Source organism: Streptomyces sp. NPDC034103 (assembly GCF_055575395.1).
The window spans coordinates 1-56499 of sequence record NZ_JBVISS010000019.1 but is presented as its reverse complement, the minus strand read 5'-3'; the positions used below and the strand labels follow the sequence as shown (position 1 = coordinate 56499).

Sequence of the window (56499 nt, the reverse complement as noted above, 5' to 3'; positions counted from 1 at the left end):
TCCCAGTGGTGGACCAGCAGGCGCTCGCCGTACCTGCCCGAGGGGAAGGACGCGCAGTCGCCGACCGCGTACACGTCCGGCACGGAGGTGCGCAGCCCGTCGTCGGCCACCACCTCGCCGTGCGCGCCGAGCTCGACGCCCGAGCCGGCCAGCCAGGCCGTGGCGGGGCGGGCGCCGATGCCGACCACCACGGCGCCCGCGGGCAGCCGGGTGCCGTCGTCGAGGACGACCGTGCCGGGCTCGACACGCGCCACGCGCGCGTGGGTGCGCAGCTCGGCGCCCGCGTCGGCGTACCAGGCGCCCATCGGCGCCGCCACCTCCGCGGGCAGCGCCCCCGCGAGCGGCCGTTCGGCGGCCTCCACGACGGTGACCGAGCAGCCCGCCTCACGCGCGGCGGTCGCGAACTCGGCGCCGATCCAGCCCGCGCCGACCACCACGATGTCGTGCTGCCGGGCGAGCACCGGCCGCAGCCGGTCGGCGTCGTCGAGGGTGCGCAGCAGATGGACGCCGGGGACGCCCTCCGCGCCGGGCAGCGGGATCGGTTCGGCACCGGTGGCGAGGACCAGGACGTCGTACGGCACGGGCCCGGACTCGGTGTCCAGGGTGTGCTCGGCGGGGCGGACGCCCAGGACCTCACGGCCGAGTTCGAGTCCGATGCCGAGCGCCTCGAAGTCGACGTCGAAGGCGGAGCCCTCGGCCTTGCCGAGCAGTACCGCCTTGGACAGCGGCGGCCGGTCGTACGGCTGGTGCGGTTCCGCGCCGATCAGGGTCACGGTGCCGGTGAAGCCCTGTTCGCGCAGCGCCACCGCGGTCTGCACGCCGGCCATGCCCGCGCCGACCACCACGACCCGCCGTTGCGCCTGTGCCTGCGTCTGCGTGTCCTCGCTCACCTGATCACCATAGACAACTGACAATTTGTCAGTCAGGAGTCGTGCGCAGTGACCTGCTCCACACCTGCCGCGATCTGCTCCACGACGCTCGTCCCGCTGCCGGGCCGTGACTCCCACTCCCAGGTCTCCTCCAGGCGCACGCGCCCGTCCGGGAGTTCGACCACCGTGGACGCGCAGTGCCCGGACGCGGTCGTCCCGTCCTGCCTCAGCTGGACGTACCGGAAGTCGAGCCGGTCCCCCTCCCGGGTGCCCACCAGATGCCCCCGCACGACGTCCCCGCCCGCGTACTCGGCCCAGATCTCGCCGTCCTTCTCGTGGTACGTGAAGCGGGTGCGCGTGCCCACCTGACCTGGGTCCTGGTCGGCGACGGGGGCGAGGACGAGGCCGTCCAGCGAGCGGGGCATGACCGTGGGCTCCCTTACAAAGGCGATGCTCGGCGGGCTAGGGTGGCCAACGTAGAGCACTCGCGGGAGCCCGGACGCACCGGGCTGAGAGGGAGGCTGGGCGGCCTCCGACCGTACGAACCTGATCCGGGTCATGCCGGCGAAGGGAGGGGCTGGACGCCCATGTCCTCACGTACGTCAGACGTCCTCGTCGTCGGGGGCGGCATCATCGGCCTGGTCACGGCCTGGCGGGCCGCGCAGCGCGGTCTCGCCACGGCCGTCGTGGACCCCGAACCCGGCGGCGGGGCCGCCCAGGTGGCCGCCGGGATGCTGGCCGCCGTCACGGAACTGCACTACGGCGAGCAGACCCTGCTGGGCCTGAACCTCGCCTCGGCCCGCCGCTATCCGGGGTTCGCGGCCGAGCTGACCGAGCTGACCGGCCAGGACCTCGGCTACCGCCGCTGCGGCACGCTCGCCGTCGCCCTGGACGCCGACGACCGCGCCCACCTGCGCGAACTGCACGCCCTCCAGCGGGAGTCGGGCCTGGAGTCGGAGTGGCTGTCCGGGCGCGAGTGCCGGCGTCTGGAGCCGATGCTCGCGCCGGGGGTGCGCGGCGGTCTGCGGGTCGACGGCGACCACCAGATCGACCCGCGGCGGCTGGTCAAGGCGCTGCTGGCCGCCTGTGAGCGCGCGGGCGTGGTCTTCCACCGCGCCTGGGCCGAGCGCCTGGAGGTCGTACGGGACCGGGCCGCCGGCCTCACGACGACGGACGGCACACGGCTGGACGCGGGACAGGTCGTACTGGCGGCCGGCAGCCTCAGCGGGCGGCTGGCCGGGGTCCCGGACGCCGTACTGCCGCCGGTGCGGCCGGTGAAGGGACAGGTGCTGCGGCTGACCGTGCCGCCGAGGTACGCGCCCTTCCTGAACCGGACCGTGCGGGCCGTGGTCCGCGGCAGCCAGGTCTACCTGGTGCCGCGCGAGAACGGCGAGCTGGTGGTCGGAGCGACCAGCGAGGAGCTGGGCTGGGACACGACGGTGACCGCGGGCGGGGTGTACGAGCTGCTGCGCGACGCCCATGAGCTGGTCCCCGGCATCACCGAGCTGCCGCTGACGGAGACCCGCGCGGGGCTGCGTCCCGGCTCGCCGGACAACGCGCCGCTGCTCGGGCCGACCGAGCTGCCCGGGCTGCTCCTGGCGACCGGCCACTACCGCAACGGCGTGCTGCTCACACCCGTCACCGGTGACGCGCTGGCCGACGTCCTGACCACGGGCGAACTCCCCGACGAGGTGCGCCCGTTCACCCCCAGGCGATTCAGGGAACTCGTGGAGCAGCCCGCATGAACATCTCCCTCAACGGCGAGCCGCGCGAGTTCGCTCCCGGCACGGCTCTCGACACCGTCGTACGGGCCCTCACCCCGGCGCCCTCCGGCGTGGCGGCCGCCCTCAACGAAACCGTCGTCCCGCGCGGACAGTGGTCCTCGACGCCCCTCGCCGAGGGAGACCGCGTCGAGGTCCTCACCGCCGTCCAGGGAGGCTGACCCATGGCCGACGATCCCTTCCTCCTGGGCGGTACGACGTACTCGTCCCGTCTGATCATGGGCACCGGTGGGGCGCCGAGCCTGGACGTGCTGGAGCGGGCGCTGGTCGCCTCCGGGACCGAGCTGACCACGGTCGCGATGCGCCGCGTGGACCCGAACGTGCACGGCTCGGTGCTGTCGGTGCTGAACCGGCTCGGCATCGGGGTGCTGCCCAACACCGCGGGCTGCTTCACCGCGGGCGAGGCCGTGCTGACGGCCCGTCTCGCGCGCGAGGCGCTCGGCACCGACCTGGTCAAGCTGGAGGTCATCGCCGACGAGCGCACCCTGCTGCCGGACCCGATCGAGCTGCTGGACGCGGCGGAGACGCTGGTCGACGACGGTTTCACGGTGCTGCCGTACACCAACGACGACCCGGTGCTGGCCCGGAAGCTTCAGGACGTGGGCTGTGCGGCGATCATGCCGCTCGGCTCCCCGATCGGCTCCGGGCTCGGCATCCGCAACCCGCACAACTTCCAGCTGATCGTCGAGCACGCGCGCGTGCCGGTGATCCTGGACGCGGGCGCCGGGACGGCGTCGGACGTCGCGCTCGCGATGGAGCTGGGGTGCGCGGGTGTGATGCTCGCCTCGGCGGTGACGCGGGCGCGGGAGCCGGAGCTGATGGCCCACGCGATGCGGCACGGGGTGGAGGCGGGTCGGCTGGCGCACCGCGCGGGGCGCATCCCGCGGCGGCACTTCGCCGAAGCCTCGTCGCCCGCCGAGGGGTTGGCGCGCCTCGATCCGGAACGCCCCGCGTTCTGAACGTACGTTCGAGAAGGGCCGGAAGTCGTTGCGGCGTCCGTCACAGGACGGCTTCAGTCCCGCCCCGATCTCGCCCGAACCGGCGGCCCTGTCAGTCGCGGCTCGTACACTCACCTGCGTGGATACGACCCTTCAGGACCCTTTGGTCGGGCAGGTGCTCGACGGGCGTTATCGCGTGGACGCGCGGATCGCGGTCGGCGGGATGGCCACGGTCTACCGGGCCGTGGACACCCGCCTCGACCGCGTGCTCGCGCTGAAGGTGATGCACCCGGGCCTCGCGGCCGACGGCACCTTCGTGGACCGGTTCATCCGCGAGGCCAAGTCCGTCGCCCGGCTCGCCCACCCCAACGTGGTGCAGGTCTTCGACCAGGGCACCGACGGGTCGTACGTCTACCTGGCCATGGAGTACGTGGCCGGCTGCACCCTGCGTGACGTGCTGCGCGATCGCGGGGCGCTGCAGCCGCGGGCCGCGCTCGACATCCTGGAGCCGGTGCTGGCCGCGCTCGGCGCCGCGCACCGCGCGGGCTTCGTGCACCGGGACATGAAGCCGGAGAACGTCCTGATAGGGGACGACGGCCGGGTCAAGGTCGCCGACTTCGGGCTGGTGCGGTCCGTCGACACCGTCACCAGCACCAGCGGTGCCGTGCTCGGCACCGTCTCCTATCTCGCGCCCGAGCAGATCGAGCAGCCGGGTGCCACCGACGCCCGCGTGGACGTCTACGCGTGCGGTGTCGTGCTGTACGAGATGCTGACCGGCGAGAAGCCGCACGACGGGGAGTCCCCCGCCATCGTGCTCTACAAGCACCTCCACGAGGACGTCCCGCCGCCCTCGGCCGTCGTGCCGGGCCTGCCGTTCGCGCTGGACGAGCTGGTCGCCTCCGCGACCGCCCGCACCCCGGACCTTCGCCCGTACGACGCGGTGGCCCTGCTCGCGCACGCCATCGAGGCCCGCTCCGCGCTCAGCGAGGGCCAGCTGGACCTGATGCCGCCGCAGGCGCTGACCGCCCAGCACAGCAACGCCGAGAACCGCACCAGCGTGATCCCGCGGTCGCTGACCGTGCCGCGCCCCCTGCCGGTCGACGAGGACGCGGAGCCCGCGCTCAACCGCACGAGCCGCCTCCAGTCGCCCCCGCCCCCGCCGCCCCGGCGCCGTTCGGGCCGCCCGCGCGGTCCGCTCGCGATCGTGGCCGCCCTGTTGCTGATCCTCGGGGTCGGCGCCGGCGTCTGGTACATCAACTCCGGCCAGTTCACCAAGGTCCCGCCGCTGGTGGAGAAGACCGAGGCGCAGGCCCGGGACCGGCTGGAGGAGGCCGGGCTCGAGGCCGGGAAGGTGAAGCGGGAGTACAGCGACACCGTCAAGCGCGGCCGGGTCATCAGCTCGGACCCGACGGTCGGCACCCGCATACGGAGCAACGACTCGGTGACGCTGACCATCTCCAAGGGGCCCGACACCGTCGACCTGGCCGACCTGAAGGGCTACCGGCTCGACAAGGCGAAGACCCGGCTGGAGAACGACGGCCTCGAACCGGGCATGGTGACCCGGGAGTTCAGCGAGGACGTCATCAAGGGCTTCGTCATCGGCACTGACCCGGCGGCGGGGACCACGCTCCGCGCGGGCACGGCGGTCGCGCTGGTCGTCAGCAAGGGCAGCCCGGTGGACGTCCCCGACGTCACCGGCGAGAGCCTGGAGGACGCCAAGGCGGACCTGGCGGAGGCGGGCCTGAAGGTGAAGGTCGCCTCCCGGCAGGTCACCTCGGAGTACGACAAGGGCCTGGTCGCCGCGCAGACCCCGAAGGACGGCAGCGAGGCCACCGAGGGTGACACAGTGACGCTGACGATCTCCAAGGGCCCCGAGATGGTCGAGGTCCCGGACGTGGTCGGCGACAGCGTCGACGACGCCAAGGCCGAGCTGGAGGGCGCCGGATTCGAGGTCGACGAGGACCGCGGCCTCCTCGGCCTGTTCGGCGACACGGTCAAGAACCAGTCGGTGGAGGGCGGCCAGACGGCCCCCAAGGGCTCGACGATCACGATCGAGATCCGCTGACACGGCCGCCGCGGGGACCGGGGGCCGGAGGGACCCGGGGGGACCGCGCGGACCGGGGGCCGCTCACATCGGCACCCTCGCCCCTCTGCCACCAGCACCCCCGACAGCGCCCCCGAGCTCGCATGACACCCTGAGCGGGTGATGACTCAGCGCAACCCCGTCGGCGGGCACGTCCCCGTGGCCGGCGGTCTGAACTCCGTCGGTCTGTCCTATGCCCGTGATCTCCAGGCGGAGACCGTGCAGGTCTTCGTCGCCAACCCGCGCGGCTGGGCCACACCCGCCGGCAACCCGCGGCAGGACGAGGAGTTCCGCGCGGCCTGCGCGGCGGAGTCGATCCCGGCGTACGTGCACGCCCCGTACCTGATCAACTTCGGCTCGCACACCGAGGCGACGGTGGAGAGGTCCGTGGAGAGCCTGCGGCACTCACTGCGCCGCGGCCGGGAGATCGGGGCGCTCGGCGTGGTCGTGCACACGGGCAGCGCGACCGGCGGTCGGGACCGGTCCGTCGCGCTCAAGCAGGTCCGCGAGTACATGCTGCCGCTGCTCGACGAGCTCACCCACGACGACGACCCGTTCCTGCTGCTGGAGTCGACCGCCGGACAGGGGTCCTCGCTCTGTTCGCGGACCTGGGACTTCGGGCCGTACTTCGAGGCCCTGGACGCCCACCCCAGGCTCGGGATCTGCCTCGACACCTGCCACGTCTTCGCGGCGGGCCACGACCTGACCGGCCCCTCCGGCATGCACCGGACCCTCGACCTGCTGGTGGACACCGTCGGCGAGGGCCGCCTGAAGCTGATCCACGCCAATGACTCCAAGGACGTGGTGGGCGCCCACAAGGACCGGCACGCCAACATCGGCGCCGGCCACATCGGCGAGGACCCGTTCCGGGCGCTGATGACCCACCCCGCCACCGAGGGCGTACCGCTGATCATCGAGACCCCCGGCGGCAAGGAGGGGCACGCCGCGGACGTGGAGCGGCTGAAGAAACTCCGCGACGGGTAAGTCCTTGGGGAATACCCCTGGGGGGTATACGGTTCCGCTCAATGCAGGAACCGTTACCTGACGCTGGGGGCAGTCATGCAGCAAAACGCGCACACAGAGCACGCTCACCACGGGAACCACGGGAACCACGGCAACCACGGACACGAGGGCCATCAGGCCGGCAGCAGCTGGTCCATGGCGGTGCGGGCCACCCTGCACTGCCTCACCGGGTGCGCCATCGGCGAGGTGCTCGGCATGGTCATCGGCACCGCGCTCGGCTGGGGCAACACCCCGACCCTGATCCTGGCGATCATCCTGGCCTTCTTCTTCGGCTACGCGCTCACCCTGCGCGGCGTCATGAAAGCGGGTGTCGACCTGCGCGCCGCACTGAAGGTGGCGCTGGCCGCGGACACCCTGTCGATCGCGGTGATGGAGCTGGTCGACAACGGCGTGATCGTGCTGTGGCCGGGCGCCATGGACGCCGAGCTCGCCGACCCGCTGTTCTGGGGCGCCCTGGCGATCGCGCTGGCCATCGCCTTCGTCCTGACCACGCCGGTCAACAAGTGGATGATCGGCCGCGGCAAGGGGCACGCGGTGGTGCACCAGTACCACCACTGAGCCCCGGCACGTGGAGTCAGAGCTCGGGGCCGTCCCCGGGCTCCTCCTGGTAGGAGTAGCGCTGTTCCTTCCAGGGGTCGCCGATGTTGTGGTAGCCGCGCTCCTCCCAGAAGCCGCGGCGATCGGCGGTCATGTACTCGACGCCGCGGACCCATTTGGGCCCCTTCCAGGCGTACAGATGAGGGACGACCAGCCGCAGCGGGAAGCCGTGCTCGGCGGTGAGCAGCTCGCCGTCCTTGTGGGTGGCGAAGATCGTGGACTCGGCGGCGAAGTCCGCGAGGCGCAGGTTGGAGCTGAAGCCGTACTCCGCCCACACCATCACATGGGTGACGGCCGGGGCGGGCGGGGCGATCTCGAGGATGGACCGGGCGGGGACGCCGCCCCACTCGGCGCCGAGCATGCTGAACTTCGTCACGCAGTGCAGGTCGGCCACGACGGTGGTGTGCGGCAGCGCCGTGAACTCCTCGTGGGTCCAGCACTCCTTGCCGCCGTCCGCCGTGGCACCGAAGACGCGGAACTCCCAGCGCTCGGGCCGGAACTTGGGGACGGGTCCGTAGTGCGTGACCGGCCAGCCGCGCTGCTTGCGCTGCCCCGGCGGAAGCTCGGAGTGTGCCGCTTCTCCTGACTCGCGTTCCACCGACTGACCCATGACTCCATCCTGACAGACCCCGGGCGGTGCGCGGGACCAGCCCCGGGCCGATTCGCCGCAAACCGGACTAAGCATGCCCTTACTTACTAAGTGAAGACTTACTGGACGATCTTCGATACCGGTGCAAGGATGCGGCGCAACCTGCCAGTTCCCCCCGGTTGGAAGGAGCCTCTGCGATGCAGGGCGACCCCGAGGTCATCGAATTCCTCAACGAGCAGCTCACCGGCGAGCTCACCGCGATCAACCAGTACTTCCTGCACGCGAAGATGCAGGAGAACTTCGGCTGGACGAAGCTCGCGAAGTACACGCGCCACGAGTCGTTCGACGAGATGAAGCACGCCGAGGTGCTCACCGACCGGATCCTGTTCCTGGACGGGTTGCCGAACTACCAGCGGCTGTTCCATGTCCGGGTCGGACAGACGGTCAAGGAGATGTTCGAGGCCGACCGGCAGATCGAGGTCGAGGCGATCGACCGCCTCAAGCGCGGTATCGAGGTGATGCGCGCCAAGGGCGACATCACGTCCGCGAACATCTTCGAGTCGATCCTCGAGGACGAGGAGCACCACATCGACTACCTCGACACCCAGCTGGAGCTTCTGGAGAAGCTCGGCGAGGCGCTCTACATCGCCCAGCTGATCGAGCAGCCGGAGAGCTGAGCCGGAAGGCGATCGGGCAGCCGAACGGGAGGGCGAGCGGGGCGGATCAAGCGGCTTCGTCGAGCTCGGCGAGGACCGGCTGGCCCTGATCGACCAGCTCACGGCGGGGGCACGCGCCCCTGCCCAGGATCGCCTGGATCCGGCGTACGCAGGAACCGCAGTCGGTGCCCGCCTTGCAGGCCGAGGCGATCTGGCGGGGGGTGCAGGCACCGTCCTCCGCGTGCTTCCTCACCTGCTGCTCGGTGACCCCGAAGCAACTACAGACGTACACGCGGGCCACCTCCCGACGGGATTGATCGGTCTCGCCATCCCCGTTGATCGGTGAGGCTAACCTAACCTTACCCGTCGTGCGGGAGCCAGAAAAGTGGAGTGGGGCGCGGATCGTGTGTGATCCGCGCCCCACCTCGTGCTCCGGTAACAGGCGCACGCCCTGCTGATCTGCTACTAGTCGCGGTACAGCTCCGCGACGAGGAACGCCAGGTCCAGGGACTGGCTGCGGTTCAGGCGCGGGTCGCAGGCGGTCTCGTAGCGCTGGTGCAGATCGTCGACGAAGATCTCGTCGCCGCCGCCCACGCACTCGGTGACGTCGTCACCGGTGAGCTCCACGTGGATGCCGCCCGGGTGGGTGCCCAGCGACTTGTGGACCTCGAAGAAGCCCTTGACCTCGTCGAGCACGTCGTCGAAGCGGCGGGTCTTGTGGCCCGAGGCCGCCTCGAAGGTGTTGCCGTGCATCGGGTCGGTCACCCAGGCCACGGTCGCGCCGGAGGCGGTGACCTTCTCGACCAGCTCGGGCAGCTTGTCGCGGACCTTGTCCGCGCCCATGCGCACGATGAAGGTGAGCCGGCCAGGCTCGCGGTCCGGGTCGAGGCGCTCGATGTACTGGAGCGCGTCCTCGGCCGTCGTGGTCGGGCCGAGCTTGATCCCGATCGGGTTGCGGATCTGGGAGGCGAACTCGATGTGCGCGCCGTCCAGCTGGCGGGTGCGCTCACCGATCCAGACCATGTGGCCCGAGACGTCGTACAGGTGGCCCGTACGCGAGTCGACCCGGGTCAGCGCCGACTCGTAGTCGAGCAGCAGCGCCTCGTGGGAGGCGTAGAACTCGACCGTCTTGAACTCCTCCGGGTCGGTGCCGCAGGCCCGCATGAAGTTCAGCGCGTTGTCGATCTCCCGGGCGAGCTGCTCGTAGCGCTGGCCGGACGGGGAGGACTTCACGAAGTCCTGGTTCCAGGCGTGCACCTGGCGCAGGTCGGCGTAGCCGCCGGTGGTGAAGGCGCGCACCAGGTTGAGCGTGGAGGCGGAGGCGTTGTACATCCGCTTCAGGCGCTCGGGGTCCGGGATGCGGGCCTCTTCGGTGAAGTCGAAGCCGTTGACGGAGTCGCCGCGGTAGGTCGGCAGGGTCACGCCGTCGCGGGTCTCGGTCGGCTTGGAGCGCGGCTTGGAGTACTGGCCGGCGATACGGCCGACCTTCACGACCGGGACCGAGGCGGCGTACGTCAGCACGGCGCCCATCTGGAGCAGGGTCTTGAGCTTGTTGCGGATGTGGTCGGCGCTCACCGCGTCGAAGGCCTCGGCGCAGTCGCCACCCTGGAGGAGGAACGCCTCTCCCTTGGCGACAGCCGCCAACCGGGCGCGCAGCTGGTCGCACTCGCCCGCGAAGACGAGCGGCGGATACGACTCGAGGTCCGCAACGACTGCGCGCAGAGCCTCGGTGTCGGGGTACTCGGGCTGCTGCGCCGCGGGCAGGTCTCGCCAGGTGTTGCCAGCGCTCGCGCTGGTCTTAGCGTTCACGGTCACGGCCTCAACATTACGGGGTGATGTCGCGCGTCCCGCCCCATGCCCAGCAAATGAGACACGGGGTACACGGTGTGGACATGGGATAGGGTGCGTCGCATGTACGCGCCGACGAACCAGAAGACGAACCAGAACTGGTGGTGGACCGCTCATCCGGCGGCCCACTGACTGCGCGTAGGCAAGACTTCGCGAAGGCCGCCCGAGGGGCGGCCTTCGGCGTTTGTCGGGGTCCGTTCCTCTCCACAAGATTCCTGTGAGTGAGAAGGACACGGACCATGCGTCTGCCCGACCTGATCGACGATTCCCGCCCGTTCGCCCTGCTGCGCCGCCGCACACCCGGCCATGACGGGCAGAGCGTGGAGCTGCTCCTCGGCCCGGTCGCCACGTACGACCGGCTCGCCGACCTGCCCGACGAGGGCCTCGCCCTGGTGCCGTTCCGGCAGATCCGCGAGCGCGGCTTCGACGTCCGCGACGACGGGACGCCGCTGACGGTGCTGACCCCCGAGGAGACGCACACCCTGCCGCTGGCCGAAGCCCTCGCCCAGCTCCCGGGGCACGACGTGCGGGTGGGGCGCGGCGGCTTCGACGTCGCCGACGAGGAGTACGCCCGGATCGTCGGACGGGTGCTGCGGGAGGAGATCGGGCAGGGCGAGGGCGCGAACTTCGTGATCCGGCGCACGTACGAGGGACAGATCCCGGGATTCGGCCGCGCCGACGCCCTCGCCCTGTTCCGGCGGCTCCTCGAGGGCGAGCGGGGCGCGTACTGGACGTTCGTGGTGCACACCGGCGAGCGGACCCTGGTCGGGGCCAGCCCCGAGGTGCACGTGCGGATGTCCGGCGGGACGGTCGTGATGAACCCGATCAGTGGGACGTACCGCTATCCGGCCGACGGGCCCACCGCCGAGCACCTGCTCGGCTTCCTCGCCGACGGCAAGGAGATCGAGGAGCTGTCGATGGTCGTCGACGAGGAGCTCAAGATGATGTGCACCGTCGGCGACATGGGCGGGGTCGTCGTCGGGCCGCGCCTGAAGGAGATGGCCCACCTCGCGCACACCGAGTACGAGCTGCGCGGGAAGTCCTCGCTGGATGTGCGGGAGGTCCTGAAGCAGACCATGTTCGCGGCGACGGTCACCGGCTCGCCGGTGCAGAACGCCTGCCGGGTCATCGAGCGGCACGAGGTCGGCGGGCGTGGGTACTACGCCGGGGCGCTGGCGCTGCTCGGGAAGGACTCCGGCGGAGCCCAGACGCTGGACTCCCCCATCCTCATCCGTACCGCGGACATCGACGCGGACGGGCGGCTGCGGGTGCCGGTCGGCGCCACGCTCGTGCGCGGGTCCGACCCGGCGGGCGAGGTCGCCGAGACGCACGCCAAGGCCGCGGGCGTGCTGGCCGCGCTGGGGGTCGTTCAGCGGGCGCCGCGCACCGAGCACGCGCGCGTGCATCTCGCCGACGACCCACGCGTGCGTGCCGCGCTGGACGGGCGCCGGTCCTCCCTCGCCCCCTTCTGGCTGCGGATGCAGGAGCGGTCGGCGGAGCTGACCGGGCACGCCCTGGTCGTCGACGGGGAGGACACCTTCACGGCGATGCTCGCGCACGTCCTGCGCTCCAGCGGTCTGGAGGTCACCGTCCGGCGCTACGACGAGCCCGGGCTGCGCGAGGCGGTCCTCGCCCACCCGGGTCCGGTGGTGCTCGGGCCCGGCCCGGGCGACCCCGGCGACCTGACCGACCCGAAGATGAGCTTCCTGCGCGACCTGGCCGCGCGCGTCGTCCGTGCGCACCCGCACGGCGTGCTCGGCGTCTGCCTCGGCCACGAACTGCTCGCGACGGAGCTGGGGCTGGAGATCGTCCGCAAGGACGTGCCGTACCAGGGGGCGCAGACGACGGTCGACCTGTTCGGGCGGGAGGAGACCGTCGGCTTCTACAACAGCTTCGTGGCCCGCTGCGACGACGAGACGGCGGCGGAGCTCGCCGCGCACGGGGTGGAGGTGAGCCGGAGCGCGTCGGGTGAGGTGCACGCTGTGCGCGGACCCGGGTTCGCGGGGGTGCAGTTCCACCCGGAGTCGGTGCTCACGCTGAACGGGGCCGCGGTCGTGCGGGAGCTGCTGGGTCAGCTGCGCGGGACGAGCACGTCCCCCGAGCGGCGGCCGGCCCTGTAGTCCACGACGTTCCCGACGTGGGGCGCGTGATTCACAGCCCCCTGCGGAGGCGCTCCGTCAGCGCCCGCCCCTGCTGCGGGGACGGCCGGGGTTCGGCGAGGCGGGTGTGGAGGCGGTCCAGGTGCAGGTCGACGGTGGCCTCGACGAGTTCGGCGTAGGCCGCGGCGGCGAGCTCGGCACGGCGCCGGGAGACGAGGGCGGTGAGGAGGGCGATCAGCACGGCCGGCCACCAGTACAGGGCGAGCGGCAGATACAGCAGCGCCCAGCCGCCCAGCGCGAACGCGGCATCCAGCCGGGACCGGGTCGCGGTGAGGGTCTCGCGGGTGGGGGTGGGCAGCAGGAGCCAGAGGCGGGGCCAGATGGTGGCGAGGTCGATGCCGTACTCCTGGCCCAGACGCACGGCGGGGGCGCGGAGGCGGTCGCCGAGCCGGGTGGGGTGCTCGGGACGGATCAGGGCGACGGCGTTGCGGCGGGCGGCGTGGCCGGCGGCGCCCTGCTCGTGGTGGGCCGCGATGGCGGCGTACCGGGCGGCGCGGGTGGCGTGGTGGCGGGCGGCCTGGACGCCGGAGGGGTCGGGGGACGACGGGGTCACGCCGGGGGTTCCCGACCCGGCGGCCGGACCGGGGGTTCCCGACCCGCCGACTGGATCCGGCGTTCCCAACCCGCCGGCTGGATCCGGCGTTCCCAACCCGGCGGCCGGACCCGGCGTTCCCGACCCGACAGCCGGACCCGGGGTTCCCGACCCGACAGCCGGACCCGGGGTTCCCGATCCGGCAACCGGACCCGGCGTTCCCGCCCCGGCCGGGTCGGTCGTCCGTGCCGTCCGCGTGCCTGCGCGGCGGGCCGCTCGGGCCAGGACGGCCTGTCTGCGGTGGGCGGCCTCGGCCAGGGCGCGCTGTCTGCGGTGGGCGGCGTCGGCTGTGGCCCAGAGGGTCTGTCGGCGTGTGGTCAGGCGGGCCGAGACGCTGCCAAGAGGGCGGGGCCAGGGACCGCACAGGGCGCGCTCGACCGGACCGGCGAGGGCCTGGGCCAGGGCGCCGACGGCGGCGGAGACCGGGACCGCGGTGAGGACCAGCAGGACGGCCCGGGCGACGAGGCTGTCCTGCCCGCCCGCCTCGCCCTCGGTGAGCGCGGTGAACCCGTCCCACAGAGCGTGCCAGTCGTGCCAGCCGCGCTGTCCGAGCCGTACGGCGACCGCCGCGACCAGCAGATAGGCGAGGCCCGGCAGCACGAGCAGGGTGAACCAGCGCTCGGCCAGCTTGCGGCCCAGCTCGGCGAGGAATCCCGTCACCGGCCGGACCTCACGCGTCCGGCACGAAGGTCAACACCCGCTCGTGGAGCAGGCACTCCGGTGGCCCCTCCCCCGCGCTCCGCTGCTCCACGCGGTCGCAGGCGCCGGCCGGGCAGAGGTACTGGCCGGGGACGGGTGCCCCCGGACCGCCGACCGGGGGCGGGGCCGCGCCCGGACTGCCGACCGGCGTGACGTGACGGGAGGTGGACAACGAGGCGGTGACGGTGACGTCGAGCGAGCGGAACACCTCGGCGAAGTCCGCGCCCTCGCGCAACCGTCGTACGGCCTGTTCCAGCGCGGCCCGTCGGGCGCCGCGCTGGAACGCCCGCAAGAACGCCAACTCCCGGCAGAATTCGGCATGCAGCTCGCCGTAGGGGGTGTCGCCGTCCGCAGAGGTCATGCCCCGATCGTAGGACCCCACGCTCCTCCCCCGCCCCCTCACGCCCCCGAATGCACATGGGCCGCCCAGCTCAACGGCCGGTCCGGGTGCCGTTCTCGCAGTCGTCGTACGGCGTGCCACAGGGCCACCGCGGCGGGCGGCGCCCCGGGTCCGGCCGCCGCCAACTCGCCGTAGACGCCCTCCGCAATCTCCGCCGAGGCCTCGTCGTCCGCCCTCCACAGCGTCCCAATCACCTGGGAGAACCCGGCGAGTTGGAGAGAGCCCGCCAGGTGCAGCGCCTCGTCCGGCAGCCGTGCCCCGCCCACCGCCGTCTCGCACGCCGAGAGATACGCGAACTCGGCGTCGGGCAGGTGGAGTCGGGCCATGTCCAGCACCGAGAGCGTGCCCTCGGACAGCAGCAGCCGTCCCTGTGAGGGGTGTTGAGGGTCCTGGACGCCGTGACACGCGAAGTGCACCCACGCGTGACCGGCGAGTGCGGAACGTACGGCGTCGGCGTGGGCCGGGCCGCCCGACAGCAGCGTGCCGCCCACCGCGCGGTGGGCCAGCTCGGCCTCGCGCAGGGCGCCCGGCAGCGGAGCCTGCCCCGGGGTCTCCGGTACGGCGACGATCAGCGGCTCCCGACCGGCGGGGGCCGTGCGGCTCCTGGCCCGCAGCAGGGCCGTGAGACTCGGTGTGTAGGAGGAGACGACCCGGTCGGGCACCGCGCCGGCGGCGTGCAGCGGGAGGAAGGTCAGCGGGCCCGAGGGGCACCACCACAGCCGGGGCGGCCGCTCACCGGGGAGGGGCGGGCCGGTGATGTCGAGGGCGGTCAGGACCGGTTCGGCGATCGTGGTCCACAGCCAGTCCAGGAGGTCCCCGACGAACTGTTCGGCGAAGGCGCGGGCCAGGCCCGAGCGGCCCGCCGCGGCGACCGCCTGGACGAGCAGTTCGCCGCGTTCCCGGGCCTCGGCGTGGGTGAGGCCGGGCAGCGGGCGGACCCGTACGCCGGTGCCGTCGAGCAGCAGGGCGTGGCCGGGGCCTTCCCGGTCGACGGTGACCACCACGACCGGCCCCTGGTCACCCGCGGACAGCAACCGCCCCGCCCGGGGCGGCCGCAGGAAGTCCCGGAAGTCGTCGCGGGCGCGGATCGTGTCGAGGGTCTCCTGCCACTCGCGGGCCAGCCGGTGGCGGCGGTCGGCCCCGGACGCGGACAGGTCGTCGGCGGCCCGTTCCAGCTCCCCACGCACCCGCGTGAAGCGAGCGGCGAGTTCGGGGTCGGCCGCCGCCAGGTCCTCGGCGTCGGTGCGCAGTTCGAGGGCCTGGGCGGCGAGGACGCCACGGCTCGCCTCCAGCAGCTCCAGCGCGTCCCCGGCCCTCCCGGCGGCGAGCGCGACCTTCGCCGCGAACGACCCCAACTCCTCGTCGCTGAGCACCTGTTCCTGGTCGGAGCGGTCGACACCGCGCCACACCACCAGCGGCAGCTCGTCGACCGCGTCCCGTACCGCGGCCAGCGCCCGTTCCCCGTCGCCGACGGCGTGCGCCACACCGGCCACCCGCACCGAGGCGGCGAGGCGGTGCGCGGGAGGCTGCGCCGGGTCGGCGGCCAGTTCGGTGTTGACGTCGAGCGCCTGGTCCCGGATGCCGTCGAAGCCGCCGTCCGCGCGGGCGATGTCCTCAAGGGCCCAGGAGACGGCGCCCAGTGCGCTGCCGCGCAGCGGATGCCCGGACGGCGCCAGGCGCACGCACTTGCGGGCGGCCGCCAGCGCGATGTCGAGATCCTCCCGGTCGCCGCCGTGCCGGTACCGCTCACGCAGGGCGTGGGACAGGTTGCGGTAGAGGCTCAGGCGGCGCAGCGGGTCGGCGGGCGGGTCCAGCAGGGCCGTCTCGAAGTGGCGTACGGCGGCCTCGGCGTCCTCGGTTCCCGCTCCGGGCAGCCGGAAGCGGGCGAGCAGGACGCCGCCGAGCGCGGTGACCAGGCTGTGCCGCATGTGGTGGCCGGGCCGGGTGGTGGCCAGGGCGCGTTCGACGAGCTGGCGCGCGCGGTCGAGTTGGGCGCCGTCCCGGGTCCGGCGGGCGTGGTCGGCCAGCAGGGTGGTGACGTTGCCGAGGAGCACCGGCGTCTCGGCCTCGAACGCCGGTATGTGGGAGGCCAGTTCCTCGCCCACGGTGACCGCCTCCCGCAGCGAGGCGAGGTGGCCGGTCCGGGTGTGGCGTTCGGCGAGGGCCATGATCAGGGCGCCCCGCAACGAGTTGACCACCTCGATGTCCTCGTCCTCGGCCGCCCCGGCGAGGCCCTCGCGACAGCGGGCCGTCGCCTCGTCGAGCAGGGAGAGGTCGTGGTCGAACCGGTAGTGGTGCACGAGCACGGTGGCGAGGACGGACAGCGCGAGGGCCCGTTCGACGTCGGAGCGGGCGTGGGCGAGGCTGCGGCGGGCGGCCTCCTCGGCGGGGCCGTGGTCGGGCGCGGACTCGCTCTCCGTGCGGGCGAGGTGCAGAAGGCAGAGCGCGCGCAGGGCCGGGGCGTCGCCCGCGTGCGCCCCGCCCGGCGCGGTCAGCGGGGTCACGACGGCCAGGGCGCGGGTGATCACCTCGGGGTCGCCGGTCTCGCGATACGCGTGCACGGCGGCGATGCCGTACGAGGACACCGCCGCGCGCGAGGTGTCCGGTCCCGTGAGGCCCTCGCCCATGAGGTCCAGCGCGCGCCGCCGGTCCACCCGGTCGCCGCGCAGCTGGTAGCGGTACTGGAGGTGCCGGCCCAGATCGGCCGCGTACCTCGACGGCCGGGCGGCGTACAGCTCCTCGAAGGCCTCGATCGCCTCCGCGAGGGTCTCCGGGTCCCGGCGCCGGGCGAAGCGCTGGGCCAGCAGGCCCGCGGCGACCGGTTCCATGCGGTCCCTGACCCGGCCGTAGTGCGGATGCCGGCGGAGCGCGCGCTGCAACCGCAGTGCCTCGTCGAGCAGGTGGACGTCCTTCGGCTCATGGGCGGTCGCGGTGACGAAGGCGCCGCAGGCCGTCACCGCGTAGGCCAGCCACTCGACGCCGCGGGGGTCCATGGCGGCGAGGGCGGTCCGGACGAGGGCGGGCACGTCGCGCATGGGCGAGGCGTCCCGCAGCCTGGCGCAGCGGTTCGCCAGCAGCTCGGCGAGCCGGACGGCCGTGTCGGCGCCCGGTGTCCCGGCCGGTCGGTGCTCGTACGCCGCGCGGGTGTGCGCGATCGCCGTCTCCTCGTCGGCCGGGTCGCCGGTGTCGCGGTGGCGCGACTTGGCGATGTGCGAGAGGAGTTGGTGCAGCGTGGCTCGGCGGGGGTCGGCGGACGTGGAACCGCGCAGACAGCGGGTGCCGCAGAGCAGGGCGGCGTCAAGGCACCAGCGGCGGAGGTGCTCCGGCGTGCCCTCGTCCCTGGCGTGGTCGAAGAAGGCGACGGTCATGTTCGCGGCCGTGTTCAGCGTCTCCGCGTCGAGGTGTGCCGCCGGGTCGACCAGGGGGCGCAGTGCGGCGGGCGTGGCCGCGGGGTGCACGCGGTGCCGCAGGGCGAGCGCCAGCAGGACCGGCGCGGTCTCGGGCGGTTGGTTGCCCCGCGCACCTCGGTCCTCGGCCGATCGCCCGGCCACCCGGAACAGTTCGACGAGCCCGGCCGACCGCTGCGGCGAGGGCGTGGGGGGCACCCCGCCGTCCCGTACGGCGGGCCAGACCGCGGCGAGTTCCTCCTGGTGCCGCTCCAGCAGCGCCCGCAGCTCGCGCCCGCTGAACCACCCGACCACGCCGCCTCCCCCGTGCCACGCCCTCCGGTGCCCCATACACCGAACGCCGCCACGGTAACCGCGGCGGCGCCCGGCTGTCGCACAACTCACCTCACGCAGAGGGAAGTTGTCTCGCTCCCGTGCTCGGCTTCAGCCTCAGCCGAAGAACACCCCGACCTCCTCGTACAGCTTGGGGTCGACCGTCTTCAGCTTCGCCGTGGCCTCCGCGATCGGCACCCGCACGATGTCCGTGCCGCGCAGCGCGACCATCTTGCCGAAGTCGCCGTCCCGTACCGCCTCGATGGCGTGCAGGCCGAACCGGGTGGCGAGCCACCGGTCGAAGGCGCTGGGGGTGCCCCCGCGCTGGATGTGCCCGAGGACGGTCGTGCGGGCCTCCTTGCCCGTGCGCCTCTCGATCTCCCTGCCCAGCCACTCGCCGACGCCGGAGAGCCGGACGTGCCCGAAGGAGTCGAGCGACGCGTCCTTGAGGACCACGTCGCCGTCCTTGGGCATGGCCCCCTCGGCGACGACCACGATCGGGGCGTAGGAGGCCTTGAAGCGGGAGGTGATCCAGGCGCACACCTGGTCGACGTCGAAGCGCTGCTCGGGGATGAGGATGACGTTGGCGCCGCCCGCGAGTCCCGAGTGCAGGGCGATCCAGCCGGCGTGGCGGCCCATCACCTCGCAGACCAGGACGCGCATATGGGACTCGGCGGTGGTGTGCAGCCGGTCGATGGCCTCCGTCGCGATGCCGACGGCGGTGTCGAAGCCGAAGGTGTAGTCGGTGGCGGACAGGTCGTTGTCGATGGTCTTCGGTACGCCGACGACGGGGACGCCGTACTCGTCGGTGAGCTGTGCCGCCACACCCAGGGTGTCCTCGCCGCCGATGGCGATGAGCGCCTCGACCTCCTGCTTGGCGAGGTTCTCCTTGATCCGGCGGATGCCACCCTCGATCTTCAGGGGGTTGGTGCGCGAGGAGCCGAGGATGGTGCCGCCGCGGGGCAGGATGCCGCGCACGGCGGGGATGTCGAGGCGGACGGTGTCGTTCTCCAGTGGTCCTCGCCAGCCGTCCCGGAAGCCGACGAAGTCGTAGCCGTACTCCTGCACGCCCTTGCGGACGACGCCCCGGATGACGGCGTTGAGCCCGGGGCAGTCGCCGCCTCCGGTCAGTACTCCGACGCGCATGGAAAAGTCCCTTCGCCGCGGTTGCCTGTGAGGGTCACGCTAATGGTGATCCAGGTCACACAGGGATGGGCGGGAAGGGCAATTCCGGTGAATCAGCGGATGGTTCGTTTACGCGTCGTCAAACGCACGCGCGCCTGTCGTCGTCACGCGCGCCTGTCCTCGTCACGCGCCTGTCGTCGTCACGCGCACTGCACGTCGTCCCGCGCCCTACTCGTCATCGCGCGCCCGACTCGTCGTCCCGCCCGCCTACTCGTCGTCCAGCCCGCGCTCTATGGCGTACCGGACGAGTTCCACCCGGTTGTGCAGCTGGAGCTTGCCGAGGGTGTTCTGGACGTGGTTCTGGACCGTGCGGTGCGAGATGACCAGGCGCTCGGCGATCTGCTTGTAGCTCAGGCCCTTGGCGACCAGCCGCAACACCTCGGTCTCCCGGTCGGTGAGCTGCGGTGCCCTGGGCTGGTCGGGGTCCGCGGCGGGCGCGGGCTCGGAGGCGAGCCGGCGGTACTCGCCGAGCACGAGACCGGCGAGGCCGGGCGTGAAGACGGGGTCGCCGACGGCCGTGCGGCGCACCGCGTCCAGCAGTTCCTCGGTGGACGCCGACTTCAGCAGATAGCCGGTCGCGCCCGACTTCACGGCCTCCAGCACGTCCGCGTGCTCCCCGCTCGCCGACAGCACCAGGACCCGCAGCGCAGGGTTGTGGCCGACGAGCTCCTTGCAGACCTGGACGCCGGGCTTGAGCGGCAGGTTCAGGTCGAGCACGAGCACATCGGGCCCGGCGGCCCTGGCCCGGCGTACGGCCTGGTCGCCGTCGCCCGCGGTGGCCACCACGTCGAAGCCGGCCTCGGCCAGGTCGCGGGCGACCGCGTCGCGCCACATGGGGTGGTCGTCGACCACCATCACCTTGATCGGGCCCTTGTCGCTCATCGCTGTCCTGCCTTCCCCCGGGAGACCTTCGGTACCTTCAGCTCGACCTCCGTGCCCTGTCCGGGCACCGAGATCAGATCGGCGCTGCCGCCGAGTTCACGCAACCGCCCCCGGATCGACAGGGCGACCCCCATCCGCCCCTCCCCCTCGGCCTGCGCGAGCCGCCCCTCGGGGATGCCGGGCCCGTCGTCCCGCACGGTCACCACGACCTCGTCGGGCTCGTCCTCGACCAGGATCCAGGCACGCGCGTCCTGCCCGGCGTGCCTGCGTACGTTGTCCAGGGCCGCGCCCACCGCGGCGGCCAGCTCCCTCGCGGCGGCCGCGTCCAGCTCCACCGGGGCGCCGGGGTCGGCCAGGCTGACCCTGGCGGCGGCGAACGGGGCGAGCAGGGCGCGCAGATCGACGGGGCCGTCGGTGTCCGGCTCGTCGACGGCGCGTACGACCGCCCCCTTCGCCCCGTCCTCCGACGCCCAGGACACACGGGTGAGGCCGCCGGAGACCAGCGTGCGCAGCGCGACCTCCTGCTCGCCGGCCATCCGGCCCAGCTCGGCCGCCTCGCCGCCGAGGACGGCACCGCGCCGCTGCACCATGGCGAGCACCTGGAGCACGCTGTCGTGGATGTCCCGCGCGAGCCGCTCCCGCTCCCGGGTCGCGGCCTCGATCTCCAGGGCCCGGGCGAGGGTGCGCTCGGAGGCGCGGGCGACCTCGACGACGTAGCCGATGGCGATGGAGGCGACCCAGACCAGGATCACGTTGTGGACGGTGTCCCGGGCCGGCTGACCGCGCTCGATCAGGTTGGCGACGGCGACCGGCGTGGAGGCGAGCGCGGCCCAGCGCCAGCCGCCCTTGATGGCGAACGCGAGGACCGAGCCGGCGGTCCATATCGACGGCAGGGTGGGACCGCTGGTGTCGATGTGGTGCTCGCTGACGGCCAGCGGGGTGAGCAGGATGCCGACGAGCGCGATACCGAGGTCGACGGCGAGGAAGCGCCGGGTGCAGGCGGCCTCGTTCTGGACCCGGGGCAGGGTGGCCAGCGTCCAGACGCACAGGACGGCGTAGTAGGCGAGGGCGATGCCGGGACGGTCGTAGTTCTCGTGGTTGGTCACGAACAGGCCGACCGCGTACAGCATGGTCAGCACCCGGTAGCCGGTGAGCGCGCGCCACAGCGGCAGCTCCACCGACATCCTCATCACACGCTCACGCCTGGCCATGAATGAACCCCACCCCGCCCCCGTAGCCCCGTCTAGGACTCGGAGCGTTCCTTCTCCGCCTTGGCGAGGGCGGCCTTCGCCGCCTTCTCCGCTTCCTTCTCGGCCTTCGCCGCCTCCGCGATCTGCCGCTTGGCGGCGGTCGCGTACATGTCGACGTACTCCTGGCCGGAGAGCTTCATGATCTCGTACATGACCTCGTCGGTCACCGCGCGCAGCACGAAACGGTCCTGCTCCATGCCCTGGTACCGGCTGAAGTCCAGCGGGGCGCCGATCCGGATGCCCGGCCGCATCAGCTTGGGCATGACCTGGCCGGGCGGCTGGATCTTCTCGGTGTCGATCATGGCGACCGGGATGACGGGCGCGCCGGTGGCGAGCGCCACGCGCGCGAGGCCGCCCGGCTTGCCCCGGTAGAGGCGGCCGTCGGGTGAGCGGGTGCCCTCCGGGTAGATCCCGAACAGCTCACCGCGCTCCAGTACCTCCACCCCGCTCCTGATCGCCGCCTCGCCCGCGCCGCGCCCCCCGGAGCGGTCCACGGGGAGCTGGCCGACGCCCTTGAAGAAGGCGGCCGTCAGACGGCCCTTGACGCCGGGGGTGGTGAAGTACTCCGCCTTGGCGATGAAGGTGACCTTCCGGTCGAGCACCGCGGGCAGGAAGAAGGAGTCCGAGAAGGACAGGTGGTTGCTCGCCAGGATCGCGGGGCCCTCGGCCGGGATGTTCTCCAGGCCTTCCACCCAGGGCCTGAAGGCGACCTTCAGCGGCCCGCCGATGGCGACCTTCATGGTTCCGTACAACAACCCCGTGCCTCCTGTGTGTGTCGATGAGACCTTAACCCGGAGCACTGTCAAAGGCCCCGACGGCCCTGGTCGGTGTCAGTGCGGTCGCGTACGGTGAACCCCACCTGGACACGTTCACACCCTTCTCATGAACAGGAGACCGAAGGTGCCGGTCCTCCCTGGAGCCGAGCCGTTCCGCCACGAGGGCGGCGAGACGGCGGTCCTCCTCTGTCACGGCTTCACCGGTTCCCCGCAGTCGCTGCGCCCCTGGGCGGAGTACCTCGCCGAGCGGGGTCTGACCGTGTCGCTGCCCCTCCTTCCGGGACACGGCACCCGCTGGGAGGACATGGCGCTCACCGGCTGGCAGGACTGGTACGCCGAGGTGGACCGCGAGCTGCGTGCCCTGCGCGAGCGCTGCACCAGGGTCTTCGTGGCGGGGCTGTCCATGGGCGGTGCCCTGGCCCTGCGGCTGGCCGCCAAGCACGGCGACGCGGTGAGCGGTGTGGTGGTCGTCAACCCGGCGAACCGGATGCACGGCCTCGCGCCGTACGCCCTTCCGGTGGTCCGGCATCTGCTGCGGACGACGCCGGGGATCGCCGACGACATCGCCAAGGAAGGCGCCCACGAGCTGGGGTACACCCGGGTGCCGCTGCACGCCGCGCACTCGCTGCGGCAGTTCTTCCGGCTGGTCGACGGTGAGCTCCCGCAGGTCACCCAGCCGCTGCTGGTCCTGCGCAGCGCGACGGACCATGTGGTGCCCGCGGCCGACTCCGCGCGCGTGCTGAGCCGGGTGTCCTCGACGGACGTATCGGAGATCGTGCTGGAACAGAGCTACCACGTGGCGACGTTGGACCATGACGCGGAGCGCGTCTTCGAGGAGAGCTTCGCCTTCATCGGCCGGCTCGCGACCGGTATCGGCAAGGAAGGGACGGCCGCACGTGGCTGAGCACGACTCCGACCGCGAGGACCGTGAGCCCGAAGAGCGGGGCGTCCCCTTCGACGAGGCGGCGGCCTGGGCGGCGATCGTCGCCGGGTACGGCGAGGAGCCGCCGGACCCGCCGGGTGCGAAGCCGTTCAAGTCGGTGGAGGACCTGGCGCTCCTGGAGCCGGAGACCAACGACGAGAAGCCGGAGCAGGAGGACGAGCAGGAGAAGCCCGCCTCGGCCAAGCCGCTGGGCAGCTCGGTCTCCTTCGCGCCCGGTGTCGGCCCGCGTGACTACGCGCCCGCCGAGCCGGCCGAGGAGGACTTCGACGAGGAGGACGAGGGCCACTTCGTCCCGCCGGAGCCGCCGCCGCTGCCGACCGCGGACACCACCGCGAAGTTCGCCTGGCTCGCGGTGCTGGGCGGCCCGTTGCTGCTCCTGCTGGCGATACTGCTGCGCTGGGACATGACCTGGTGGCTGGCGACCGTCGGCATCGGCGGCTTCCTCGGCGGGTTCGCGACGCTGGTGGCGCGGATGCGGACGGACGACGAGGACGAGGACGACCCGGGCCGCGGGGCGGTCGTCTGAGGCTCAGCTCGCGGGGATTCTGAGGGTGGCCAGGACCGGCAGATGGTCGGTGGCCGCCCTCAGCTGTGTCTCGGGGACGTCCTGCGGGACACCGCAGCGCAGCACCTCGATGCCTTTCGTGGCGAAGATCGCGTCGATCCGGCGAGGGGGCTCGGTGTGCGTCCAGGTGTGCTCGCCGCCCCAGGGGGCCGTGGCCCAGCAGTCCTGGAGGTTGTCCGAGAGCCGGCGGAAGGTGCGGCCGCCGGGGCCCTCGTTGAGGTCGCCGCCCGCGACGGCGTGCTCGACTCCCATGCCGGCCAGCCGGTCGAGGAGCATGCCGCCCTGTTCGTGGCGCTCGTCCTTGTGGAGGCTGAGGTGGCAGCTCAGGACGCCGAGCCGGGCACGGCCGAAGCGGACGACCGCGGTGGCGAAGCCGCGGCGGTGCTGTCCGGGCGTGAGCGGCAGCAGGACGTCCTCGGTGCGTTCGACCGTGGCCCGCAGGTCGCACAGGATCGCGGGTCCGGCCGCCGTGGCGCCGCCGGAGAGGATCACGAGGTCCGCCGCGCCGGCCAGGCGGGCGAGTTTCTTGCGCCAGCGGAAGAAGCGGGGGGCTTCCTGGACGAGGACGAGGTCCGGTGCGCAGGCGCGGATGACCTCGGCCAGTGCGTCGGTGTCGTCCCGCATGGAGCGGATGTTGTAGCTGAGGACGCGGACGAGGGAGGAATCGTCGGGTGCCATGGGGTGATTTTTGCGCCTCAGCGCTCGGGGCGCGAGGTGTGCGCGCGACGGCCGGTGCGTTGCGGCCGGTCGCGCGGTTCCCCGCGCCCCTGGGTGGGTCGAAGTGCCCCGTGCTCACATGATCGGGTCGGGTTCCCTCGCCAGGTCCGCCGCGCCCACCAGGCCCGCCTTGTTGCCCAGCCGGGCGGCGATCACGTCGGCCACGGGGCGCCAGTTGCCGCCGACCAGCCAGCGCTTGTAGGACTTGCGGATCGGGTCCAGGACCAGCTCGCCCTCGTCCGAGAGACCGCCGCCGACGATGAAGGCGGACGGGTCGAAGAGGGAGGCGAGGTCGGCGAGGCCGGCACCGGCCCAGCGGGCGAGCTCGCGGTAGGAGTCCACGGCGACCGGGTCGCCCTGGCGGGCGGCCATGGAGATGTGCTTGCCCTCGATGCCGTCCGGGGAGCCGTCGCCGAGGCTCAGCAGGAGCTCGGCGTTCTCCGGGGTGGCGTTGGCGCGCTGCTTGGCGTACCGCACCAGGGCCCGCCCCGAGGCGTACTGCTCCCAGCAGCCCTGGGAGCCGCAGCCGCACAGCAGGCCGTCCGGCACCATGCGGATGTGGCCGAACTCGGCGGCGACACCGAAGTGCCCGCGGCGCAGCTTGTTGCCGATGATGATGCCGCCGCCGAGGCCGGTGCCGAGGGTGATGCAGATGACGTTGCGGTGGCCCTTGCCGGCGCCGAACTTGTACTCGCCCCACGCGGCCGCGTTGGCGTCGTTCTCGACGATGACGGGAAGGTCGACGCGGGCCTCGACCTTGTCCTTCAGCGGTTCGTTGCGCCAGTCGATGTTCGGCGCGAAGTACACCTCGGAGCGCTGCCGGTTGACGTAACCGGCCGCGCCGATGCCCACGCCCACGATCTCGTGCCCGGCGCGCGCCCCGTCCACCGCGGAGGCGATGGCGTCCACGATGCCCTCGGGCGTACCCGGGGTCGGCACCTTGTGGGTCGAGAGGATGTTGCCTTCCTCATCGACCACGCCGGCCGCGATCTTCGTGCCGCCGATGTCGACGCCGATGGTGAGTCCCATGAATCCCTCAGTTTCGGTCGAGCCCCGCTACGGCCCACCGTACCGGAGGGGGCTCTAGTCCAGGTCGATCCGCTCCCCGGGGCCGGGGTCCTCGCCCCGGTCCTCCGGGTCGCGGGACGGCTTGTCCCGGGTCGTCCAGCGCTGTTCCTGGGCCTGGACCGCGGAGCGGTACGCGGCGAGCAGTTCGTTGCCCGCCGCCGCGAGGTGGTCGAAGACGTCCGGGTTGCGTTCGATGACGGGTTCGACGGCGGCCCTGGCCTGCTGGACGACCTGGTGGACCACCTGCTGGGCGGCGGGCCCGGCGACCGCGCCGAACAGGGGTGACTGGATCGACGACAGTTTGTCGGTGACGGCGTCGACGAGCTTGCGCAGTTCCTCGGCGGCCGAGCCCGGGGGCGGGCCGTTCTCGGTGCGGCGGCGGGCCTTCTCCGCCGCGAGGTCTTCGGCACACGCCGTCGCCCAGGCGTCGGCGTCGGTCGCCCGCACCTCGTCGGCAGCCTCACGACGGGCGGCCTCTGACGGGGGGAGCTCTTCGCTCATGACGGACTCCTGACTGCGGTTCGTCTCTACGACGTTACCCGAACGGGCGCACCGGGTTCACCGGGTCCGTGGCCAGAGATCCGGGTCCGGCGTGAACCGGACACGCAGCTGTCCGTCGCGCAGGCCCGCACCGGCGACGGTGCAGCGCCGCAGGGCGGACGGGAGGGGCACGACCCGACGGAACCGCCCGGCGGTGAGCACGAGTTCGTCGCCGCGCCGGATCAGGTCCAGCTCGTCGCGCAGCGCGCCGGGCAGGGGGATGTGCCAGACGAGGACGCCGTCGTCGGCGAGCTGGTCCCGCACCGGCCACTCGTTACGGGAGGACCCGGTCGGCGCCCCCGGCACGGCGAGCGCGGCGAGGTCGTCGGTGCCCCGCGGGTCCCGGCCGAGATGGGCGACGGGTACGACGTCGTACGTCTCGGTCCACTCCTCCAGTGTCTTGCGCTGCTGGGCGACGAGGCCGGCGAGCCAGGTGTCGGCGACGGCCTCGGGCAGGACGCGGTTGGCGACGACGTGGTCGGGGCGCAGTCCGCGCAGGGCGAGGGCGAGGGACGCGGCGCGCACGGCGTCGGCGCCGCCGGGTCCGGGCTCCGCGACCAGCCGTACGACGGTGTCGCGGTCCGTGACGACGGCCTCGACGGCGGCCAGTTCCCTGTCCCAGCGGGCGGCGGTCTCGTACAGCCACTCCGAGGGCATCGGCACCCCGGCGAGCCGGCCGAGGACGGGGCGCAGGGCGCGGGCCGCCTGCCGTTCGGCCGGGAGCAGCCGTCGCAGGTACCGGCGGAGCTCCTCGGGCAGGGCGAGCAGGGCGAGCGCCTGCGGCGTGGGCGGGAGGTCGACGACGAGCAGGTCGTGGCGCTCGGAGAGGGCGGCGTCGCGCAGGGCGCGCAGCAGTGTGAGCTCCTCGGCGCCGGGGAGGGGGGTGACCTCCTCCGGGTCCAGCCGGGAGGCCCCCAGGAGGTCGAGCACGGAGGACGCGCGCTGCTGGAAGGCGGTGAGGTCGTCCCGGAATCCGGCGGCGGCGTCGGGACGCCAGGCGGTGAGCTGGTCCCGGACCTCCACGGGCACCGGTCCGGTGGCCGCGCCCAGTACCGCGCCGAGGGTGTCGGTGCGGTCGGCACTCAGGACGAGAGTGCGGACGCCGTCACGGGCGGCGGTGAGGGCGGTGGCGGCGGCGAGGGTCGTACGACCGGCACCGCCGGGACCGGTGATCAGGAGGGTGCGCATAGGAGTGAACGGTAACTCTCCGCGTCGCCCTCCGGCGCCGTCGCCGCCTCGCTCCCGGCCCCCGCGCGCCGGTTCGGCCACCTCGGCCCCGGCCCCGGGTGCCGCTCGGTTACTTCGGCCCCGACTCCACGCGCTTCTTCAGCCCGGCCAGCGCCCGGTCGATGATGACCTTCTCGGCCTTCCGCTTGATCATGCCGAGCATCGGGATCTTGACGTCCACGGTCAGGACGTAGGTCACCTCGGTGGCCCCGGCGCCGGCCGGCTTCAGGATGTAGGAGCCGTCGAGCGAGCGCAGCATCTGGGACTTCACCAGCGTCCAGGAGACCTCGTTGTCACCGGTCCAGGTGTAGCCGAGAACCTGGTCGTCCTTGATGGCCCCGGCGTCCATGACGAGCCGCACCTGTTCCGCACGCCCCTGGGCGTCGGTCGAGAGGATCTCCGCCTCCTTCACCTCGCCGGTCCAGTCCGGGTAGCGGGCGAAGTCGGCGATCACCGCCATGACGTCGGCCGGTGCCGCCTCGATCGTGATGCTCGAGCTGGTGTGTTCCGCCATCGCGGTGGCTCCTCCAGATGCGGGCCGGTAGGGCAAGTCGTCCTGCCCACGTGTGTGCAGCGTGAAGGCTACCGCGCACGTGAGCACCCGACTTCACCGCCCGCTCACCATTCCAGGGCCCACGGCCTGCCGCTCCCGGCGAAGTGGCCGACGTTGACGCACTCGGTCGCACCGATCCGCATCCGGCGCGCGAGCGGCTGGTGGACGTGGCCGAACAGCGCGTAGCGCGGCCGGGTGCGGTGGATCGCCGCCAGCAGCGCCCGGCTGCCGCGCTCGAAGCGGCGCGCGACGGTGTCGTAGACCAGCTCCGGGACCTCCGGCGGGATGTGGGTGCACAGCACGTCGACCTCGCCTACGGCCTCGATCTTCGCCGCGTACTCCTCGTCGCTGATCTCGTACGGGGTGCGCATGGGCGTGCGCAGGCCGCCGCCGACGAAGCCGAAGGTCCGGCCCCCGATCTCCACCCGCTCCCCGTCCAGCACGGTCGTGCCCGGTCCGGCGTACTCGGACCACAGAGACGGCATGTCGACATTGCCGTAGGTGGCGTACGTCGGGGTCGGGAACGCGGCGAACAGCTCGGCGTACTGGCTGCGCACCGCCTTCTCGATGGCCGCCGCCCGGTCGGTGCCGATGCCCGCCCACAGCCGGGCGCCGAACTCCCGGGCCTCCTCGTAGCGGCGGGCGGTGCGCAGTTCCACGATGCGGTCGGCGTTCTCCACCCCGAACAGGTCGGGGAAGATGCCGCGCGAGTGGTCGGCGTAGTCGAGGAAGAGGACCAGGTCCCCCAGGCAGATCAGGGCGTCCGCGCCCTCGCCGGCTCTGGCCAGGTCACGGGCGTTGCCGTGTACGTCGCTGACCACATGTACGCGTGTCCTCCGGTTACCGGCCGGTGTGGGTGCCATGGCGATCAAGGGTAGGCCCGTGCGGCATACGTGAACAGTGGCGGCGGGACCTGCGGTTACTGGCTAGTCATCAAATGCGTGGACTACTGTGCGCGAGAAAGACCCCAAATCTGTGTGACGCAGCGAACATCTCGCCGGGCCCCCCTGTCGGAGACGCCATACCGGCGGGTAACGTCCGGGCAGTCCAGTCGTGCTCAGGATTTCAACCAGTGGTCGCAACCGCTGGGCCCCGAGCACCTGCCCGAGCCTTGGACCGCACCGTCGCATCGCACAACGTCGTGGCGCCGGCGCCCTATGAGGAGCAGCAGTCTTGCGCGAGTTCAGCCTTCCGGCTTTGTACGAGGTCCCTGCGGACGGCAACCTCACGGACATCGTCCGTAGAAACGCCGCGCAGCATCCCGACGTCGCCGTGATCGCCCGCAAGGTGGGCGGCGCCTGGCAGGACGTGACCGCCACGACCTTCCTGGCCGAGGTGCACGCCGCCGCCAAGGGGCTGATCGCCTCCGGTGTCCAGCCCGGCGACCGCGTCGGCCTGATGTCCCGCACCCGCTACGAGTGGACGCTGCTCGACTTCGCGATCTGGTGCGCGGGCGCCGTCACCGTGCCGGTGTACGAGACCAGCTCGCCGGAGCAGGTCCAGTGGATCCTGTCCGACTCGGGCGCCACCGCCATGATCGTCGAGCTGGACGGCCACGCCGCCGCCGTCGAGTCGGTGCGCGCCACCCTGCCGGCCCTCAAGCACGTCTGGCAGATCGAGGCCGGGGGCGTGGAGGAGCTGGGCCGCCTCGGCGCCGACATCACCGACGCCGCCGTCGAGGAGCGCGGCTCGCTCGCCAAGGCCGACGACCCGGCGACCATCGTCTACACCTCCGGGACCACCGGCCGCCCCAAGGGCTGTGTGCTCACCCACCGCAGCTTCTTCGCGGAGTGCGGCAACGTCGTGGAGCGCCTGCGGCCGCTGTTCCGCACCGGCGAGTGCTCGGTGCTGCTCTTCCTCCCGCTCGCCCACGTCTTCGGCCGGCTCGTCCAGGTCGCGCCCATGATGGCGCCGATCAAGCTGGGCACCGTCCCGGACATCAAGAACCTCACCGACGAGCTGGCCTCCTTCCGGCCGACCCTGATCCTGGGCGTCCCGCGCGTCTTCGAGAAGGTCTACAACTCGGCGCGCGCCAAGGCGCAGGCGGACGGCAAGGGCAAGATCTTCGACAAGGCCGCGGACACCGCCATCGCCTACAGCAAGGCCCTGGACACCCCCTCGGGCCCGTCCCTCGGCCTGAAGATCAAGCACAAGACCTTCGACAAGCTGGTCTACAGCAAGCTGCGCGCGGTCCTCGGCGGCAAGGGCGAGTACGCCATCTCCGGCGGTGCCCCGCTCGGTGAGCGCCTCGGTCACTTCTTCCGCGGCATCGGCTTCACGGTCCTGGAGGGCTACGGCCTGACCGAGTCCTGTGCGGCGACCGCCTTCAACCCCTGGGACCGGCAGAAGATCGGCACGGTCGGTCAGCCGCTGCCGGGTTCGGTGGTCCGCATCGCCGACGACGGCGAGGTCCTGCTGCACGGCGAGCACCTGTTCACCGGCTACTGGAACAACCCGGGCGCCACCGAGGAGGCGCTGGCCGACGGCTGGTTCCACACCGGTGACATCGGCACCCTCGACGAGGACGGCTACCTCAGGATCACCGGCCGCAAGAAGGAGATCATCGTCACCGCGGGCGGCAAGAACGTCGCCCCGGCGGTCATCGAGGACCGCATCCGCGCGCACGCGCTGGTCGCGGAGTGCATGGTGGTGGGCGACGGGCGGCCGTTCGTGGGCGCGCTGGTCACCATCGACGAGGAGTTCCTGGGCCGGTGGGCCGCCGAGCACGGCAAGCCGGCGGGTGTCACCGCGGCGTCGCTGGTCGACGACCCGGACCTGAACGCGGCGGTCCAGGCCGCGATCGACGACGGCAACGCCGCGGTGTCGAAAGCGGAATCGGTGCGGAAGTTCCGCATTCTCTCCTCCCAGTTCACGGAGGACTCGGGCCACCTGACGCCGTCGCTGAAGCTCAAGCGGAACGTGGTGGCGAAGGACTACGCGGACGAGATCGAGGCGATCTACCAGAAGTAGCAGGCTCCCTGACGGAGTGTCATGGCGCGGTGTCCTCCACGAGGACCCGCGCCATCGTCCGTTCGGCGAGCGCGGTGATCGTGACGAACGGGTTCACACCGATCGACCCGGGCACGAGCGAGCCGTCGGTGACGTACAGCTTCGAATACCCCTTCACCCTCCCGTAGTTGTCGGTCGCCCTGCCCAGCACACAGCCGCCCAGCGGGTGGTAGGTGAAGTCGTCGGCGAAGACCTTGTCGGACGAGCCGAACAGGTCGTAGCGGTAGATCGTGGCGTTCGCCGCGTTGACCCGGTCGAACAACTTCTTGGCCATGCCCGACGACACGGCGCTCTGCGCGGCGGTCCAGCCGAGCTTCACCCCATCGGTGGCGCTGTCGTACGAGAAGGTCGCGCGCGAGGGGTTCTTGGTGATCGCCAGGTAGAGGCTGACCCAGTGCTCCAGTCCCATGGGCAGGGGAGCGATCTCGGCGAAGACGGGGTTGGCGGTGTTCGCCCAGTCGTCGATGCCCATGACCGGCATGGTCGACTGGTTCGCCCCGACGGTGTCCCACAGGTGGTTGGCCCGGCCGAGCATGGTGTTGCCGTTGGGCCCCCAGCCGGCGCCGACGCTCGCGTCCAGGGCGGGCAGGGTGCCCGTCTCCCGGGCCCGGACGAGGAGTTCGGTGGTACCGAGGCTGCCTGCGCCGAGGAAGAGGTAGGTGCACTGGTACTGCTTGGTCTCGACGACCGTGCCGGTGACGTCGACGCGGTCGGCGGTCAGGACGTAGGTCCCGTCGCTCGCCCGGCTGACGGCCCGCACCCGCTCCATCGTGTGGATGGTGACGTTGCCGGTGCCGAGCGCCGAGGCGAGGTAGGTCTTGTCGAGGCTGCGCTTGCCGTGGTTGTTGCCGTAGATGACCTCCTGGGCGAGCGCGGACCTGGTGGCGGTGCCGGCGGCCTCCTTCTGCATGTAGGCGAAGTCGTAGGTGCTGGGCACGAACGTGGTCCGCAGGCCGGTGTTCTGGGCGTGCTTGCGGGAGATTCGCGAGAAGCGGTACCACTCCGTCGACTCGAACCAGGCGGGGTCGACGGTGTTGACGCCGAGCATGGAGTTGGCGCGCGGGAACCAGGTGCCGTACATCTCGTCGGCGTCGACGGCGGGGAACTGCTCGGCGAAGTACGACTTCCGCGGGGTCACCGCCATGCCGCCGTTCACCAGGGAGCCGCCGCCGACGCCGCGGCCGACGAAGACCGACATGTTGGCGAAGCGCACCCGGTCCAGGACGCCGGGGTAGGGGCTGATGTCCTTGTTGACGATGTCCAGCCACAGGAAGGTGGCCAGCGGTGCCTCGGTGCGGGTGCGGAACCACATGGAGCGCTGGTCCGGACGGGCGGTGGAGCAGAAGACCTTGCCGTCGGGGCCGGGGGTGTTCCAGAGCCGGCCCATCTCGATCATGATGGTGCGGATGCCGGCCTGGCCGAGACGGAGGGCGGCGACGGCGGCGCCGTAGCCCGAACCGACCACGATGGCGGGCGCGTTGTCGACGGCGGCCGGTTCGACGGCCTGTGCCGACTGGAGACCGATGCGGGTGAGACCCGAGGCGGCGGCCGTCTGGAGGGCGGCCATGCCCAGGATTTGACGTCTCGTCAGCTGACGCTGCATCAGTTGTGCTGTCATGGACGCAGCATCGGCGGATTATCCGCGTCCGGCTATAGCAACGCCTTCAGCTTTTCCGCCAACAGGTCCCACCGCCACTTCTCCTCGACCCACTCCCGCCCCCGCTGCCCCATCCGGCTCCGCAGTTCCGCGTCGCCGAGAAGGACGACGACCCGCTCGGCCGTCTCCGCCACCGAGCCGCCCCGCACCACCCAGCCGGTCTCCCCGTCCAGCACCGCGTCCGGGGCGCCACCGGAGTCCCCGGCGACGACGGGCAGCCCGGTCGCGGAGGCCTCCAGGTACACGATGCCGAGCCCCTCAACGTCCAGCCCGCCCCGACGGGTCCGGCAGGGCATGGCGAAGACGTCCCCGGCGCCGTAGTGCGCGGGCAGCTCGGACCACGGCACGGAACCGGTGAAGCGGACGGAGGCGGCGACACCGGTCTCCCGCGCCAGCTTGCGCAGCTCCTTCTCGTACGGGCCGCCGCCGACGATCAGCAGCACCGCGTCCGGCTCGGCGGCGAGAACGCGCGGCATCGCCAGGATCAGCGTGTCCTGCCCCTTGCGCGGCACCAGCCGCGAGACGCACACCACCACCGGACGGTCGGTCAGCCCGAGCCGCGCCCGTACCGCCTCGCCGCCCGACCCCGGGTGGAAGGTCTTCTCGTCCACCCCCGGCGGCAGCTGCACCATCCGCGACGCCGCCTCGGGCGTCAGCGCGGCGGCGATCCGCGACCGCGTGTACTCCCCGAGGTAGGTGATCGTGTCCGTGCCCTCCCCGATCCGGCGCAGCAGCTGCCGGGCCGCGGGCAGCTGAGCCCACCCCGCCTCGTGCCCGTGGGTCGTGGCCACCAGCCGCTTCGCCCCGGCCCTGCGCAGGGCCGGCGCCATCAGCCCGAGCGGCGCGGCCGCCCCGAACCACACCGACGTACAGCCGTGCTCCCTGAGCAGTCCGACGGCCGTACGCGTGGCCGCGGGCGTCGGCAGCAGCATCGTCGTACGGTCGCGTACGACCGTGAAGGGCTGTTCGGCGTCGAAGGCCGCCGTAGCCTCGGCGCCCTCGCGGCCGCGCTTCCAGGTGGACGCGTAGACGACGAGCCGCTCCGGGTCCAGCCGCAGCGCCATGTTGTGCAGGAACGCCTGGATGCCACCCGGCCTCGGCGGGAAGTCGTTCGTCACGATCAGGGTCTTGTGCATCGCCGCCGACCCTATCCAAAGCGCCCGCCCCACCCGTCGGACGGCCCGCCCACGGCCTCGCCCGGCCGCGTTTAATGGCCAGCACACAGGTGGCCGGGACATCATGGCCATCTCAAGACGGGCGACACGCGAACAGGGGCTCCGGTGGACATTGCGGGTGCGAGGCGGTCTCCGGCCGGGCTGCTGGTGACCTGGGGGCTGACGAGGCTGGTGCTGCTCCTGTTCGTGCTCAAGGTGTTCGTCTTCCCCGGCCCGGACGTCACGAGCGACGTCTCGGTGATCTACCGGGGCTGGTACGAGGTCCTGGGCACCGGAACGTTCCCGCAGGACGACGTCACCTGGCAGTACCCGCCCGCCGCCGCCCTCGCGATCCTCTCCCCCGCGCTGCTGCCCTTCCTCCCGTACGCGACCGCGTTCTTCGTCCTCGCCTGCCTGGCCGACCTGGTCGTGCTGTCCCTGCTCCTGCACGCGGGCCTGCGCCCCGACCGCTCGCTGCGCGGCGCCTGGGTGTGGGTGGGCGGCGTCCCCCTCCTCGGGCCCACCGTGTACGCCCGCTACGACGTGATGGTCACCGCCGTCGCGGTCGCCGCGCTGCTCGCGGGCGCCCGGCATCCGCGGGTGGCGGGCGTCCTCGTGGGGTTCGGGGCGATGCTCAAGGTGTGGCCGGTGCTGCTGCTGGTGGCCGTGCGCAGGCGGAGCACCTGGACGGCGGCGGCGGTGACCGCGGCCGGCCTCGCGGCGCTGTTCGCGGTGACCATGCCCGGCGCCTTCGCCTTCCTGACCTTCCAGGCCGACCGCGGCACCGAGGTGGAGTCGCTGGGCGCCCTCGTCTTCCATGTGGCCCGGCGGTACGGCTGGGACGGACAGGTGCTGCTCAACTACGGGTCGGTGGAGTTCCTCGGCCCCTGGGTGAACGTCGTCAGCACGGCCGCCCTCGCCCTGACCGGCCTGGTCTTCGGCTGGCTGCTGCTGTGGCGGCTGACGGCGACCCGGTTCCAGGCGCACACCGCGGCCGACGCGGCCTTCGTGGCGGTGCTGATGTTCACCACGACCAGCCGGGTGATCAGCCCGCAGTACATGGTGTGGCTGATCGGTCTCGCGGCCGTCTGTCTGTGCTTCCGGGCCAGCCGGATGGGGGCGCCGGCCCTGATCGTGCTGCTGGCGTCCTTCGTGACGGTCCTGGAGTTCCCGGTCTACTTCGGCAACGTCGTCGCGAGCGACAGGCTCGGCGTCACCCTGCTGTTCCTCCGCAACGGCCTGCTGGTCACCGCCACCGTCCTCGGGGCGCTCCAGCTGTGGCGCTCCACGGTGGCGGCCAGGGCCGAGACGCCGTCGCCACCTCAGGCGGCCCGCACCACGGAGACCTCGGTCACCTCCTGACGCCGGGCCGCCACCCGGAGGATCACCGCGCACTGCACCGCCATGGACAGGGCCAGCGCGAGACACACCCCCGGCAGCCCGAACCCCGACAGCGCGTACGCCAGCGGCAGCTGGACCGCCGTGCCGAGCAGCGTCACCCGCAGCAGCACCGGTGCGCCGCCGCTGCCCTCGAAGACCCCGCCGAGCGCGATGAAGCAGGCCGCGAGCAGCAGATAGGGCCCGGCGCAGCGCAGGAACAGCGCGCCGTCGTGGGCCACGCCCGGTCCGGCGCCGAAGGCGGCCATGATCCACGGCGCGGTCCCGGCCAGCAGCAGTGCCGCGCCCAGGGCGAACCCCCCGGACAGCAGCACCGTCTGCCGTCCGACGGCCCGCCGCTCGTCCCGTCCGGCGCCCAGCAGGTGCGCGGTGTGGATGGAGGCCGCCTGGCGCACCGCGTAGAAGCCCATGGTGGCCACGTACATGACCTTGTAGGCGATGGCGTACCCGGCCACCGCCGTCACCCCCAGCCGCGCCACGATCGCCACCAGCGCGAGCGTGCCGCCCTGGCGGACGGTGAAGTCGGCGGCCATGGGCAGCCCCGTGCGCAGGGTCCGCCGGAAGGCGATCCCGGGCCCGGCGGCGGTCCGCAGCAGCGGGTTCCTCCGCACGGCCACCAGTCCCGCCCCCAGCGCCACGCCCCGGCACAGCACCGTCGAGGCGGCGGCGCCCCGGACGCCGTGGAGGTGGATGAGGAACGGGTCGCAGACCAGGATCAGCCCGTTGGCCAGCAGCGCGAGCCGCATCGGGGTTCTCGCGTCCCCCGCGCCCTTGAGGATGCCGTCCACCAGCTGCTGGGCGAAGAACACGGCGAGGCCCGGTATCGAGATCGCGAAGTACCCGACCGCCAGGGGCAGTGCCGCGCCCTCGCCGAGGACCAGCCGGGCCAGCGGCTCGCGCAGCAGGAACCCGCCCACCACGACCACCGGCGTGACCACGCCGCACACCGCCCAGCCTCCGCGCACGGCCGCCCGCACGGCCCCCGGATCGCGGGCGCCCCTGGCGTGCGCGACCAGCACGGTCGTCCCGGAGCCGAAGACCAGGGCGACGCCGAGCAGCACGTTCTCGCTGTTGGTCGCCACCGCGACGGCGGCCACCGCCGGGCCGCCGAGGCGGGAGACCCAGACGGTGTTGATGATCCCGGCGGCGACGGAGGCGAGGAGGGAGAAGTAGACGGGGTGGGCGAGGCCGATGAGCTGTTGGCGATGACGGTCCACACGATCCCCCTCGATACGAGCTACATCGAAACGAGCTACATCGAAACGAGGTAGCTCGATAAGAGGTATCATGGCGCCACGACCACCACAAGGAGGATTCCGCGTGCTGGAGCTGTCGATCCTGGGCTTCCTCGCCGAAGAGCCCCTGCACGGCTACGAGCTGAAGGAGCGGATCAAGGCGCTCAGCGGTCATGTCCGCCCGGTCAGCGACGGAGCCCTCTACCCGGCGATCACCCGCCTGCTGAAGGCCGGCAAGCTCGACGAGCACACCGAGCCCGGCGCGAGCGCGGCCCCGCGCCGCACCCTCTCCCTCACCGACGAGGGCCGCGCGGAGCTCCTGGGGCGCCTGCGCCGTCCCAAGCCGGTCGAGATCACCGACCAGGTCCGCTTCAACACGGTCCTCACGTTCCTGCGGCACCTGCCGGACCGGGCCGAACAGGCCGCCGTGCTCCGCCGCCGCCTGGAGTTCCTCGACGCCCCGACGAGCTTCTTCTACGAGGGCGGCAGACCCGTCCGCGCGGAGGACAGCGGCGATCTGTTCCGCGAGGGCATGCTGCGCGTGGCCCGGGCGACCGGGCAGGCGGAACGCACCTGGCTGGAGGAGGCCATCGAGCGGCTCAGCCGAGCTGAACCCGGAGGTGGTCCCGCCACCGCGCGGTGAAGTCGTCCAGGTTCGTGTCGAGCACCCGCTCCAACGCCTCCTCGACCGCCCCGGCCCGCTCCTGGTGCGCGCCCACCGCCTCGTAGAACTCCCGGAGCTTCGGCTCGCCCCACTGCTCCGCGACCATCCGGCAGGCCATCCAGCCGCTCTCGTAGGCCCGCGCCAGCTCGGCCGCGTCGCCGCTGAACCCGAAGTCGGCGTCCTCGGGCAGCGCCTCGGGCACCCGCCCGTCCCGCACGGCCCGCCACAGCTCGGGGGCGGCCTGGACGGGCGAGCGGCCGGAGCCGAGATAGCCCACGAAGTCGGCGTACCCCTCGGACAGCCACAGCGGCGTGGCCGCGGTGGTGTGGGCGCGGGTGGCGACATGGGTGGTCTCGTGGGTGAGCACGACCTGCTTGCCCACATCGCCCAGGACGCCGTACGCGTCGGGGTTGACGATGATCCGGTCCGCGGGCGCGCTCGCCGGGGCGCCCGTCTCGCCGGTGGTGACGGCCGCGATCCCGCGGTACGAGGAGGCGGGCGACGCGAGCAGCCCCGCCATGCCCGTCAGGGAGTCCGGCACCAGGACGACGACATGCCGGGACCAGTCGGTGCCCCACGCCGCCGAGACGGCCGGCACCGCGTGGTCCGCGAGGTCGGCGTAGGAGTGCAGCGCCTCGGTCGACTGCTCGGCGCCCATCACCAGGCTGTGCTCGCCGCGCACGACGGCCACCTCGCCCTGGTCCCACAGCTGTTCGGCGGACTTCTCGGCGGGCTTCTCCGTGTCCACGTACCACCGGCCGCCCGCGTCCAGGCTCAGGGTGAGGGTGCGGCCGACGCTGACCGGCGCGTTGTCGTACCCCTGTATCCGGTAGCTGAGTTCGGCCTCGGCGGTGGCCGTGGCACCGTCCCGGCGCAGCTCGGTCAGCCGGTAGGCCCAGGCCGCGAAGGGCACTCCCCGGGCGTTCTCGAACCAGCCCAGGTCCCCCGTCCTGCGGAAGGCCGCCCGGTCCCGGTCCAGGACGGCGGCCGAGCGCCGGTCCAGCAACCGCTGGACATCGGCCCGGGCGGTGTCGGAGGCGGGTCCGCCGCCGCATCCCACCAGGGCGACGAGCAGCAGACACAGCAGCACGACACCGTGCATCGGCACCCGCCCTCGACCAGCCACTTCCCGATCGTACGGCGGGGAACGGGCGAAGGTCAGACCCTGGTGACCGTCGCCCCCGGCATCATGCCCACCGGGTCGTAGCGCACCGGAGCGCCGGGGTAGGGCGCGTGGATCACCTGGCCGTTGCCCACGTACATGCCGACATGGCTGGCGTCCGAACGGTAGGTGACCAGGTCACCGGGTTGCGCCTGGGAGAGCGGGACCTGCCGTCCGGCGTGGCGCTGGGCCTGCGAGGTGCGCGGCAGGGAGACCCCGGCCTGCCGGTACGACCACACCATCAGGCCCGAGCAGTCGAACCCGGAGGGGCCGGTGGATCCCCAGACGTACGGCCTGCCGAGCGCGGCACGGGCGGCGGCGACCGCGGCACCGGCCCGGGCGTTGGGCGGGACCGCGCCCGCGAGGTCGGGCATCTCCTCGCGGCCGGAGCGGGAGGCACGGTCGTAGGCGGCGCGCTCCTCGGACGGCAGGGAGTTCAGCAGCGCGCGGGCCTTGGCGAGCTTCTTCTCCACGGTCCGCTTGTGCAGCGCCACCGCCTTACGGCTCCGGTCCAGCTCGGCGAGTTTCCCGGTCGCCTCCGCGCGCTCCTGGGTGAGTTCGCGCATCGCCTCCTGGAGGTCCCTCAGCTCACCGGCCTGGTGGGCGGTGATCCGGTCCAGGGCGGCTGCCTTGTCGAGGTAGTCGTCCGGGTCGTCGGAGAAGAGCAGGGCGAGGGAGGGGTCGAGGCCGCCCGCGCGGTACTGGGCGCCGGCCAGCGAACCGAGCGTCTCCCGCATGGAGTTGATGCGCTCCTGCTGGCGGGCGATCCGGTCCCGCGCGGTGCCGACCTCCTCGCGGAGGGCGTCGGCGCGCTCGTCGGCCTTGTTGAAGGCCTCGGTGGCCTTCTCGGCCTCCTCGTAGAGACGGTCCACCTCGGCACGGGTGTCGTCGTGCGGCGCGGCCGACGCCGGTACGACCCCGAGGGCCGCGGCGGTGGCTGACAGGACACAGAGCGCGGCACTGGCGCCCCGGTCGAACCCGGACGGTACAAGGCGGCGATGGAACCCCACGGGAAGCCGCATTCCTTCCGCTGGCGGACAAGGACCTTCCCCCGAGCGGTGTCGCTCGGGGAAACGCGGCAGACAGTAGCCCCGTGACCGGGCGCCGACCAACGACCTCCGTGGGCACACACAGTGACGCCCCGCCTAGGACGCAGGTCATGGGCGGGGCGTGGGGTCAGTTCCCGTCGGCGCGATTCGCCCGTTCGGGCGGCGCGGTGTCGTGATCTTGAAGTGAACCCTGAGGGTGAATCGAGCCCTGGGGGTGGGTCAGATCCGGACGCCGAACTGGAACGGCATGTTGTTGATCGACTCGTAGCGGACGACCGTGCCGGTGCGCGGGGCGTGCAGCACCTGGCCGTTGCCGGCGTAGAAGCCGACGTGGTGCTGGTCGCCGTAGAAGATGACCAGGTCGCCGACCTTGAGGTCGGACTGGCTGTAGATCTTCGTGCCGTAGTTGGCCTGGGCCTGCGAGGTGCGGGGTATGCCGACACCGGCCTGGGCGAAGGCCCAGGAGGTCAGGCCCGAGCAGTCGAAGGAGGAGGGGCCGGAGGCGCCGTAGACGTACGGCGAGCCGATCTTGCTCTGGGCGGCCTGGAAGGCGGCGAGCGCGCGGCCGGAGGCCGGGGCGGTGCTGCCGAGGTCCACACGCTCGGTCGCGGAGCGGCTGGCGCGGTTCTCCTCGGCGGCGATGGCGGCCTTCTCGGCGGCCGTCAGGGTGTTGAGGAGCTTCTGCGCCTCGCCGAGCTTGCCCTGGACTTCCTTCTTCTTCTTCGCCAGCTCGGTGCGGGTGCTGGAGAGGTCCTTGAGCTTCTCGGAGGCCTCGGAACGCTCCTGGGCCAGCTCGCGCTGCTTGTCCTGGATCTTCTTCAGCGCCTCGACCTGCTGGGCGCTGAGCTGGTCGGCCGTGGAGGCCTTGTCCAGGTAGTCGTCCGGGTTCGAGGACAGGAAGAGCTGGAGGGAGGAGTCGATGCTGCCCGTGCGGTACTGGGCGGCGGCCGCCAGACCCATGGAGTCCCGGAGCTCGTTGAGCTCCTCCTGGCCGCGGGCGACGTTGTCCTGGATCGTGGAGATCTCCTTCTGGAGCTTCTCCTGCTTCTCCTTGGCGCCGTTGAGCTTCTCGGTGGCCTGCTCGGCCTCCTCGTAGAGCTTGTCGACCTTGGACTTGACCTCGTCCTTGCTGGGCTTCTCGCTCGGCGCGGCGTTGGCGGCGTTGGCGCTCAGAGCGACGGCAGCGGCAGCAGCGGTGGTCAGCACGGTCACGCGCGTGCGACTGGGCTGCTTGGGTCGACGGTGGGACGCCACGGAGGTGAGCTCCTTCTTGTGAGTGATCACCCGTTCGGAGGTTCGAGCCCAGACCCTAGTGACCTTCTTGTGATCAGTTCAAATCCTCGCGCGAAAAAACCCGTCACAGGCTGCATTCTTTACACACAACTCACGTGCGGTGATGCCCGCTTGACCCTACGTTGCGTGACGATTGCGCCAATTCGGGCAATAAACCCAGGCTTTGACGTTTGGGGCAGGTGATACGCAGGGGTCAGGAAAGCCGCTTCAGCAGCATCGCGGAGGCGACCGGCCGCGCCCCCGCCTTGGCCACCCCGTCGGCCACCTCACGGTCGGTGGAGGCGACGATGACCGGCCGCCCCGGCGGCTCGGCACGCACCAGCTGGCGGATCAACTCGTCGGCGGTGACGCCCGGTTTGGAGAACAGCACCCGCACCCCGCGCGGCGGCGCCAGCAGCACCGGCGCGGCCAGCTCGGCCCCGTCGAACACGCACGTCACCTCGGCCCCGGTCTGCGCGGCGAGCTGCGAGAGCTGGCCGAGGAGCCGCAGCCGCTGCTTCTCCAGCGGCATCTGGGGATAGCCGGTCTTGGTGACGTTGTAGCCGTCGACCACCAAGTGCGCCTGGGGCAGGGCGAGCAGCTGGTCCAGGATCGCGGGGTCGTGCTCGGACAGCGCCCGCGCCGCGATGTCCTTCGGGGTCATCCGGCCCGGTTCCACCGCGTCCACGGTCTGGGCGGGGCGCACCGACACCGGCGGCAACGCCAGCTCGCGGCGCAGCCCCTGGGCGGCGTCGAGCACGGTGTCCAGCAGCAGCCGGACCCGCATGTCCTCGACGCTGCGCCCTTCCCGGGCCGCCCGCCGGGTGGCCTCCAGCGCCGCCTCGACCTCGCTCAGCCGGGCCTTGAGGCGCCGGGCCTCGACCTCGGCGGCGGACACCTGGGTGTGCGCCTCCGCCCGGACCGACTCCATCTCGCCCCGCAGCTTGCGCAGGGCGGCCTCACCGCGCTTGACGTCGCTGAGGGCGGCCCGCAGCTTGCGGTGAAGCGATTCGGCTTCCTTCTTGGCCGACTCCAGCTCCGTGCGCAGCCGCTCGGTCTCACTCCGGGTCTGTTCCCGGGCGAGCGCCAGCTCCCCGCGCAGCCGTTCCAGCTCGGCCCGGTTCTCCTCGTCGACGCGCTCGGCGTCGGCCCGCTGCGCCTCCTCGCCGGCCGCGGTCACGAGCTTCACCCAGCCCGTGGGGCGCAGAACATAGGCCGCGGCCGCCACGTCGAGCGGGTCCGCGGCCGGGGGCGGCGAGCCGGAGTCGAGGGCGCCGGCCAGTTCCGGCTGGGCCTCTCTGAACTTCTCCCCGATCCGCTGCCGGAACAGCGGGTCCGTCTCCAGCGCCGCCGCCATCGCGTTGCCCGCGAACTTGGCCCGCCGGTTGGGTGCGAACCGCGCGTACTGTCTGAGCTGCGCGGGCAGTTCACCGACGGTCAGGCCGCCGAAGCCGTCGGAGACGATCTGCACGACGCGTCGGCGCACGCCGTCGGGCAGCGGACGGTCGAGCACCTCAGCGGCGCCGTCGCCCGGCCCCCCGCCTGCGCTCTCCACCATCCGTCAACACCCCAACCGTTGCGGCGAGGCCCGCTCCCTCAGGAGCCGGCGCCCGGCCTGTCCACGAGCTCCACCTGATCCACGGCGTTGCACCAGCGGCAGCGGACCGACTCGATGGTCTCACTGACCACCTCGCGCTCCTCGACGTTCGGCTCACCGGCCAGGTCGAGGTGGACGTACTCGACGACCTTCGAGGAGCGGGTCACATCGAAGCGCGTGAGGTTGCCGCACAGGCTGCAGCGCCAGCGCGTCGAGGCGGTCGGCAGGGGAACCGTCATCGTGACTGAGCTCTTTCCTTCTAGGTCTTCCATTGTCCGCGACGCACCGGGCGGCCGGGCGTGTGGCGGTAACCCTACGGCCTGGCGGGGACTCGCCGCTGGTCCGTCCATGGCGGCGAGGCGGTCTGTCAGCTTGCGTCCCGTTACGTCATGCTCTGTGTTCATGATCAGCAACTGGAGCGCAGGAGCCTCCCGGGCCAGCAGGTCGCTGTGGCGGTCCGCGCCGGTGACCTACGGCCTCATCGCCCTGTGCTGCGTGCTCTTCGTGATCGGTCCGCCGGCGGGACTCAACCCGGCGTACGGCACCGGCGACGAGCTGCTCGCGGCCCAGCGCGCCTACTTCCACCGCTGGGGTGTCATCCCCGCAGAACTGTTCGAGGGCTCGGCCAGAGCCCTGCTCACCCCGGCGACCGCGCTCTTCGTCCACGGCAGCTGGGTCCACCTCCTCGGCAACATGCTCTTCCTCTACGTCTTCGGCGGGCTGACCGAGGAACGGATGGGCCGCGTCCAGTTCACCCTCTTCTATCTGGGCTGCGGTTATCTCGCGCTGCTGGGCTACGCGGCCGCCAACGCCGAGTCCGAACAGTCGCTGGTCGGCGCCTCGGGGGCGATCTCGGCGGTTCTCGGGGCGTTTCTGTTCCTCTTCCCCGGGGCCCGGGTGACAAGCCTGCTCCCGTTCCTGTTCTTCCTCCCCCTGCGCTTCCCGGCCTGGGTCGTGCTGCCCTTCTGGGCGGCCCTGCAGTGGCTGGCGGCGGGGCAGGCCTCGCGCGGTCCCGGGGTGGCGTACCTGGCCCATCTGGTGGGCTTCGGCCTGGGCTTCGCCTTCGCGTGGGTGCGCTTCGGCCGCGCCCCCGCTGTGCCTTTCCGGGGGACGGCCCCGGGACCCCCGGCGGAACAACCAGGCCAGGTGGACCGCGAGTAGGGTGAGAGCCCCAGCAGCGGCCCCCGAGGGAGAGAACCAGCCGTGATCACCGCGATCGTCCTCATCAAGACCAGCGTGGACCGGATCCCCGAGATCGCCGAGTCGATCGCGGCCCTGGACTCCGTCAGCGAGGTCTTCTCCGTCACCGGCACCTACGACCTGATCGCCATGGTCCGGGTCAAGCGGCACGAGGACCTCGCCGAGGTCATCCCGGGCAACATCAGCAAGATCCCGGGCGTCGAGGGCACGGACACCCACGTCGCCTTCCGCACGTACTCCCAGCACGACCTGGAGGCGGCGTTCGCGATCGGGCTGGACAGCTAGCGCCGCGGCAGGCAACGTCCGCCCCGGCGCGGCACTAGCCCTCGACGTCGAGCGCGGTGATGCCCTTGGCCGTGGCGGCGTAGACGCGGCGGCCGGTGACCACGGGCGTCAGGACGGCGCCTCCGTCCACGCCCGCCCCGGCCCGCCAGATCATCTTGCCGTCCGTGCCCAGGGCGTGGACGTCGGTGTCCGAGCGCACGTAGATCGTGGAGTCCACCAGCGCCGGATCCGAGCAGGCCCCACCGGTGGAGTACTCCCAGACGACGTTCCCGTCCCTGGTGAGCGCCCTGAGGGTGGCGTCCTCGTCGGCCACCCCCAGGAAGTCGAAGGCGTCCGCGCCCTCGGCCGCGACATACGAACCGGCGAGGCCCGCCTTCCGCCAGCGCAGGTTTCCCTTGAGGTCCAGCCCGAGCAGGTCCTGCGCCTCGTTCCCGGGGCTCACGACCACGGTGCCGCCGTGCACGGCGGGCCGGTCGGCATCGCCCTTCAGGTCGGCCTTGAACAGCACGGTGGCGCCGTCGTCGGCGAGCGCGTAGAGGTGGTTGTCGTAACTGGGCACATAGAGCACGCCGTCGGCCACCACGGGGCTCTCGGTCGGCCCCGCGCCCAGTGACGCGTCCCAGCGCACATTGCCCGTGGCGTCGTACGCCTGGACGATGCCCTTGCCGTCGAACGCGCTCACCGCACTGGCGACGGCGATGGTGTCCCCGAGGGCGACGGGCTGACGGAAGTAGCCGCTGGGCAGCGTCTTGGACCACATCTGCTCGCCTCTGACGCTCACCGCGATGAGCCGTCCCGGGGCGGCCGGTGCCTCCTGCGCGTCCGCCTCGTCGGTGACCACGGCGATGAAGATCCCGTCGTCCGTGACGACCGGCCTGGTGACGGTGGCGTTCCCCTCGATGAGGCTCACCTTCCAGCGTTCGGCGCCGTCGCTGCCCACGGCCCGCAGGGTCCCGCCGGCCACGGCGACGTACAGCAGCCCGCCGTCGGCGGAGAGGGCGCCGCAGGGCCCGTCGGCCACGCTGGGCGAGCCGACGTCGTACGTCCAGCTCACGGTCGCCTTCTTCGCGACGGCCGTCGGCGTACCCGCGCTCGGCCGGTCGCCTGTCGCGCCGCCGTCGGACTCCTTGAGCCACCACCAGCCGCCCGCTCCCCCGGCACCGGCGACCACGGCCCCGCCCGCCAGGGCCCGCAGCAGTCCGCGCCGCGAGGGCACCGGCCGGGAGCCCGCCGTCTCCGGCGCGGTCGCGGCCGCCGGTACGGGCGCCTCGGGGGCGCCCGGCACCACCGCGTCCGTCACCGTCACCGGCGCCACGTACTCGACCCGGCTCTCCCGCTCCCCCTGCGGAACCCACCGTCCGTCCGCCTTGGCGGCCACGGGGTCCGGTGCGGCGGCCGTGAACCAGCCCGCCCGCACGCTCTCCCGCAGCGACCCCGCCGTGTGCCCCACGGCCTCGACCACCGCCTCGGGCGTCGGCCGCTCCCCCGGCTCCTCGCGCAGACACGACTCCACCAGCGGCAGCAGTCCCTCCGGCACGCCCTTCAGGTCGAAGTCCCGGGTCAGCACGCGCAGCAGGATCACGGAGTCCTGCCCCTCCCCGAAGGGCTCACGGCCGCTCGCCGCGTACGCCAGCACCGCGCCCAGCGCGAAGACGTCGCTCGGCGGACCGACCTGCCCGCCGTTGCGGATCTGCTCGGGGGAGACATAGCCGACCGAGCCGACGATCGCGCCCGTGCGGGTCATCGCCGTCGCCTCCAGCGCCCGGACGATCCCGAAGTCGATGACCCGGGGGCCGTCGGGGGCCAGCAGGATGTTGGACGGCTTCAGGTCGCGGTGCACCATGCCCTTGGCGTGGATCGCGGCCAACGCCTCGCCCAGCGCCCCCGCCAGCACCCTGACCGCCCGCTCCGGCAGGGGCCCGCCGTCCAGCACCGCGTCCCGGAGGTTCGGCCCCGTCACGAACTCGGTCGCCATCCAGGGGTGCTCGCCCTCGGGATCGGCGTCGACCACCCGCGCGGTGTACGTCCCGGACCCGCCGACCGTCTGGGCGGCCCGCACCTCCTGCCGGAACCGGGCGCGGAAGGTGCGGTCCTGGGCGTACTCGGACCGCACGACCTTCACCGCCAGCCGCAGTCCCGTCCGCGATTCGGCGAGATAGACCTCGCCCATACCGCCCGAGCCGAGCCGGCCCCGCACCTCGTACGGGCCGATCCTGCGTGGGTCCGTCGCGCGCAGCGCCTGCACTTCCCGCTCCCCCGTCCCGCGTGAACCTCTCGAGGAGGCAGGGTATAGCAGGCCTGTCGGCAGGTCAGACCGCCGGGACGCAACGGCCGTCCTCGGTCCGGTACGTCCACTTCGCCCCCTCGGTGACGAGCTCCCGCACCGCGGTCACGAACCGCTCCACGTGCTCGTCCGGCGTCCCCGCCCCGAAGCTCACCCGGATCGCGTTCAGGGACTTCTCACCCGGCGCGGCCTCCGGGGCCCCGCACTCGCCCTGGGTCTGCGGGTCGCTGCCGAGGAGCGTGCGCACCAGGGGGTGGGCGCAGAAGAGGCCGTCGCGCACGCCGATGCCGTACTCGGCGGAGAGGGCGGCGGCGAAGTGGGAGCTGTTCCAGCCCTCGACGACGAAGGAGATCACGCCGACCCGGGGGGCGTCGTCCCCGAAGAGGGACAGGACGCGGACCTCGGGGACGTCGGCGAGACCCCGGCGCACCTTCTCGATCAGGTGCTGCTCGCGGGCGACCAGGGTGTCGAAGCCGGCCTCGGTGAGGGCCTTGCAGGCGGAGGCGATGGAGTAGGCGCCGATGACGTTGGGGGAACCGGCCTCGTGGCGGGCCGCGCTCTCGTGCCACTCCACGTCCACTCCCCCGTCCTCGCGCCGGGTGACCTTCCGGCTGGCGCCGCCGCCGGCGAGGTAGGGGTCGGCCGCGACGAGCCAGTCGGCGCGGCCGGCCAGGACACCGGAGCCGAAGGGCGCGTACAGCTTGTGCCCGGAGAAGGCGACCCAGTCGACGTCGAGGTCCTGGACCGACACCGGGTGGTGGGGGGCCAGCTGGGCGGCGTCCAGGACGATCCGGGCGCCGTGCGCGTGGGCGGCGGCGGCCAGCTCACGCACCGGCCACAGCTCGCCGGTGACGTTGGAGGCGCCGGTGACGCAGACGAGGGCCGGGCCGTGGGGGTCACGGGCGGCGAGGGCCTTCTCCAGGGTCTCGACGGCCTGGGCCGGGGTGCGCGGGGCGTCGAGGTAGCTGACCCGGGCGTCCTGCCAGGGCAGCAGGCTCGCGTGGTGCTCGGTCTCGAAGACGAAGACCTGGCAGTCGGCGGGGAGGGCCTGGGCCAGCAGGTTGAGGGAGTCCGTGGTGGAGCGGGTGAAGATCAGCTGGTCGTCGTCCCGGCAGTCCAGGAACTCCGCGACGGTCCGGCGGGCGTTCTCGAACAGGTCCGTCGAGAGCTGGGAGAGGTAGCCGGCTCCCCGGTGCACGCTGCCGTAGTACGGGGCGTAGGCCGCCACGTCGTCCCAGACCCGCTGGAGGGCGGGGGCGCTGGCCGCGTAGTCGAGGGCCGCGTAGGTGGTCTCGCCGCCCGTGACGAGCGGGACGGTGACATCACGCCCCAGAACGGGCAGCGGGGTGCAAAGCGTCTGGGCGGCGGCAGCGGTGGAGACAGACATGGGGAACTCCCGTGAGAGGGCATGCGGAAGGACGGCATGCGGGGAAAGGAAGAAGGGTGCGCGGAGGCGGGGCTCGGCGGCCCTATCGCATTCGCTTGCTCACGGAAGGCTCCTCGACGACCAGGACCCCTGGTTTCTCGAGGGGTCCGCGCTTGTCGTAGACCTCGCTGCCTACGACCTGGTCCTCACCCGGGGCACCCCGCCACGGACGGAGGGTTGCCGGACAGTCGGCCGGGGCCTCATGACTGTCACTCATGACCTGGTACAGGAAGATAGGGGAAGTGATCGCGGTCCCGCAACCGCTGTCCGCATGACGGAATCGAGGTCCCGCGCCCCCGAAGAGGCGCGGGGCCGTATCGATGTGCGGCTACCGCCGCGTGGGCGCGACCGGCGGCGCGACCGGCCACGACGGCGCCGCGAGCGACACGCGGTCCGGTCGCGGCACCACCCGGCGGAGCGCCTAGGCGTTGCTGGCCGCCACCCAGCGCTCCAGCGTCCGCTTGGCCGCGCCGGAGTCGATGGACTCGGCGGCCCTCGCCATGCCGGCCCGGATCTGGTCCACGAGCGGCGCCCCGGTCGGTGTCAACGCCACCAGCGCGGCAGCCGAGTTGAGCAGCACCGCGTCCCGCACCGCGCCGGTCTCACCGTCCAGCAGCCGTCGGGCGACCTCGGCGTTGAACGAGGCGTCCGCGCCCCGCAGCGCCTCCACCGGCACCAGGTCGAGACCGACGTCCCGTGGGTCGAAAGCCTCCTCGCGCACCGCGCCGTCGCGGACGACCCACACCCGTGACGTGGCCGTGGTCGTCAGCTCGTCGAGACCGTCGTCGCCGCGGAAGACCAGCGCGGAGGAACCGCGCTCGGCGAGCACCCCGGCGATGAGCCCCGCCATCCGGGTGTCGAAGCAGCCGACCGCCGAGGCGGTGACCCGGGCGGGGTTGGTCAGCGGGCCGAGGAGGTTGAACGAGGTCGGGATCCCCAGATCCCGCCGGACCCCGCCGACGAACCGCATCGACGGGTGGAACTTGGCCGCGAAGCAGAAGGTGATGCCGGCCTCGTCCACCACCTCGGCCACCCGCGCGGGCGACAGGTCCAGGTTGATGCCGAGCTTCTCCAGCACGTCGGACGAACCGCTCGCCGAGGAGGAGGCCCGGTTGCCGTGCTTGACGACCTTGGCCCCGGCGCCCGCGATCACGATGGCAGACATCGTGGAGATGTTGACCGTCTTCGCCCGGTCACCGCCGGTGCCGACGATGTCGACGGCGGGGCCGGGGATGTCCAGCGGCTGCGCGTGCGCGTACATCGCCTCCACGAGACCGGTGATCTCCTCGACCGTCTCGCCCTTGGCCCGCAGGGCCACCATGAAGCCCGCGATCTGGGCGTCCGTGGCCTCGCCGCTCATGAAGCGGTCCATGGCCCACGCCGTGTCACCGGCGGTCAGGTCCCGCCCGCCGAGCAGGGTGCTCAGTACCTCGGGCCAGGAACGGCCCGCCGCGGTGTCGCCTCCAGCGGGGGTCACAGCGCTCATCAGGCCGCTCCTGGTTGTCGTAGAACGTGGTGGGCCCACCCTATCCAGCTCGGAGCACGCGGAAGGGCCCCCGTCCGAAGACCGGACGGGGGCCCTTCCTGCGCGCGTGGCGAGCGCAGCGATCAGTGGTGGCCGTGGCCGCTCGTGATCTCCTTGTACTCCTCGACGGTCGGCTTGGGGATCTGGGACTCCTCGCCGTAGTAAGCCTTGCTCAGCTTGACGCGCAGCTTCTCGGAACCCTTCACCTTGCGCTCGACGCCGTTCTCGTCGACCGTCGGGCCGATCTCGGCCGGCTTGTACTGCTCGTGCGCCGTGAGCGTGTGCAGCTGCTCCTGGCTGAGCGGCTCGTGCACCTCGATGAACTCACCGTGCGGCAGGCGCTTGATGATGCCGGACTCGCGGCCGTGCAGCACCTTCTCCCGGTCGCGGCGCTGGAGGCCGAGACAGACCCGCTTGGTGACGATGAACGCGAGCACCGGCGCGACGAAGAACGCGATCCGGACGAACCAGGTGATCGAGTTGATCGACAGGTGGAAGTGCGTGGCCCACAGGTCGTTGCCGCCACCGATCAGCAGCACGAAGTACACCGTCAGCCAGGCGACACCGAAGGCGGTACGCGTCGGAGCGTTGCGCGGGCGGTCCAGGATGTGGTGCTCGCGCTTGTCGCCGGTGACCCAGGCCTCGATGAACGGGTAGACCGCGATCGCGACCAGGACCAGCGGGAAGATCATCAGCGGGATGAACACACCCAGGACGAGCGTGTGGCCCCAGAGGTCGATCTCCCAGCCCGGCATGACACGGATCAGGCCCTCGGAGAAGCCCATGTACCAGTCCGGCTGGGCGCCCGTGGACACCTGGTCGGGCCGGTAGGGACCCATGGCCCAGATCGGGTTGATCGAGGCGATGGCCGAGATGACCGCGATGACACCGAAGACCAGGAAGAAGAAGCCTCCGGCCTTGGCCGTGTAGACCGGGAACAGCGGCATGCCGACGACGTTCTTGTTGGTCTTGCCCGGACCCGCGTACTGCGTGTGCTTGTGGACGAACACCAGGATCAGGTGCGCCACCATCAGGCCGAGCATGATGCCCGGCAGCAGCAGGATGTGGACCGAGTAGAAGCGGGCCACGAAGTCGCCGCCCGGGAACTCGCCACCGAAGAGGAAGAACGACAGGTACGTGCCCACGATCGGCACGGACAGGATCGCGCCCTCCATGAAGCGCACACCGGTGCCGGACAGCAGGTCGTCCGGGAGGGAGTAACCGGTGAAGCCGGTGAACATGCCCAGGACGAACAGCAGGAAGCCGAACAGCCAGTTGACCTCACGCGGCTTGCGGAACGCGCCCGTGAAGAACACGCGCATCATGTGCACGAACATGCCGGCGAGGAAGATCAGCGCCGCCCAGTGGTGGATCTGCCGGATGAGCAGACCGCCACGGACGTCGAAGGAGATGTGCAGCGTGGAGCTGAACGCCTCCGACATCAGCTGACCCTGGAGCGGGACGTAACTGCCGTGGTACTCCACCTCGTTCATCGACGGGTGGAAGAACAGCGTCAGGTACACACCCGTGAGGATGATGATGATGAAGCTGTACATGCAGATCTCGCCCAGCATGAACGACCAGTGGTCGGGGAAGATCTTGCGCATGTTGGCCTTGGCCAGGGAGTAGATCCCCAGTCGGCCGTCGGCCCAGTCGGCGAACTTCTCGCCGGCCGGTGCCTTCCCGCGGTCGCGGGCGGACTCGGTGTTCGCGTTGGTGCTCATCCGCGCTCCCAGAAGGCAGGACCGACAGGCTCTTCGAAGTCGCCCTGCGCTTCGAGGTAGCCCTCGTCGTTCACGGCGATGCGCAGCTGCGGCAGGGCGTGACCGGCGGGGCCGAAGATCACTCGGGCACCGTCGGAGAGGTCGAAGGTGGACTGGTGGCAGGGGCAGAGCACGTGGTGCGTCTGCTGCTCGTACAGGGAGATCGGGCAACCGACGTGGGTGCAGATCTTCGAGTACGCGACGATGCCCTCGTGCGACCACTCGAGCTCGCGCTTGTCCTTGATGTCGTCCGGCTGGATGCGGACGATCATCAGGGCCGCCTTGGCGATCTCCGTCTGGAAGTCGTGGTCGTGCTCCTCCAGGCCCTCGGGCTTGGCGAAGGTGAGCGAACCGACGGCGACGTCCGAGGGGCGCAGCGGCTCGTTCGTGTTCATGTTGACGAGCAGCAGCCCCTTCTTCCACATGGTGTGGCGGAGCTTGGTCCCGGGCAGCGGGCCGAGGTCACGCAGCAGCACGAGGCCGGAGAGCGGCACCAGGGTGAGCGCGCCGAGCATCGTGTTGCGGATCAGCTTGCGACGGCCGATCGCGGACTCCTTGGTGCCCGCCCTCCAGTCGTCGAAGACCTTCTCGCGGAGCTCCGGCGGGGCGGCGATCGGGTGCCGCTCGTCGACCATCTCCTCGTCGGACATCAGGGTGCGGGCCCAGTGGACCGCGCCCGCGCCGATCGAGAAGAGCGCCACACCGAGGGTCAGACCGAGCGCGAAGTTCAGCGCGTTGATGTGACCGATCGGGAAGACGAAGATCGACCTGTCGTGCGGCACCGCCACGTACGAGGCGATGAAGGCGACCGTGGCCAGCATCGACACCGTGAACAGCATGGCGACCGTGCGCTCGGACCGCCGGGCGGCCCGCTCGTCGATGTCCTGCACGCGGTGCTCGTGGGGCGGCAGACCCGGGTCGGCGAAGGGGTTCTTGTCGTCCGGGACGTCCACCGCGCCGTGTGTGTCCCGCTCTGCGGGCAGGTTCTCTTCCGGAATGTCTTGGCTACTCATGACTTCTTGGCCTTTGCGGTCCGAGCGGCGAGCCAGACGGCAACCGCGATGAGCGCACCGAGTCCGAACACCCACGCGAACAGGCCCTCGCTGACCGGACCGAGTCCGCCCAGTTCGAGGCCGCCGGGGCTCTCGGTGTCGTCGCCGTTGACCGCGTCGAGGTACGCGATGATGTCCTTCTTGTTCTGCTCCGACAGCGTGGTGTCGGGGAACGACGGCATGTTCTGCGGGCCGGTCTGCATGGCCTCGTAGATGTGCTTCGGGTCGACGCCTTCGAGGCTCGGCGCGAACTTGCCGTGCGTGAGCGCACCGCCCTTGCCGGTGAAGTTGTGGCACTGCGCGCAGTTGGTGCGGAACAGCTCGCCACCCTTGGCGATGTCCGCCCCGTCCGGGCTGTACTCGTTCTTCGTCGGGATGGCCGGACCGGCCCCCAGGGAGGAGATGTACGCGGCGAGCTGGTCGATCTCGGCCTGCGTGTAGATGACCTTCTTCTTCGGGACCTGTGCGCCCGGCTGCTGCGCCGGCATACGGCCGGTGCCGACCTGGAAGTCGACGGCCGCGGCGCCCACACCCACGAGGCTCGGGCCGTCGGTGGTGCCCTGACCACCGGTGCCGTGGCAGCTGGCGCAGCCGACGGCGTAGAGCTTCTTGCCCTCCTCGATGGTGAGGGACTGGGCGGTCTCATCGGCCTGCGCCTTGTCCGCGGGTGCGAACGCGGCGTACAGCCCCCCAGTGGCCGCCAGCGCGAGGAGTAGGACGACGACCGCCGCCAGCGGATGGCGTCGTCGTGCGGAGAGCTTTTTCACGGATTACCCCGGTGTCAGGATCTTCTGCGTCGATGCTTCTGGAATGTGCGGGAGCGGGCCCGGCTACTTGATCATGTAGATCGTGGCGAAGAGGCCGATCCAGACGACATCGACGAAGTGCCAGTAGTAGGACACGACGATGGCGGCGGTCGCCTGCTCGTGAGTGAACCTCTTGGCCGCGTAGGTGCGACCGAGGACGAACAGGAAGGCGATGAGGCCACCTGTCACGTGCAGGCCGTGGAAGCCGGTGGTCAGGTAGAAGACCGAACCGTACGGGTCCGAGGAGAGCGAGAGCCCGTCCTTCTTGACCAGCTCGGTGTACTCGAACACCTGACCGCCGATGAAGATCGCACCCATCACGAAGGTGACGATGAACCACATCCGGAGCTTCTTCACGTCACCGCGCTCGGCGGCGAACACGCCGAGCTGGCAGGTGAGGGAGGAGAGCACCAGGATCGTGGTGTTCGTCGCGGAGAACGGGAAGTTCAGGGCATGAGCCATTTCCTTCCAGTGATCCGGACCGGTCACCGATCGCAGGGTGAAGTACATCGCGAAGAGGGCCGCGAAGAACATCAGCTCGGAACTCAGCCAGATGATGGTTCCGACGCTGGTGAGGTTCGGCCGGTTGACCGACGGGTGCGCGTGCCCGGTTTCTACTGTCGTTGCTGTCGCCACGACCGACATTATGTCGGTCGCTTATCCCGCCCTCACCCCGGGGGGTGCCGTTCGGAGTGTCCGCACCGTGTGTACTGCCCGGATGGCCCATCGCAGGGGTGTTCCAGCGGGTGTTGACGGCGAGTTCAAGGGAGTAGCATCCGCCGCATCGGTACCCGACCAATGACGCGCGGAGGAACGATGCAGGCGACCGCCACGGTGCTGGTCTACAGCGATGACGCAAGCACCCGCGAGCAGGTGCGGTTGGCCACCGGGCGCAGGCCCGCCCCCGACGCGCCCGTGATCGAGTTCGTCGAGTGCGCGACCCCGGCCGCCGCGATCAAGGAGCTGGACCGGGGCGGCATCGATGTCGCCGTCCTGGACGGCGAGGCCGCGCCGATGGGCGGCATGGGACTGTGCCGCCAGGTCAAGGACGAGGTGTTCGACTGCCCGCCGGTCCTGCTGCTGATCGGCCGGCCCCAGGACGCCTGGCTGGCCACCTGGAGCCGTGCGGACGCGGCCGTGACGCTCCCGGTGGACCCGGTGGAGTTCGCGTCGGCGCTGGCGTCGCTGCTGCGCGGCAGGAAGGCCCTGAGCGCCTGACACGGCCGCTCAGACCGATTCGGGACGCAGTCTCGCCTTCTCCTCGGGGCGGGGGCCGTCGGGGCTCCCGCCCACCAGCGCGCTGCCCTTGCGCCACTTCTGCCAGCCGAGGTTCCAGTCGCCGAAGCCGTTGCCGAAGGCCTCCATGGTGTCGCCGTAGGAGTTCACGACCTTGACGACGTCACCCTCTCGGACGTTGTCGAAGAACCACTCGGCGTTGCCGGTGCTCATGCCCGTGCACCCGTGGCTGACGTTCGCGTACCCCTGGGACCCCACGGACCAGGGCGCGGCGTGCACGTACTCGCCGCTCCAGGTGACCCGGGTCGCCCAGTAGACGGGCAGGTCGTACGACTCCGAGGAGCCCTCGGCGATACCGATGCTGGTGCCGCGCATCCGTACGAAGCGCTCCTTGCCGAGGACGACCTTGACGCCGTTGCGGGTCTCGAAGCCGGGCTTGCCGGTGGTGACGGGGATCTCGTTGATCGCCTTGCCGTTCTTGTAGACCGTCATGGAGTGCGAGGAGGCGTCCGTGACGGCGATGACCCGGTCGCCCGTGGTGAGCTTCAGCGGCTTCACCTCGCCACCCCACAGTCGATCGCTGATCTTGATGCCCTTGAGGTTGCTTCGCACCTGGATGGTGGCGTGGGCGGGCCAGTACTCCTTGGGGCGGTAGTGCAGCTCCTTGTCGTCCACCCAGTGCCAAGCGCCTTCCACGGCGGGCATCGAGTCGACCTTGAGCGCACGCTCCACGACGGTCCGTTGCGCCCTGTCCTTGACGGGCTTGCTGAGTTCGGCGGTGATGGGCTGGCCGACGCCGTACGTGCCCGCCTTGGGCCCGAAGGTGACCTTCAGCCGCTTCTTGGTGAGCGGCTTGCCGGTGTCGAAGGCGAGGACCTCGCGGCCGGGCGCCCCGTCCTCGTCCTCCGTGCTCACCCGGACGGTGTAGTGGGCGCTGGCGGCCAGCGGACTGGTGCTGTGCCAGCGGGTGCCGTCGGCGGAGAGTTCGCCCGCCACATAGCGTCCTGTGGCGTCCAGGGCCGTGACGTCCGTGATGCGCCCGTCGGAGTCCTCGGTGGTGACCTCCAGGGGCTTGTCCGGGTCGGCCTTCCTGCCCTCGCCCGTGGGGCCGTTGAAGGAGACCTGGTCCGCCGCGTCGTACGGCGCCGCCGACAGCGGGTTGCCGTCGCTGCCGCAGGCGGTGGCGCCGGCGGTCAGGGCGACCACCAGCAGCGTGCAGGAGAGGACGGTGCGCGTACGCGGAGTCTGGCTCATGAGCTCACGCTAAGAAGCTTCGTCGGCGGCGGCGCGGTGGGTCACCCCTCCGGGGGACCCGGGCTGCTGCAAAAGGAGACCGGAACTGCTCCAAAAGCGGGAGCCCGGACCCTCCTGACGGAGTGTCCGGGCTTCCTTGGGTTCAGGCCGTGCTACTGGGTGCGGTTCTCACCGCGGTAGTACTCGAAGACCCAGCCCCACAGACCGAGCATGATCAGCGGCGCCGAGAAGTACATCAGCCACCAGCCGATCGCGATCGACAGGAACGCCAGCGCGCCACCGACGGCCAGCGAGAGCGGCTGCCAGCTGTGCGGGCTGAAGAACCCGATCTCGCCGGCGTCGTCCGCGACGTCGGCCTCCTTGTTGTCCTGCGCGCCCGCGTCGACCCTCTTGGCCGTGAAGCCGAGGTAGAAGCCGATCATGATGCACAGGCCGAAGGCCAGGAAGAGCGCCGTGGTACCGGCCGGCTCCTTCGACCACACGCCATAGACGACCGCCATGGCGAGGACGAAGACGCTCAGCCACATGAACATCTTGCCCTGGATCTTCACTTGCCGGCCTCCTTGCCGCCCGCGAGAGCCTTCTCACCGTGAGGTGCGTTCTCGAGCTGGTCGAGAGCGGCGATCTCCGGGTGGTGCAGGTCGAACGCCGGGGATTCGCTGCGGATCCGCGGCAGGGTGAGGAAGTTGTGCCGCGGCGGCGGGCAGGACGTCGCCCACTCGAGCGAACGGCCGTAGCCCCACGGGTCGTCGACCTCGATCTTCTTGCCGTACTTGGCGGTCTTCCAGACGTTGTAGAAGAACGGCAGGATCGACGCGCCGAGCACGAACGAGCTGATCGTAGAGATCGTGTTCAGGGCGGTGAAGCCGTCGGCGTTGAGGTAGTCCGCGTAACGACGGGGCATGCCCTCGGCACCCAGCCAGTGCTGGACCAGGAAGGTGCCGTGGAAGCCGATGAACAGCGTCCAGAAGGTGATCTTGCCGAGGCGCTCGTCGAGCATCTTGCCGGTCATCTTCGGCCACCAGAAGTGGAAGCCGGAGAACATCGCGAACACGACGGTGCCGAACACCACGTAGTGGAAGTGCGCCACCACGAAGTACGAGTCCGAGACGTGGAAGTCCATCGGCGGCGAGGCCAGGATGACACCGGTCAGACCACCGAAGGTGAAGGTGATCAGGAAGCCGGTGGCCCAGAGCATCGGTGTCTCGAAGGACAGCGAGCCCTTCCACATCGTGCCGATCCAGTTGAAGAACTTCACACCCGTTGGCACGGCGATGAGGAACGTCATGAAGGAGAAGAACGGCAGGAGCACACCGCCGGTGACGTACATGTGGTGCGCCCACACCGTCACGGACAGACCCGCGATCGCGATGGTCGCGCCGATCAGGCCCATGTAGCCGAACATCGGCTTGCGGGAGAAGACCGGGATCACTTCGGAGATGATGCCGAAGAACGGCAGGGCGATGATGTACACCTCTGGATGGCCGAAGAACCAGAAGAGGTGTTGCCACAGCAAGGCCCCGCCGTTGGCGGAGTCGAAGACATGCGCACCGAACTTGCGGTCCGCCTCCAGGGCGAACAGCGCGGCCGCGAGGACCGGGAAGGCCAGCAGGACCAGCACCGCGGTCAGCAGCACGTTCCACACGAAGATCGGCATGCGGAACATGGTCATGCCCGGGGCGCGCATGCAGATGATGGTGGTGATGAAGTTGACCGAGCCGAGGATGGTGCCGAAGCCGGAGAAGGCCAGGCCCATGATCCACAGGTCGGCGCCGATACCGGGCGAGCGGACCGCGTCGGAGAGCGGGCTGT

53 protein-coding genes and 2 riboswitches (1 of these 55 only partly in view) are annotated in these 56499 nt (G+C 71.6%); of the genes, 17 read left to right on the top strand and 36 right to left on the bottom strand.

The window, feature by feature from the left end:
• Both ACZ56U_RS34750 and ACZ56U_RS34745 read right to left on the bottom strand, forming a co-directional pair.
• A protein-coding gene (locus ACZ56U_RS34750) for an NAD(P)/FAD-dependent oxidoreductase (protein WP_469088019.1) crosses the window boundary here: on the bottom strand, positions 1–827 show its 5' portion. Its footprint begins 337 nt before the window's first position; only the first 827 of its 1164 coding nucleotides appear in the window; its start codon is at positions 825–827; its stop codon lies off the left edge, out of view.
• A 95-nt stretch (positions 828–922) separates the two neighbouring features.
• Positions 923–1294 carry an avidin-fold protein gene (locus ACZ56U_RS34745; protein WP_469087906.1) on the bottom strand — a complete coding sequence of 124 codons (372 nt, stop codon included), beginning with the start codon at positions 1292–1294 and terminating at the stop codon, positions 923–925.
• Positions 1295–1346: 52 nt separating this feature from the next.
• Positions 1347–1459, top strand: a riboswitch (TPP riboswitch).
• Here ACZ56U_RS34745 and thiO point away from each other — a divergent pair.
• From thiO to ACZ56U_RS34715, 6 genes are all read left to right on the top strand, one after another.
• Positions 1457–2614 (top strand): glycine oxidase ThiO, encoded by a 1158-nt coding sequence (gene thiO / locus ACZ56U_RS34740; RefSeq protein WP_469087905.1) that lies wholly within the window; start codon positions 1457–1459, stop codon positions 2612–2614. Its footprint overlaps the riboswitch before it by 3 nt.
• Positions 2611–2811, top strand: coding sequence for a sulfur carrier protein ThiS (gene thiS / locus ACZ56U_RS34735; protein ID WP_469087904.1), 201 nt, complete (start codon positions 2611–2613; stop codon positions 2809–2811). Before thiO ends, thiS begins: the two co-directional genes overlap by 4 nt.
• 3 nt (positions 2812–2814) lie before the next feature.
• A complete protein-coding gene (locus ACZ56U_RS34730; protein WP_469087903.1) occupies positions 2815–3609 on the top strand; it encodes a thiazole synthase in 795 nt (264 codons plus the stop codon).
• Between the two features lie 118 nt (positions 3610–3727).
• Positions 3728–5653, top strand: coding sequence for a Stk1 family PASTA domain-containing Ser/Thr kinase (pknB, locus tag ACZ56U_RS34725; RefSeq protein WP_469087902.1), 1926 nt, complete (start codon positions 3728–3730; stop codon positions 5651–5653).
• Between the two features lie 141 nt (positions 5654–5794).
• Positions 5795–6655 (top strand): deoxyribonuclease IV, encoded by an 861-nt coding sequence (locus ACZ56U_RS34720; protein WP_469087901.1) that lies wholly within the window; start codon positions 5795–5797, stop codon positions 6653–6655.
• Between the two features lie 75 nt (positions 6656–6730).
• Entirely contained in the window at positions 6731–7252 is a 522-nt protein-coding gene (locus tag ACZ56U_RS34715; protein WP_469087900.1) for a DUF4396 domain-containing protein, read from the top strand.
• Positions 7253–7268: 16 nt separating this feature from the next.
• Here the strand turns inward: ACZ56U_RS34715 and ACZ56U_RS34710 are convergent, their stop codons facing one another.
• Positions 7269–7901, bottom strand: a complete 633-nt coding sequence (locus tag ACZ56U_RS34710; RefSeq protein WP_469087899.1) for a sulfite oxidase-like oxidoreductase — start codon at positions 7899–7901, stop codon at positions 7269–7271.
• 176 nt (positions 7902–8077) lie between these two features.
• On the opposite strand from ACZ56U_RS34710, the gene bfr reads away from it, so the two are divergent.
• Positions 8078–8557 carry a bacterioferritin gene (bfr, locus tag ACZ56U_RS34705; RefSeq protein ID WP_059197560.1) on the top strand — a complete coding sequence of 160 codons (480 nt, stop codon included), beginning with the start codon at positions 8078–8080 and terminating at the stop codon, positions 8555–8557.
• A 46-nt stretch (positions 8558–8603) separates the two neighbouring features.
• Here the strand turns inward: bfr and ACZ56U_RS34700 are convergent, their stop codons facing one another.
• Positions 8604–8837, bottom strand: a complete 234-nt coding sequence (locus tag ACZ56U_RS34700; protein WP_469087898.1) for a (2Fe-2S)-binding protein — start codon at positions 8835–8837, stop codon at positions 8604–8606.
• 164 nt (positions 8838–9001) lie between these two features.
• Complete coding sequence (locus ACZ56U_RS34695; RefSeq protein ID WP_469087897.1) at positions 9002–10351, bottom strand: class II 3-deoxy-7-phosphoheptulonate synthase; 1350 nt, start codon at positions 10349–10351, stop codon at positions 9002–9004.
• 96 nt (positions 10352–10447) lie between these two features.
• Here ACZ56U_RS34695 and ACZ56U_RS34690 point away from each other — a divergent pair, with 96 nt between their 5' ends.
• Positions 10448–10516, top strand: a complete 69-nt coding sequence (locus tag ACZ56U_RS34690; protein ID WP_391230582.1) for a trp operon leader peptide — start codon at positions 10448–10450, stop codon at positions 10514–10516.
• A gap of 107 nt (positions 10517–10623) precedes the next feature.
• Complete coding sequence (locus ACZ56U_RS34685) at positions 10624–12504, top strand: anthranilate synthase family protein (RefSeq protein WP_469087896.1); 1881 nt, start codon at positions 10624–10626, stop codon at positions 12502–12504.
• A gap of 31 nt (positions 12505–12535) precedes the next feature.
• Here the strand turns inward: ACZ56U_RS34685 and ACZ56U_RS34680 are convergent, their stop codons facing one another.
• The 7 genes from ACZ56U_RS34680 to ACZ56U_RS34650 form a co-directional block, all read right to left on the bottom strand.
• Positions 12536–13795 (bottom strand): hypothetical protein, encoded by a 1260-nt coding sequence (locus ACZ56U_RS34680; protein WP_469087895.1) that lies wholly within the window; start codon positions 13793–13795, stop codon positions 12536–12538.
• A gap of 10 nt (positions 13796–13805) precedes the next feature.
• A complete protein-coding gene (locus ACZ56U_RS34675) occupies positions 13806–14195 on the bottom strand; it encodes a hypothetical protein (RefSeq protein WP_469087894.1) in 390 nt (129 codons plus the stop codon).
• A gap of 38 nt (positions 14196–14233) precedes the next feature.
• A complete protein-coding gene (locus tag ACZ56U_RS34670; RefSeq protein ID WP_469087893.1) occupies positions 14234–17935 on the bottom strand; it encodes a CHAT domain-containing protein in 3702 nt (1233 codons plus the stop codon).
• Positions 17936–18070: 135 nt separating this feature from the next.
• On the bottom strand, positions 18071–19099 hold the full coding sequence (locus ACZ56U_RS34665; RefSeq protein ID WP_391229913.1) for a 6-phosphofructokinase: 1029 nt from the start codon (positions 19097–19099) through the stop codon (positions 18071–18073).
• A 246-nt stretch (positions 19100–19345) separates the two neighbouring features.
• Positions 19346–20020 carry a response regulator gene (locus ACZ56U_RS34660; protein ID WP_391229911.1) on the bottom strand — a complete coding sequence of 225 codons (675 nt, stop codon included), beginning with the start codon at positions 20018–20020 and terminating at the stop codon, positions 19346–19348.
• Positions 20017–21231: a MacS family sensor histidine kinase gene (macS, locus tag ACZ56U_RS34655; RefSeq protein ID WP_469087892.1), complete on the bottom strand. Its 1215-nt coding sequence runs from the start codon at positions 21229–21231 to the stop codon at positions 20017–20019. The genes ACZ56U_RS34660 and macS overlap by 4 nt, the downstream gene beginning before the upstream one ends.
• A gap of 32 nt (positions 21232–21263) precedes the next feature.
• Positions 21264–22010, bottom strand: a complete 747-nt coding sequence (locus ACZ56U_RS34650; RefSeq protein WP_469088018.1) for a lysophospholipid acyltransferase family protein — start codon at positions 22008–22010, stop codon at positions 21264–21266.
• 160 nt (positions 22011–22170) lie between these two features.
• Here ACZ56U_RS34650 and ACZ56U_RS34645 point away from each other — a divergent pair, with 160 nt between their 5' ends.
• Both ACZ56U_RS34645 and ACZ56U_RS34640 read left to right on the top strand, forming a co-directional pair.
• Positions 22171–22950: an alpha/beta hydrolase gene (locus ACZ56U_RS34645; protein ID WP_469088017.1), complete on the top strand. Its 780-nt coding sequence runs from the start codon at positions 22171–22173 to the stop codon at positions 22948–22950.
• Positions 22943–23515, top strand: a complete 573-nt coding sequence (locus tag ACZ56U_RS34640; RefSeq protein WP_469087891.1) for a hypothetical protein — start codon at positions 22943–22945, stop codon at positions 23513–23515. Before ACZ56U_RS34645 ends, ACZ56U_RS34640 begins: the two co-directional genes overlap by 8 nt.
• A gap of 3 nt (positions 23516–23518) precedes the next feature.
• Here the strand turns inward: ACZ56U_RS34640 and ACZ56U_RS34635 are convergent, their stop codons facing one another.
• The 6 genes from ACZ56U_RS34635 to ACZ56U_RS34610 form a co-directional block, all read right to left on the bottom strand.
• A complete protein-coding gene (locus ACZ56U_RS34635) occupies positions 23519–24232 on the bottom strand; it encodes an endonuclease/exonuclease/phosphatase family protein (protein ID WP_469087890.1) in 714 nt (237 codons plus the stop codon).
• Positions 24233–24346: 114 nt separating this feature from the next.
• Entirely contained in the window at positions 24347–25300 is a 954-nt protein-coding gene (locus tag ACZ56U_RS34630) for an ROK family glucokinase (RefSeq protein ID WP_469087889.1), read from the bottom strand.
• Between the two features lie 54 nt (positions 25301–25354).
• Positions 25355–25840, bottom strand: a complete 486-nt coding sequence (locus ACZ56U_RS34625) for a DUF5304 domain-containing protein (RefSeq protein ID WP_469087888.1) — start codon at positions 25838–25840, stop codon at positions 25355–25357.
• A 57-nt stretch (positions 25841–25897) separates the two neighbouring features.
• Positions 25898–27067 carry an ArsA family ATPase gene (locus ACZ56U_RS34620; RefSeq protein ID WP_469087887.1) on the bottom strand — a complete coding sequence of 390 codons (1170 nt, stop codon included), beginning with the start codon at positions 27065–27067 and terminating at the stop codon, positions 25898–25900.
• 109 nt (positions 27068–27176) lie between these two features.
• Positions 27177–27620 (bottom strand): SRPBCC family protein, encoded by a 444-nt coding sequence (locus ACZ56U_RS34615; RefSeq protein WP_391229895.1) that lies wholly within the window; start codon positions 27618–27620, stop codon positions 27177–27179.
• A gap of 104 nt (positions 27621–27724) precedes the next feature.
• Positions 27725–28480: a metallophosphoesterase family protein gene (locus ACZ56U_RS34610; RefSeq protein WP_469087886.1), complete on the bottom strand. Its 756-nt coding sequence runs from the start codon at positions 28478–28480 to the stop codon at positions 27725–27727.
• Between the two features lie 352 nt (positions 28481–28832).
• On the opposite strand from ACZ56U_RS34610, the gene ACZ56U_RS34605 reads away from it, so the two are divergent.
• A complete protein-coding gene (locus ACZ56U_RS34605) occupies positions 28833–30629 on the top strand; it encodes an AMP-dependent synthetase/ligase (protein WP_469087885.1) in 1797 nt (598 codons plus the stop codon).
• Between the two features lie 19 nt (positions 30630–30648).
• On the opposite strand, the gene ACZ56U_RS34600 is transcribed toward ACZ56U_RS34605, so the two are convergent.
• Positions 30649–32271 (bottom strand): GMC oxidoreductase, encoded by a 1623-nt coding sequence (locus ACZ56U_RS34600; RefSeq protein ID WP_469088016.1) that lies wholly within the window; start codon positions 32269–32271, stop codon positions 30649–30651.
• A 47-nt stretch (positions 32272–32318) separates the two neighbouring features.
• Positions 32319–33461, bottom strand: coding sequence for a glycosyltransferase family 4 protein (locus ACZ56U_RS34595; RefSeq protein WP_469087884.1), 1143 nt, complete (start codon positions 33459–33461; stop codon positions 32319–32321).
• A 144-nt stretch (positions 33462–33605) separates the two neighbouring features.
• On the opposite strand from ACZ56U_RS34595, the gene ACZ56U_RS34590 reads away from it, so the two are divergent.
• Complete coding sequence (locus tag ACZ56U_RS34590) at positions 33606–34841, top strand: glycosyltransferase 87 family protein (RefSeq protein ID WP_469087883.1); 1236 nt, start codon at positions 33606–33608, stop codon at positions 34839–34841.
• On the opposite strand, the gene ACZ56U_RS34585 is transcribed toward ACZ56U_RS34590, so the two are convergent.
• Positions 34802–36094: an MATE family efflux transporter gene (locus ACZ56U_RS34585; protein WP_469087882.1), complete on the bottom strand. Its 1293-nt coding sequence runs from the start codon at positions 36092–36094 to the stop codon at positions 34802–34804. The genes ACZ56U_RS34590 and ACZ56U_RS34585 overlap by 40 nt on opposite strands.
• A 103-nt stretch (positions 36095–36197) precedes the next feature.
• Between ACZ56U_RS34585 and ACZ56U_RS34580 the strand changes: the two genes are divergently transcribed.
• On the top strand, positions 36198–36755 hold the full coding sequence (locus tag ACZ56U_RS34580; RefSeq protein WP_469087881.1) for a PadR family transcriptional regulator: 558 nt from the start codon (positions 36198–36200) through the stop codon (positions 36753–36755).
• Here ACZ56U_RS34580 and ACZ56U_RS34575 read toward each other — a convergent pair.
• From ACZ56U_RS34575 to ACZ56U_RS34555, 5 genes are all read right to left on the bottom strand, one after another.
• Complete coding sequence (locus tag ACZ56U_RS34575) at positions 36712–37902, bottom strand: hypothetical protein (RefSeq protein ID WP_469087880.1); 1191 nt, start codon at positions 37900–37902, stop codon at positions 36712–36714. The genes ACZ56U_RS34580 and ACZ56U_RS34575 overlap by 44 nt on opposite strands.
• A gap of 32 nt (positions 37903–37934) precedes the next feature.
• The gene (locus ACZ56U_RS34570) at positions 37935–38948 is read right to left on the bottom strand and encodes a C40 family peptidase (RefSeq protein ID WP_469087879.1); all 1014 of its coding nucleotides are present in this window, start codon (positions 38946–38948) and stop codon (positions 37935–37937) included.
• 258 nt (positions 38949–39206) lie between these two features.
• Positions 39207–40241, bottom strand: coding sequence for a C40 family peptidase (locus ACZ56U_RS34565; protein WP_469087878.1), 1035 nt, complete (start codon positions 40239–40241; stop codon positions 39207–39209).
• A 232-nt stretch (positions 40242–40473) separates the two neighbouring features.
• Positions 40474–41817, bottom strand: coding sequence for an NYN domain-containing protein (locus ACZ56U_RS34560; protein ID WP_469087877.1), 1344 nt, complete (start codon positions 41815–41817; stop codon positions 40474–40476).
• 38 nt (positions 41818–41855) lie between these two features.
• Positions 41856–42095: a hypothetical protein gene (locus ACZ56U_RS34555; protein WP_391229876.1), complete on the bottom strand. Its 240-nt coding sequence runs from the start codon at positions 42093–42095 to the stop codon at positions 41856–41858.
• Positions 42096–42258: 163 nt separating this feature from the next.
• On the opposite strand from ACZ56U_RS34555, the gene ACZ56U_RS34550 reads away from it, so the two are divergent.
• Both ACZ56U_RS34550 and ACZ56U_RS34545 read left to right on the top strand, forming a co-directional pair.
• The gene (locus ACZ56U_RS34550; RefSeq protein WP_469087876.1) at positions 42259–43017 is read left to right on the top strand and encodes a rhomboid family intramembrane serine protease; all 759 of its coding nucleotides are present in this window, start codon (positions 42259–42261) and stop codon (positions 43015–43017) included.
• A gap of 42 nt (positions 43018–43059) precedes the next feature.
• On the top strand, positions 43060–43341 hold the full coding sequence (locus tag ACZ56U_RS34545) for an Lrp/AsnC family transcriptional regulator (RefSeq protein ID WP_391229872.1): 282 nt from the start codon (positions 43060–43062) through the stop codon (positions 43339–43341).
• A gap of 34 nt (positions 43342–43375) precedes the next feature.
• Here ACZ56U_RS34545 and ACZ56U_RS34540 read toward each other — a convergent pair whose 3' ends face one another.
• From ACZ56U_RS34540 to ctaE, 7 genes are all read right to left on the bottom strand, one after another.
• Entirely contained in the window at positions 43376–45586 is a 2211-nt protein-coding gene (locus ACZ56U_RS34540) for a protein kinase domain-containing protein (protein WP_469087875.1), read from the bottom strand.
• A 64-nt stretch (positions 45587–45650) separates the two neighbouring features.
• Positions 45651–47012, bottom strand: coding sequence for an aminotransferase class V-fold PLP-dependent enzyme (locus tag ACZ56U_RS34535; protein WP_469087874.1), 1362 nt, complete (start codon positions 47010–47012; stop codon positions 45651–45653).
• A gap of 143 nt (positions 47013–47155) precedes the next feature.
• Positions 47156–47272: riboswitch (SAM riboswitch) on the bottom strand.
• 200 nt (positions 47273–47472) lie between these two features.
• On the bottom strand, positions 47473–48537 hold the full coding sequence (gene trpD / locus ACZ56U_RS34530) for an anthranilate phosphoribosyltransferase (RefSeq protein WP_469087873.1): 1065 nt from the start codon (positions 48535–48537) through the stop codon (positions 47473–47475).
• Between the two features lie 122 nt (positions 48538–48659).
• Positions 48660–50300, bottom strand: coding sequence for a cytochrome bc1 complex cytochrome b subunit (gene qcrB, locus ACZ56U_RS34525; protein WP_469087872.1), 1641 nt, complete (start codon positions 50298–50300; stop codon positions 48660–48662).
• The gene (gene qcrA / locus ACZ56U_RS34520; protein WP_469087871.1) at positions 50297–51352 is read right to left on the bottom strand and encodes a cytochrome bc1 complex Rieske iron-sulfur subunit; all 1056 of its coding nucleotides are present in this window, start codon (positions 51350–51352) and stop codon (positions 50297–50299) included. The genes qcrB and qcrA overlap by 4 nt, the downstream gene beginning before the upstream one ends.
• A complete protein-coding gene (gene qcrC / locus ACZ56U_RS34515) occupies positions 51349–52158 on the bottom strand; it encodes a cytochrome bc1 complex diheme cytochrome c subunit (RefSeq protein ID WP_391229861.1) in 810 nt (269 codons plus the stop codon). Before qcrC ends, qcrA begins: the two co-directional genes overlap by 4 nt.
• Positions 52159–52221: 63 nt before the next feature.
• A complete protein-coding gene (gene ctaE / locus ACZ56U_RS34510) occupies positions 52222–52842 on the bottom strand; it encodes an aa3-type cytochrome oxidase subunit III (RefSeq protein WP_391229859.1) in 621 nt (206 codons plus the stop codon).
• 171 nt (positions 52843–53013) lie between these two features.
• Between ctaE and ACZ56U_RS34505 the strand changes: the two genes are divergently transcribed.
• On the top strand, positions 53014–53415 hold the full coding sequence (locus ACZ56U_RS34505; RefSeq protein WP_469087870.1) for a response regulator: 402 nt from the start codon (positions 53014–53016) through the stop codon (positions 53413–53415).
• Positions 53416–53424: 9 nt separating this feature from the next.
• Here ACZ56U_RS34505 and ACZ56U_RS34500 read toward each other — a convergent pair whose 3' ends face one another.
• The 3 genes from ACZ56U_RS34500 to ACZ56U_RS34490 all read right to left on the bottom strand — a co-directional run.
• Positions 53425–54687 carry a L,D-transpeptidase gene (locus tag ACZ56U_RS34500; RefSeq protein WP_469087869.1) on the bottom strand — a complete coding sequence of 421 codons (1263 nt, stop codon included), beginning with the start codon at positions 54685–54687 and terminating at the stop codon, positions 53425–53427.
• A 152-nt stretch (positions 54688–54839) separates the two neighbouring features.
• Positions 54840–55238: a cytochrome c oxidase subunit 4 gene (locus tag ACZ56U_RS34495; protein ID WP_469087868.1), complete on the bottom strand. Its 399-nt coding sequence runs from the start codon at positions 55236–55238 to the stop codon at positions 54840–54842.
• Positions 55235–56499, bottom strand: a 1265-nt coding sequence (locus ACZ56U_RS34490) for a cytochrome c oxidase subunit I (protein ID WP_469087867.1), incomplete at its 5' end; no start/stop codon positions are given. The genes ACZ56U_RS34495 and ACZ56U_RS34490, both read right to left, overlap by 4 nt.

What these genes read in the sequence shown, in the direction of transcription:
- ACZ56U_RS34685 (WP_469087896.1), top strand. Translation starts at nt 10,624, where the DNA reads ATGCGTCTGCCCGACCTGATCGACGATTCCCGCCCGTTCGCCCTGCTG.
- ACZ56U_RS34710 (WP_469087899.1), bottom strand. Translation starts at nt 7,901, where the DNA reads ATGGGTCAGTCGGTGGAACGCGAGTCAGGAGAAGCGGCACACTCCGAG.
- qcrB (WP_469087872.1), bottom strand. Translation starts at nt 50,300, where the DNA reads ATGAGCACCAACGCGAACACCGAGTCCGCCCGCGACCGCGGGAAGGCA.
- ACZ56U_RS34660 (WP_391229911.1), bottom strand. Translation starts at nt 20,020, where the DNA reads ATGAGCGACAAGGGCCCGATCAAGGTGATGGTGGTCGACGACCACCCC.
- ACZ56U_RS34560 (WP_469087877.1), bottom strand. Translation starts at nt 41,817, where the DNA reads ATGGTGGAGAGCGCAGGCGGGGGGCCGGGCGACGGCGCCGCTGAGGTG.
- ACZ56U_RS34720 (WP_469087901.1), top strand. Translation starts at nt 5,795, where the DNA reads ATGACTCAGCGCAACCCCGTCGGCGGGCACGTCCCCGTGGCCGGCGGT.
- trpD (WP_469087873.1), bottom strand. Translation starts at nt 48,537, where the DNA reads ATGAGCGCTGTGACCCCCGCTGGAGGCGACACCGCGGCGGGCCGTTCC.
- ACZ56U_RS34500 (WP_469087869.1), bottom strand. Translation starts at nt 54,687, where the DNA reads ATGAGCCAGACTCCGCGTACGCGCACCGTCCTCTCCTGCACGCTGCTG.
- ACZ56U_RS34665 (WP_391229913.1), bottom strand. Translation starts at nt 19,099, where the DNA reads ATGCGCGTCGGAGTACTGACCGGAGGCGGCGACTGCCCCGGGCTCAAC.
- ACZ56U_RS34650 (WP_469088018.1), bottom strand. Translation starts at nt 22,010, where the DNA reads ATGAAGGTCGCCATCGGCGGGCCGCTGAAGGTCGCCTTCAGGCCCTGG.
- ACZ56U_RS34620 (WP_469087887.1), bottom strand. Translation starts at nt 27,067, where the DNA reads ATGCGCACCCTCCTGATCACCGGTCCCGGCGGTGCCGGTCGTACGACC.
- thiO (WP_469087905.1), top strand. Translation starts at nt 1,457, where the DNA reads ATGTCCTCACGTACGTCAGACGTCCTCGTCGTCGGGGGCGGCATCATC.
- ctaE (WP_391229859.1), bottom strand. Translation starts at nt 52,842, where the DNA reads ATGTCGGTCGTGGCGACAGCAACGACAGTAGAAACCGGGCACGCGCAC.
- ACZ56U_RS34550 (WP_469087876.1), top strand. Translation starts at nt 42,259, where the DNA reads ATGATCAGCAACTGGAGCGCAGGAGCCTCCCGGGCCAGCAGGTCGCTG.
- ACZ56U_RS34635 (WP_469087890.1), bottom strand. Translation starts at nt 24,232, where the DNA reads ATGGCACCCGACGATTCCTCCCTCGTCCGCGTCCTCAGCTACAACATC.
- ACZ56U_RS34745 (WP_469087906.1), bottom strand. Translation starts at nt 1,294, where the DNA reads ATGCCCCGCTCGCTGGACGGCCTCGTCCTCGCCCCCGTCGCCGACCAG.
- ACZ56U_RS34675 (WP_469087894.1), bottom strand. Translation starts at nt 14,195, where the DNA reads ATGACCTCTGCGGACGGCGACACCCCCTACGGCGAGCTGCATGCCGAA.
- ACZ56U_RS34505 (WP_469087870.1), top strand. Translation starts at nt 53,014, where the DNA reads ATGCAGGCGACCGCCACGGTGCTGGTCTACAGCGATGACGCAAGCACC.
- macS (WP_469087892.1), bottom strand. Translation starts at nt 21,231, where the DNA reads ATGGCCAGGCGTGAGCGTGTGATGAGGATGTCGGTGGAGCTGCCGCTG.
- ACZ56U_RS34615 (WP_391229895.1), bottom strand. Translation starts at nt 27,620, where the DNA reads ATGGCGGAACACACCAGCTCGAGCATCACGATCGAGGCGGCACCGGCC.
- ACZ56U_RS34600 (WP_469088016.1), bottom strand. Translation starts at nt 32,271, where the DNA reads ATGCAGCGTCAGCTGACGAGACGTCAAATCCTGGGCATGGCCGCCCTC.
- ACZ56U_RS34595 (WP_469087884.1), bottom strand. Translation starts at nt 33,461, where the DNA reads ATGCACAAGACCCTGATCGTGACGAACGACTTCCCGCCGAGGCCGGGT.
- ACZ56U_RS34730 (WP_469087903.1), top strand. Translation starts at nt 2,815, where the DNA reads ATGGCCGACGATCCCTTCCTCCTGGGCGGTACGACGTACTCGTCCCGT.
- thiS (WP_469087904.1), top strand. Translation starts at nt 2,611, where the DNA reads ATGAACATCTCCCTCAACGGCGAGCCGCGCGAGTTCGCTCCCGGCACG.
- bfr (WP_059197560.1), top strand. Translation starts at nt 8,078, where the DNA reads ATGCAGGGCGACCCCGAGGTCATCGAATTCCTCAACGAGCAGCTCACC.
- qcrA (WP_469087871.1), bottom strand. Translation starts at nt 51,352, where the DNA reads ATGAGTAGCCAAGACATTCCGGAAGAGAACCTGCCCGCAGAGCGGGAC.
- ACZ56U_RS34555 (WP_391229876.1), bottom strand. Translation starts at nt 42,095, where the DNA reads ATGACGGTTCCCCTGCCGACCGCCTCGACGCGCTGGCGCTGCAGCCTG.
- ACZ56U_RS34630 (WP_469087889.1), bottom strand. Translation starts at nt 25,300, where the DNA reads ATGGGACTCACCATCGGCGTCGACATCGGCGGCACGAAGATCGCGGCC.
- ACZ56U_RS34625 (WP_469087888.1), bottom strand. Translation starts at nt 25,840, where the DNA reads ATGAGCGAAGAGCTCCCCCCGTCAGAGGCCGCCCGTCGTGAGGCTGCC.
- ACZ56U_RS34535 (WP_469087874.1), bottom strand. Translation starts at nt 47,012, where the DNA reads ATGTCTGTCTCCACCGCTGCCGCCGCCCAGACGCTTTGCACCCCGCTG.
- ACZ56U_RS34715 (WP_469087900.1), top strand. Translation starts at nt 6,731, where the DNA reads ATGCAGCAAAACGCGCACACAGAGCACGCTCACCACGGGAACCACGGG.